The following is a 55,863-nucleotide window of genomic DNA, read 5'->3' as shown; positions in this document are numbered from 1 at the left end:
GCCCCCTCCCCCGGAGCGCGTCGCCCCCCGAACACCGGCATCGGGCGGAACGCACATCCCATATCAGGCGTCTCATCTCGGGCACGGGGCCCACGGGGCCCGGACCGGCACACACGCAACCTCTCAGAGATCATGGACGGCATGGGCATGCTCGACCGGCTCGATTCCACCGACAGCTCCCCGGAGCGCCGCGACCTCATCGTCGCCACGCTGGAGAACGCCTTCTCGGACCTGATGGCCGCCGACCCGGCGGCGTTCCGCGTCAAGTTCCGCAAGATGGCGGCCAACCCGTTCGCCTTCTACCGGGGCAGCGCCGCGCTCTTCTACGACGACGTCTCGGGCATGGACGACCCCTGGGCGGACGAACGCACCTCGCGGGTGTGGATCCAGGGCGACCTGCACGCGGAGAACTTCGGCACCTACATGGACTCCACCGGGCGGCTGGTGTTCGACGTCAACGACTTCGACGAGGCCTACCTCGGCCACTTCACCTGGGACGTGCTCAGGTTCGCGGCCAGCATCGGGGTGATGGGCTGGCAGAAGGCCCTGTCCGACGAGGACATCAGTGCGCTCCTGCCGCACTACGTCGACGCCTACATCGCCCAGGTGCGCGAGTTCGCGACGACGGGCAACGACTCGGAGTTCTCGCTCAAGCTGGGCAACACCGACGGCACCGTGCACGACGTGCTCCAGAAGACCCGGCTCAACAGCCGCGCCGAGATGCTGTCGTCCATGACGACCCGCGACGGGTACACCCGCCGCTTCGCCGAGGGCCCCCGGGCGCGCCGCCTGGACGACGCGGAGCGGGAACGGGTCCTGGCCGCCTATGAGGCCTACCTGGACACGATCCCCGAGGACCGGCGGTACGCGTCGATCAACTACGCGGTCAAGGACGTGGTGGGCAGCGGCGGCTTCGGGATCGGCTCGGCGGGGCTGCCCGCCTACACCCTGCTCATCGAGGGCCAGTCGGAGGCGTGGGACAACGACATCGTGCTGTCCATGAAGCAGGGCAACGTGGCCGCGCCCTCGCGGGTGGTGACCGACCAGCGCATCATGGACTACTTCCAGCACCACGGGCACCGCACCGCGGTGTCCCAGCGGGCGCTCCAGGCGCACGCGGACCCGCTGCTGGGTCACACCGAGATGGACGCCGTGGGCTTCGTGGTGAGCGAGGTCTCCCCCTACACCAACGACCTGGACTGGGACGACCTCACCGAGCCCGCGGAGATCGCGCCGGTGCTGGACTACCTGGGGCGCGCCACCGCCAAGGCGCACTGCGTGTCCGACTCGCACGCGGACGCCACGCTCGTGCGGGGCCAGACCGAGGAGGCGGTCATGGCGGTGCTCGACGGCCGCGAGGCGGAGTTCACGCGGTGGTGCGTGGACTTCGCGCACCGGTACGCGGCCCAGACCCGGGCCGACTACTCGCTGTTCGTGGACGCCTTCCGCAACAACGCCATCAGCGCGGTGAGGTCCAGCCGGGCCCTGTGATCCCGGGGCCGGGAGGGGACGCGGGAACCTGTTCGGAGCACCCCGTCGCGGCATGTAGAGTTGTTCGCGGAGGATTCGCCTAGTGGCCTAGGGCGCACGCTTGGAAAGCGTGTTGGTGGCAACGCCTCAGGGGTTCGAATCCCCTATCCTCCGCGGCGGCTAGCAGCCGAAACGAAAGGCCCCGACCGGACACCGGTCGGGGCCTTCGTCGTCCGTAGTCTCAGTTTTAGTCTCAGTCGGCCGTTCCGGAGCCGCTGCCGGGGCCTCGCCGGCACCGACGCACAGGTCAGGGGACGGGCACGCGCCCCCAGCCCCCGCTGTCGCGAGCGGGCCGAGACCACGCCGCCGCGGTGACCGCGCCATGCCCGGATGCGCCACCGGGGCAGAACTGCGCGAGGACCCGGAGCACGGCAAGTGGCTCCTGGAGGACCCGGCGGTGTGGGGCGTCACACGCCGGCTTCGCCGACGCGTCAAGGACGCACTCGACGAAGCGGGTGTCGAGATGCCCTTCCCGCAGCGCACGGTCCGGACGCGCCACGATGGCGGCCCGGACGCGGGCTCGGAGGGCAACGGGCACGTCGGCGGCATCGGCCGTCAGCACGGCTGACCCGGAGTCCGCTCCCCCGGTGCACGAGGTGCGCCCAAGACTCTTTTTGCAACTTGTTGCATAATGAGTGCGGGCCGACCGGACACCGGCCCGCGAGGCACCGCGCGAGGAGACGACATGGGCGACTACCCCCACCTGCTGGAACCGCTGGACCTGGGCTTCACCACCCTCGCCAACCGCGTGGTCATGGGCTCCATGCACCTGGGCCTGGAGGAGGCGCCGGGCGGCTTCGAGCGGATGGCCGCCTTCTACGCCGAGCGCGCCCGGGGCGGCGTCGGCCTCATCGTCACCGGCGGCATCGCCCCCAACCCCGAGGGCGCCACCTACAAGGGCGCCGCGAAGATGACCACCGAGGCGGAGGCCGAGGAGCACCGCGTGGTCACCGAGGCCGTGCACCGCGAGGGCGGGCGCATCGCCATGCAGATCCTGCACACAGGCCGCTACGCCTTCAACGAGGACGCGGTGGCGCCGAGCGCGATCCAGGCCCCCATCAGCGCCTTCACTCCCCGGGCGCTCACGGGCGACGAGGTCGGGCGCACCATCGAGGACTTCGCCCGCGCCGCCGAACTCGCCAGGCACGCCGGGTACGACGGCGTGGAGGTCATGGGCTCCGAGGGGTACCTGATCAACCAGTTCATCGCCCGGGCCACCAACAGGCGCGAGGACGACTGGGGCGGCTCCTTCGAGAACCGCATGCGCTTCCCCGTGGAGATCGTGCGGCGCGTGCGCGAACGCGTCGGCGCCGACTTCATCGTGGTCTACCGGCTGTCCATGCTCGACCTGGTTCCCGGCGGCTCCACGTTCGACGAGGTGGTCCGGCTGGCCGAGGCCGTGGAAGAGGCCGGGGCGACCATCATCAACACCGGCATCGGCTGGCACGAGGCGCGCATCCCCACCATCGCCACGTCCGTTCCGCGCGGCGCCTACAGCTGGGTCACCCGCAGGCTCCGGGGCCGGGTGTCCGTGCCGCTCGTCGCGGTCAACCGCATCAACACCCCCGAGGTCGCCGAGGAGATCCTGGCCGGGGGCGACGCGGACATGGTCTCCCTGGCCCGCCCCTTCCTGGCCGACCCCGACTTCGTCGCCAAGGCCGCGGCGGGCACCCCCGAGCGGATCAACACCTGCATCGGCTGCAACCAGGCCTGCCTGGACCACACGTTCAGCCTGAAGGTCAGCTCCTGCCTGGTGAACCCGCGCGCCTGCCACGAGACCGAACTCGTGCTCTCCCCCACCCGCCTGCGCAGGAGGGTGGCCGTCGTGGGGGCCGGACCCGCCGGGCTCGCCTGCTCCGTGTCCGCCGCCGAGCGCGGGCACGAGGTCACGCTGTTCGACGCGGCCGGGGAGATCGGCGGCCAGCTGAACCTGGCCCGCCGCGTGCCGGGCAAGCGGGAGTTCGACGAGACCCTGCGCTACTACCGCGTCCAGCTCGACCGGCACGGGGTGGACGTGCGGCTGGGCGCCAAGGTGGGGGCCGCCGACCTGGAGGGCTACGACGAGGTCGTGCTCGCCACCGGCGTCACCCCGCGCGTGCCGGGGATCCCGGGCGTGGACCACCCCAAGGTGGTGGGCTACGCGGACGTCCTGCGCGGGAACGCCGAGGTCGGCGAGCGCGTGGCGGTCATCGGCGCGGGCGGCATCGGCTTCGACGTGGCCGCCTTCCTCACCGACGGCGGGGGCGACGTCGACACCGGGGAGTTCCTGCGCAGGTGGGGCGTGGACACCGACCCCGCCTCCCGGGGCGGCCTCGGCGAGCCGCTGCGTCCGGCGTCGCCGCGTACCGTGCACCTGGTCCAGCGCAGGGCCGGCAAGGTCGGCGCGGGCCTGGGCAAGACGACCGGGTGGATCCACCGGCTGGAGCTGCGCCACCGCGGCGTGGAGACGGTAGCGGGGGTTGAGTACGACCGGATCGACGACGAGGGCCTGCACCTGACCGTCGACGGGGAGAAGCGCGTGCTCGACGTGGACACCGTCGTGGTGTGCGCGGGCCAGGAACCGCTCCGGGACCTCGCCGACGAGCTGACCGCCTCGGGCCGCGCGGTCCACCTGATCGGCGGCGCCGACGAGGCGGCCGAACTCGACGCCAAGCGCGCGATCGACCAGGGCACCCGCCTGGCCGCCGCGCTGTGACGCCCGCCCCGGCCTCCCGGCGCAGGAGCAGCGGGAGGCCGGGGAAAGCCGGGTTCAAGGATCCGCGCGGCCGCGTGTCCCGTGAGTGGCACGTGCGCACCCCGGGTAGCCGCACCACCATGAGAATCGGTGAACGCATCCGCCGGATCGAACGCGACGAGCAGCTCGACCCCGCGGTCTCCAGCATGAAGAACCTGGCCGAGCGGATCCCGTCCGGCACCGTCCGCGACATGCTGCACGGGGTCCAGCTCGGGCACCCCGTCCATCCGATCCTGGTGCAGCTGCCCCTCGGTACGTGGATGGCGGCGGTCCTGCTGGACTCGCTGCCCGGGGACCACCGCCGCAGCGCGCACGCGCTGGTCAACGCGGGTCTGGTCACGACCCTGCCCGCCGTGGTGAGCGGCCTGGCGGACTGGGCGCAGCAGCACGAGCGCCAGCAGCGCGTAGGCGTGGTGCACGCGGCGACCAACGGCGTCGGCACCCTGCTGTTCGGCGCCTCCTCGCTGGCCCGGGCCCGCGGCCGCCAGGGCTGGGGGAGGTTCCTGGCGCTGGTCGGCGTGGGCGTGGTCGGCCTGAGCGGATCCCTGGGCGGGCACATGGCCTACTACCGGTCGGCGGGCGCCAACAGCGCCGACCACCTGGTCGACCTGCTGCCCGGGGGCTGGCACGACCTCGGCCCGCTGGACGGCTTCGACGACGGCGGTCTCGGCGGGGGCGACGTGGCGGGCGTCCCGGTCCTGGTGGCGCGGACGGGCGGCTCCGTGAGCGCGATGCTGGGCACGTGCCCGCACATGGGCGCTCCCCTGGCCGGGGGCGAGCGGGTGGACGGGTGCGTTCGCTGCCCCTGGCACGGCAGCGAGTTCCGCCTGGACGACGGGACGGTGGTCCACGGGCCCGCGACAGCTCCGCCGCAGGTCCTGGAGGCGTCGGTCGTGGAGGGCAGGGTCATGGTCCGCCTCCCCGAGTCCGCCCCGTGACGGAACGCGGCCCCCGCGGCGCTGCCTAGAATGCGCCCATGTCCCTGCCCCACGCCATCCTGACCGCCCTGTTGGAGAAGCCCTCGTCCGGGCTGGAGCTGGCCCGGCGCTTCGACCGCTCGATCGGGTACTTCTGGTCGGCCACCCACCAGCAGATCTACCGGGAGCTGGGCAAGCTGGAGCGGGCGGCGCTGATCCGGGCGCTGGCGACGGACGGGCCGACCCGCGGAGGGCGCAAGGAGTACGAGGTGCTGCCCGCGGGGCGGGAGGAGCTGGAGCGCTGGGTGGACCTGCGCGAGGACCCCAGGGCCTCCCGCGACCCGCTGCCGCTGCGGCTGCGCGCCGCCGGGGTGGTGGGCGTGCGCGGCCTGGTGGCGGAACTGCGCCGCCACCGCGACCTGCACCTGCTGCGGCTGGAGGAGTACCGCGGGTTCGAGCGGCGCGACTACCCGGACGGGCCCGTCACCGAACGGGAGCGGGTCCAGCGCCTGGTGCTGCTCGGCGGTATCGACGTGGAGGCCGGGTGGGTGGCGTGGCTGACCCGCGCCGTCGAGGAGCTGGAGTGCGCCGGGGAGGGCGCCCCGGACGCCTGACCGCGTCCCCGAGGGCGCCCCGGACGCCTGGCGGCGACGGCCCGGGGCGCCCGGCACCGGGTGGACGGTGTTCCGTCGGGTCCCGGACGCTCGACCGGACCGGCCCCCGCGGGCGGTCCCGTGGGTTGCTCAGTCCCAGTCCGCCCCGGACTCCGACAGGTTCGCGGGCAGGCGCAGCCCGGGGCGCAGCGGAACCAACTGGCCCTGCAGGACCATGGCCGCCGCGCCGATGGCGGGCGCGGTCGCGGCCGACGTGGACATGCGCACCTCGACCGGGTGGGCGGCGCGCGCGAAGAAGGCCCGGTCCAGCTCCTCCTGGATGACGGGCAGGTAGACCGACCCCGCCGCGGCCAGGCTCGAACCGGTCAGCACCAGCAGGTCCAGGTCCATCAGGTTGGCCAGCGTGCGGACCGCCACCGCCAGGCGGCGGGCGGAGCGGTCCAGCAGGGCGCGGGCGGTGGGCTGGCCCAGGCGGGCCGCGCGGACCACGGCGGTGAACTCCGCGCCCACCGACGGCCGGACCCGGCCGCCGTCCCCGGTGAGGCCGGCGGTGCGGGCGAGCTCCCCGTCGGCCCGGGCGGCCGCCACCACGGCGGCCGGACCGGCGACCGCCTCGGCGCACCCGCGTCCGCCGCACCAGCACAGCGGCCCGTCAACGTCCAGGCACACGTGCCCGATCTCCCCGGCGTTGCCGCTGGCCCCGTGGTAGGGGATGCCGTTGACCAGGACCCCGGCGCCGACGCCGGTGCCCATGTACACGGCGGCGAAGATGGACGACCCGCCGACCACTCCGGACCAGTACTCGCCGAGGGCTGCGGCGGTCGCGTCGTTGCCCGGCACCACGGGCAGGCCGACCGCGCCCTCCAGTTCCTCGGCCGCCGGGTAGTCGGCCCAGTGCCGCAGCGAGGGGTGCCGGTGGAGCGCGCCGGTCGGGGCGACCAGCCCGACGCCGAGCACCCGCTCGCGGTCCACTCCGGCGCCCTCCACCAGGGCCTCCACCTGACGGGACATGCGGTAGGTGGTCTCGGCGGGGTCCTCGTCCCGGTTCACCCCGGCGCGGGTCATGCGGGAGACCACGGCGCCGGTGAGGTCGATGAGGGCGTAGGTGATGCCGATGGGATCGATGTGGACGCCCACGGCGTAGCGCGACTCCCGGTTGAGCCGGAGCAGGACGCGCGGCTTGCCGCCGGTGGACTCGGCGCGCCCGGTCTCCAGGACCAGGCCGTCGTCGATGAGCCTGCGGACGACGGTGGAGATGGTGGCGCCGGTGAACCCCGTGGCCTCCACCAGTCCCACGCGGCTGATCGTGCCCGCGGCACGGATGACGTCGAGGACCGCCGCCCTGCTCGTCGTGTGCGGGATCACCCGTGACGGCCCGCCCAATGCCACCTCCACCACCTCGACGGCCGGCCCCCGGCCGCGGTCCGTGCCGTACTCTCCCCCGCTCCGGGACGCCGCGTCCGCGCGCGGACCGCCCGGGTCGCGTCGCCGGGGCCTGTCGCGTCGCGTCCGCGCGCGGGGCCCGCCCCTTCGCGTCCGGCGGGCGAGTGTGGGCCAAGTTTCGCGCCCGCGCGCGGGTACGGCAACCCGGCCCCTCCTCCGCGCCGCGCCCGCACGGGGACGACACGTGCGGTGCCCGCCGTCGGGGGTGCGGGCGGGTCCCGTGGCGCGCACGCGCACGGGGGCGAAGCCCCGGGCAATCCGGCACGGCCCCGGCGCCGAAGAACCCGGGGAGACCGAACCGAGCGGCGCCGGGCCGCGCGGTCCCCCTCAGAAGGGAGTTCACCGAGGATGCGGGATTCTCCCACGCGCCGCCCCAGGTCGGCGGAGCGTGCCCTCGGGCCGCTCGGCCCATGGATCACCCGGTGGGCGCCGTCCCGCCCGGTGGCCGCGGTCGCGATCGTGCTGCACGGCGGCCAGGTCACCGGACTGATGAGCACGGATCGGAGTCAGCTCGCCGTCCGGCGGATGGACCCGTTCGCCTCCGCGCTGGCCCGCGCGCACGGCGACCGGGGGCTGGCCGTGTGGCGGGTGCGCAACCGCGTGCGCGGCTGGAACGGCGACGGCCGGTCGTCCCTGGAGGACGCCGGACGCGCGGTCGACGAGGTCAGGCGCCGTCTGGGCGGCGTGCCGGTGGTCCTCGTCGGCCACTCTCTGGGCGGGCGCGTGGCCCTGCGCTCGGGCGGGGTGCCCGGGGTGCGCGGCGTCGCGGCGCTGGCCCCGTGGCTTCCCGAGGGGGAACCGGTGGAACAGTTGGCGGGCCGACGCGTGCTCCTCGCCCACGGCTCCCGCGACCTGACCACCAGCCCCCGGGCGTCGGCCGAGCACACCGCGCGGATCGCCCGCGTGGCGGAGTCCGCGGAGTTCGTCCGGGTGCCCCTGGACGTGCACGCGATGCTGCGCTGGCGCACCTGGAACCGCCTGGTCACAGACTTCGCGGGCGCGGTGCTGGACGCCTGCGCCCGGGAGCCTCGGGGATAGCCCCGCCGCGCCCGGACCGCCCGCGCACCGGCCCGCGGCCGGGTTCAGAGCCGGGTGGCGCGCACCAGGACCAGCCGTTCCGGGAAGAGCACCGGCGCTTGGAGGCCCGCGCGCTCCAGCGCCGCGCCCCTGACCCGGACGCCCTCGGGGGTCCACCAGGGCAGCGGTACCCCCCACCGGTGGGCGTTGCCGTCGGGCACGTCCCCCGGCGCCTGCGGGCGGATCCGGTAGACCGCCTCGGGGCTCAGGCCCGGCAGCCGGACCGGCCCGGTCGGGTACAGCTCCGAGGTCCCCGCGGCGACGATCGCGTAGAGCGCCTCGGACCGGTCCTCGGCGACCACGCCGTGCACCCGGACCGCCGGGTCCGGGTGGTCGCCGTGCACGGCGGTCCCCGTGTGCAGCAGACCCCGCAGCTCCTTGTACAGCTCCACCCACTCCCGCAGTCGGGCCAGCTCGGCGTCGTCGGCCCGGGTGAGGTCCCATTCGATCCCGAAGTGCCCGAACAGGGCGGTTCCGGCCCGGAAGTCGACGGTGTGGCGGCGGTCGGTGGTGTGCGCGGCGCCCGCCCCCACGTGGGTGCCCATCAGCTCCAGCGGGACGAGCGCGTTGGTCCACCGCTGGATGTCCTGCCGTTCCAGGGCGTCGATGCAGTCGGAGACCCACACGCGGTCGGTGCGCTCCAGCACTCCCAGGTCCACCCGCCCGCCGCCGGACGAGCAGGACTCGATCTCCACGCCCGGGTGGCGGCGGCGCAGTTCGTCCATCAGCCGGTAGACCGCCAGCGTCTGGCCGTGGACCCCGGCCCGCCCGGTCGGCCGGTGTCCGGCGTCCACCAGGTCCCGGTTGTGGTCCCACTTGAGATAGGAGACCGGGTAGGCGGACAGCAGGTCGTCCAGGCGCTCCAGGACGTACGCGAACGCCTCCGGGCGGGCCAGGTCGAGCACCTGCTGGGAGCGCGCCGGCCGGGGCAGCCGGTCGCCCGCGGCCATGATCCAGTCGGGGTGCGCGCGGGCCAGGTCGGAGTCCTCGTTGACCATCTCCGGCTCCACCCACAGCCCGAACCGCATGCCCAGCCCGGTGACGTGGTCGGTGAGCGGGCCCAGCCCGTCCGGCCACGCCTCGTCGGAGACGTACCAGTCGCCGAGGCCGCGCCGGTCGTCGCGGCGCGAGCCGAACCAGCCGTCGTCGAGCACGAACCGTTCGGCGCCCACACGGGCGGCGGCGTCGGCCAGCTCGCGCAGCCGGTCGAGGTCGTGGTCGAAGTACACGGCCTCCCAGGTGTTGACGACCACCGGGCGCGGGGTGGAGGGGTGGTGCGGGCGCGAGCGCAGGTACCGGTGGAAGCGGGCGGAGACCTCGTCCAGGCCGCGCCCGTGCGAGCCGTACTGCCACGGGGTGGTGTAGGACTCCCCTTCGGCCAGCACGACCTCCCCGGAGAGCAGCAGCTCGCCCGAGCCCAGCAGGGACACCGCGTGGTAGGTGCGCTCGGCGAAGGTGCGGTGGTTGCCCGACCAGGCCGTGTGCACGGCCCACACCTCGCCGGAGCGGTTGCCGGAGCCGTGCGTTCCCGCGGCCAGCAGGTGGGCCGCGTCGTACCCCGTGCGCCCGGTGCGGTTCTCGCGCATCCGCAGGCCCTGGGTGAAGGCGGTCCGCTGCGGGCTGCGCTCGCGCATGTGGCGCCCGCCGAAGTCGAGCAGCTCGACCGCCTCGGCGGGGACGGGGAGGACGAGGTTGACGGCGTCCACGGCGAAGGGGGACGCGGCCCCGTTGGTGACGGTGGCTCGCTGGCGGACCAGGCCCGAGGGGGTCAGCTCGACCACGAGGTCCAGGGCGAGCCCGGCCCTGGCGTCCTCGGCGCGGACGGTCAGGCGCCCGCCCGCCGGGGAGCCGTGCTCCACCGCGGACTCGCGCACGCGGAAGGCGGTGGAGAAGTCGGCGCCGCCCCGGTTGCCGACCAGGCCCGGCGTGCCGAGCCAACCGGCGGACTGCTCGGGGAGCACGGCCACCTCCACCGGCCCGTCCACGGAGAACCCGATGGGCTGCGGGCTCAGGGCCAGGCGCAGGTCGTCCAGCTCCCCGCGGGAGAGGTCGCCCAGGTCGGAGCCCCAGTGCAGGACCCGGGGCAGGGTCTGGCCGGTCAGGTCCAGTAGGAGGCTCACCCCGGCGGCGCGCAGGTGGGGGAGGTCGGAGCCGCCGGAGAGGGGGCGGTGCGATGCCACTGTCGCCACGTCCTTCGTGGTCGGGAACAGGGTTGACTTACTTTATTCGGAAAAGTAAGAATCCCTGAGGTGGTTGGTTCACGCAAGGGGGACCGCCGCCCGACGACGACCTCGACGCCACGCGGAGCGTGCTCCGCGCACACGCCGGCGTCCCCGCCCCCGAAGCCCCCGAGAGGCACAGATGATCCGTCACACCCTGCACGACGGCTGGCGGCTGTCCGCGACGAGCGGGCCCGTCCCGGAGAACGTCGCGGGCCGCACCGTCCCCGCCCAGGTCCCGGGAAGCACCCACCTGGACCTGCTGGCCGCCGGGCTGATCCCCGAGCCCTACCTGGACAGCAACGAGACCGAGCTGTCCTGGATGCACCGCGCGGGCTGGCGCTACTCCCTCACCTTCGAGGCCGACGCGGTCGAGGACGGCGAGCGCGTCGACCTGGCCTTCGACGGCCTGGACACGGTGGCCACCGTGGAGCTCAACGGCACAGTGCTCGGCACCACCGCCAACATGCACCGCGGGTACCGCTTCGACGTGCGCGACGCGCTGCGCGCCGGGGCCAACGAGCTCGTGGTCGCCTTCCGGTCCGCGCTGGAGTACGCCGAGGAGGTCCGCGAAGAGCTCGGCGAGCGGCCGCACACCAACACGCACCCGTACAACATGGTCCGCAAGATGGCCTGCTCCTTCGGCTGGGACTGGGGGCCCGACCTCCAGACCGCCGGAATCTGGAAGCCCGTGCGCCTGGAGCGGTGGCGCACCGCCCGCCTGTCCCAGGTGCGCCCGCTGGTCACCGTCGGCGAGGACGGCACCGGCCGGGTGGAGGTGCACGCCGACGTCGAGTGGTCCGGGACCGCTCCCGGCTCCGGCCTGGTCCTGGCGGCCGAGGTCGCCGGTGTGCGGGCCGCCGCCGAGGTGTCTCCCGGCGCGGAGAGCGGCGTGGTCGTGGTCGAGGTGCCCGACGCCCGCCTGTGGTGGCCGGCCGGCCACGGCGACCAGCCCCTGTACGACCTGTCCGTCACCCTGACCGCGGACGGGGAGGCCGGGCCGCTGGGCTCCGAGGACCGCCGCGTGGGCTTTCGCACCATCACCGTGGACACCGCTCCCGACGAGCACGGCACCCCCTTCACCGTCGTGGTCAACGGCAAGCCGATCTTCGTCAAGGGCGCCAACTGGATCCCCGACGACCACTTCCTCACCCGGATCACGCGCGAGCGCCTGGCCCGGCGTGTGGACCAGACCCTCGGCGCGCACATGAACATGCTGCGCGTGTGGGGCGGCGGGATCTACGAGAGCGAGGACTTCTACGACGTCTGCGACGAGCGCGGCGTCCTCGTGTGGCAGGACTTCCTCCTGGCCTGCGCCGCCTACCCCGAGGAGGAGCCGCTGTGGAGTGAGTTCGAGGCCGAGGCCCGGGAGAACGTCGCGCGCCTGACCTCGCACGCCTCGCTGGCGCTGTGGAACGGCGGCAACGAGAACCTCTGGGGCTTCATGGACTGGGGCTGGCAGGAGCGGCTCGGGGACCGGACCTGGGGCTACGGCTACTACACCGACCTCTTCCCCCGCGTCGTGGCCGAGCTCGACCCCACCCGGTTCTACGCCGACGGCAGCCCCTACACCCCGGGGTACGCCCCGAAGGAGGTCCACCCCAACGACGAGGCGCACGGCACGCGCCACGAGTGGACCGTGTGGAACCAGACCGACTACCGGGCCTACCAGGACCACGTGCCCCGGTTCTGCTCGGAGTTCGGCTTCCAGGGGCCGCCCACCTGGGCCACCCTCACCGACTGGGTGCACGACGAGCCGCTCACGCCCACCTCGCCCGCCTTCCTGCTGCACCAGAAGGCCCAGGACGGCAACGGCAAGCTCGCCCGGGGCCTGTCGGCCCACCTGCCCGCGCCCAGGAGCTTCGAGGACTGGCACTGGGCCACCCAGCTCAACCAGGCCCGCGCGGTGGCGTTCGGCATCGAGCACTTCCGGTCCTGGTGGCCGCGCACCGCGGGCGCCCTGGTCTGGCAGATCAACGACTGCTGGCCGGTCACCTCCTGGGCGGCCGTGGACGGCGAGGAGCGACCCAAGCCCCTCTGGTACGGGCTGCGCCGCGCCTACGCACCGCGCCTGCTCACCGTCCAGCCCAGGGACGGGCGGCTGGTGCTGGTGGCCGTCAACGACACCGACGAGGCCTGGTCGGAGCCGGTCAGCGCGGAGCGCCAGACCTTCGGGGGCGAGGTGCTGCACAGCGCTAGGATCGAGCTGGCGGTGCCGCCCCGTTCCGCGGCGGAGTTCGACCTGGCCCGGGAGCTGCTCGCGGCCGGGGACGCGAAGGAGGAGGTGCTCGTGGCCACGACCCGCGACGCCCGCCTCGTGCGGCCCTTCCGCGAGGACGTCCACCTGTCCTACGACCCGGACGCGCTGACCGCCACCGCCTCGCCCGTGGAGGGCGGCTACCGGGTGGAGGTGCGCGCCTCGTCCTTCGCCAGGGACGTCTCCGTGCTGGCCGACCGGGTGGCCCCCGACGCAGAGGCGGACGACATGCTCGTGGACCTGCTGGCCGGGGAGACGCACAGCTTCTTCGTGCGCACCGGAGCGGAGGTCGACCCGGCGGCGCTGACCGCCGCCCCCGTCCTGCGCTCGGCCAACTCCCTGCGCGCGCGGCGGGCGTGATGGACGGGTCCGGGACCGGAGGCGCGGTCGGGCTGGTCCTGGCCAGGCCGCGCCGCCTGCTGAGCACAGAGCCCTTCTTCATGGAGTTCATCGCCGGGATCGAGGAGCGGATGGCCGAGCGCGACATGTCGGTCCTGCTGCACCTGGTGACCGGCCGGGAGGCCGAGCTGGCCGCCTATCGCCGGTGGGCGGAGCGGCGGCTGGTGGACGCGGTCGTGGTGGTCAACCCGACCGAGGGGGACGAGCGCCCGACCGTGCTGCGCGAGCTGGGCCTGCCCGCCGTGGTCGCGGGCAGCCCGGTCCCGGACCCAGCCGCGCCCACCGTCCTGACCGACCACGTGTCACCGGTCCGGACGGCGCTGGAGCGCCTGATCGAACTGGGCCACAGGCGCGTCGCCCGGGTGACCGGGCCGGTGGAGCTGCTGCACACACGCGCCCGCACGGAGGCCCTCGCGGAGGGCTGCCGGGCGGCCGGGCTCCCCGCCCCGGTGGTCCTGGAGGGCGACTACTCCCACGAGTCGGGCGCCCGGCTCACCGGCGAGCTGCTCAAGCGGGAGGAACCGCCGACGGCGGTCCTGTACGACAACGACGTGATGGCGGTCGCCGGGCTGGACGCCGCCCGCGGCCTGGGCGTGCGGGTCCCCGAGCAGCTGAGCATGGTGGCCTGGGACGACTCGACCGTGTGCCGCCTGGCCGAGCCCGCGCTCACCACCATGAGCGTGGACGTGTACCGGTACGGGGCCGCGGTCGCGGAGTCGGCCCTGGAGTGCGCCGACGGGGCGGCCGTGGCGGAGCGTTGGTCGCCGGCGGCGCGCTTCGTGCCCCGGGGCAGCACCGGCCCGGCCCCCGCCGGGGAGTAGCCGCACCGGCTTGTCGGCTTGTCGATCCGTCGGCTTGTCGGCCTGTCGACGGGACGACCTGTCGACAGGCCGACAGGCCGCTCCGGGGCCGCGGTCCGGCCGCCGGAACCCGACCCGGGGAACGCGAAGGGCCGGTTGCTCCGCGCCGCGCACACCGTGCGTCGGCTCGGACCAACCGGCCCTCGCTACCTCTACCGGTCCCGCGTTCACCTGGGTGAACGTGGACCTCGTGCGGTGGAGGAGGGATTTGAACCCTCGAAGGGTTGCCCCTTACCCGCTTTCGAGGCGGGCGCCATCGGCCACTAGGCGACTCCACCGCGAGACACTCTACCGGATACGGCGCCGTGCGAAAAACCGGCTCAGGAGATCGGAGCACCTGTCCGAGAGCTCCCGCGGCACCAGGTCCGGCGGGACGACCTCAGGGCGGTGGTTGAGGCGGGGGTCGCGGACCGCGTCCCACACCGATCCGGCCGCGCCCGCCTTGGCGTCCCGCGCGCCGTAGACCAGCCGGTCCACGCGGGAGAGCACCGTCGCGCCCGCGCACATCGTGCAGGGTTCGAGGGTGACCACCAGGGTGCAGCCGCCCAGCCGCCACTCGCCGCGCGCTCGTGCGGCGGCCCGCAGCGCCAGCACCTCGGCGTGGGCGGTGGGGTCGCCGGTGGCCTCGCGCTCGTTGCGTCCGGCGCCCAGGACGGCGCCGTCGGCGTCCAGCACGACCGCGCCCACCGGCACGTCGCCCGTCTCCAGCGCGGCCTCGCCCTCGGCGATCGCCGCGCGCAGAGCGGAGGCGAGGACGTCCCGCCCGATCACAGCCTCATACCGTCGAGGATCTCGGCGAAGCCCGCGCGCTCGGCCACCACGGCCAGGACGTCGCTGGGCAGGACCCCGCCGCCGACGGACAGGGAGCGCAGCTCCTCCTCGGTCAGGCCCAGGTCGGAGAGCAGGTCCCCGTCGCCGTCGGGCCGCGGGTCGGGCCGGGCTCCGGCGCTCTCGGAGGGCGGCGGAGCGCCCAGCCCCCCGGCCTCGGAGAGCACCGAGGCCAGCGGATGGTCGTGCACCACCCGCGCGTCGGAGAGGTACACGCGCGGCTCAGCGCCGTCGTCGTCGGCGCGTACGATGGCGAACCACTCGTCGTCGGCCTCCACGAGCAGGATCGAGCCCCCGCTGCCCCGGTCGGTCGCGAAGTCGAGCATCAGTTCGGTGACGTCGTCGATGACGTCCACGTCCCCGAGTTCGACCTCGGTTCCCCGCCACGTCCTCCCGTTGGGAGCGAAGACCGCTGCGAAGGTCGACACCGCGTGCTCTCCTGTCCGCCCGGATGCTCTTCTCGGCAGGTCCTTACCCCATACCGTCCAGTACACGCTGGAAGGACTGGGCGAATCCCAGCCGCTCGGACACGCTGGCCAGCACCTCGTCGGGGTACAGGTCCAGATCGCCCGCCAGGGCGCCCAGCTCCATCTCGTCCAGCCCCAGGTCGGCCACGATGGACAGGTCGCCCGCGGGCAGCACCTGGTCGAGGTCGTCGTCGTCCGGCTGGTCGATGTCCAGGTAGTCCAGGACGTCCCGGGCCACCTGCCAGTCCACGGACGCGGTCACGTCGGACAGGAAGAGGGAGACGTCCTCGCCGTAGACCCGCACGATGACGAAGAAGTCGTCGCCGACCGAGACCAGGCCGAGTGAGCCGCTGATGCTCGGCTGCTGGCGCAGGGCGTGGATCAGCCCCTTGAGGTCGTGCGTCAGGGTCACGGGGAGCAGGTCGACGTCCCAGTACTCCTCTTCCCTGTACGCGATGGCCGCGAAGTCGCCCGAGTCGTCGTCACCATGATCGAGCACTGTCATCGTCACCCCAACCCGGCCGGTGTATCGGTGCGGACGAAGGAATCCCGGATCGCCCGTGCGAGTGACATGGTAACGATCACTCCGGTGCCACCGTCCCACTCGGTCCGCGTCATTCCGGACCACGCTCTCATGAGAACCGGATCCCCGCTCGCCCCTCCGCCCTCCCCGCGGCCCCCGGGCGCCCCCGGCCGCGCGGCCGCACCGGCCCCGAGAGGGGACCACGCGGCCCGCGGCGCCTCCGGCCCGGTGGACGCGCGCGGTTAGACTCGGGCAGGCCCCCTCCCCAGCCACCGTCTTGTTGTCCCAGCTCAACCGGAGAACGCTTTGGAAACCCTGGTCGTCGACCACCCCCTGGTCGCGCACAAACTGACCACCCTGCGCGACGTGGGTACCGACTCCCCGACCTTCCGGCGCCTGACCGACGAGTTGGTGACCCTGCTCGCCTACGAGGCGACCCGGGACGTTCGAGTGACGGACGTCACCATCCGGACCCCGCTCGTGGAGACCACCGGAACGCAGTTGACGCGCCCCACTCCGCTCGTGGTGCCGATCCTGCGCGCGGGCCTGGGCATGCTCGACGGGATGACCCGTCTGCTGCCCACCGCCGAGGTCGGCTTCCTCGGGATGGCCCGCGACGAGGACACCCTCCAGCCCGCCACCTACGCCGACCGGTTGCCGCAGGACCTGTCCGGCCGCCAGTGCTACGTGCTGGACCCCATGCTGGCCACGGGCGGCACCCTGGCCGCCGCTCTCAAGCTCCTGGTGGAGCGGGGCGCCGACCACATCACCGCGATCTGCCTGCTCGCCGCCCCCGAGGGCCTGACCGCGGTGGAGCAGCGGCTCGCCGAGGACCTGGACCCCGACCACGGCGCGACCCTGCGCGTGGTCACGGCCGCGGTGGACGAGCGGCTCAACGAGCAGGGCTTCATCCTGCCGGGGCTGGGCGACGCGGGCGACCGCCTCTACGGCTGCTCCTGAGACACACCCGGCCCGTCCGCCCCCAGCGCCCGCCGGATCACGGTTGGGCGCTTTTTCGGCTCTTTTTGCGACCGGAGGAATGAACGACCGAAAATCGGGCATGCATGCCGCGGACTCTCCCGTCCGCCCTGGTGGACACGGCGAGCCGGCGCTAGCGCCGACACGGCTTTGCATTAGCCGAATTCATTTCGAGACGGTAATGTAACAGAGAGGAGCGATGATGGTTCCCGCACGCCCGTAAGCGGAGACCAGCCGGACCGAAACGCCCCCTCATCCCAGATCTCCCTCTCAGCCCGCTGACACCGCACGCCCGAGCCTCCTCCGGCGCGGCGCTTCGTCCACCCTCCAGCGGCTACCGAAAGATCCCGAAAGAACACAAAGCGCGACCCCCGTAGCCCCCAAGGAGTGAGATGAACGAGAACCCCTCCACCTCGACCGCCCGCGACTCTCGCTTCGAACCGGTGCGGAGCCGGCTGGCCGAGGAGTTCTCCGACGTGCACCACACCTCCACCGTCACGCGGTGCGTGGACGCTGCGCGGCACGGGGCCGAGGACGTGACCGGCAAGGCCACCCCCGACCTCGTGGAGCGGATCGCCCGACAGCACCTCCAGGTGCTCGCGCTGGCCTTCGCCGAGCAGCTCTAGGGGATCCGAGCGGCCCCTACCGAGGTTTTCGGCCTGTCCGAACTCCGGTGGCCTACACAGGGGGAGATGAATTACCCCTTTATATCCAGCAGTGTCCTTAATGTCATAGTCCTTGCTGGACCTGAACCACATTCCGGACCACCAATCACTGGGTTACCAACACCACCGGAACCGGACACAGCCCGCATGCGAGGAAGGTCCGACATACCGCCACGCCGAGGGTGCGCCCCAGGCTTTACGGGCATGATGGTCGGTGCGACAATCACTGCTGGGTTGGTGGGTCAGGTGGATTCCAAGAGGAGTCAGTCGTGGCGAAGTTGAAAAAATGGGGCGGCTACGCGCTCATCGCTTTCGTGGCGTTCTATCTGCTCACGCAGCCGGAAAGCGCCGCCGGTGTGATCGAGAGCGCTCTGGGCGGTCTGATGGGGGGCGCGGAGTCGATGTCCCGTTTCGTCAACGCGCTCCTGTAACCGGAACGGTCGGGTGGCATGCGGCTCGTAGCGTCGAGTAACAGCGCTCCTGCGTCGGTCAACCGCTACCTCCTGCCGCACGAGCAGGACGTGGTGACCATCCGTCGGCACCCCGCGGTGCTGATCGGTCCGGTCGGAGCGGTCCTCGGCGCGCTGATCGTCGCCGGGATCCTCAGCAACACCTCCATCGCCGCCAGCGCCGCGACGCTGGCGATCATCTGGTGGGTGTGGCTGCTGGTGTTGGTGTGGTTCGTGTGGCGGGTAGCGGAGTGGTCGGTGGACTACTTCGTCATCACCTCCGCACGGCTCCTGCTGACCACCGGCCTGATCGTCCGGCAGGTGAACATGATGCCGCTGGGCAAGGTCACCGACATGAGGTTCGAGCGGACCCTGCTGGGCCGCTTCCTCGGTTACGGGACCTTCGTGATGGAGTCGGCCGGTCAGGACCAGGCCCTGAGCCGGATCGACTTCATCCCCTACCCGGAGCAGCTCTACCTGGAGGTCGTGGGGCTCATCTTCAAGGAGTGACGCCGCACATCAAGGCCCACGCGGAGCACCCGCCGTCCCGGCGGGTGCTCTCGCCGTGTTCGGGCCCCTGCCGGGCGGGCGGGAGGCGGGCCCGGGTGGACCGGTGGCCGTCGTACACGGCCGGGGCCCTCCGGTGCCGCCGGGCGCACGGCCGGACCGGGTGCCCGATTCGCACCTTGTTCACCTTGTGTTCACCTTTCCTTCGAGTGACACACTCCTTTCCCCGGCACAGGTCAACGGACTGTCACACACGGCGTTCGACTCATCACGCATAGAACCCGCCGACCTGGGCAGGTCTCCAAGCAGGCCTCACCCGGAGGCCGAAGCCCCGATGGACCACGCCCACGAAATCCGGCGAATTGACTCGAAGGTGAACGTAGGGTTAACTTGGGACATCTGAAACGGAAACGAGGAGGGTCCCATGGCGCGCAGCACGGACCGTGCACCCCACCCCACTCGGTTCTCGACGACCCGTCGGCGCCTCCGCCCCTCGGCTGGGACCAACCGCCTCTCCGGTCTCGCGACCGAGCCGGTCAACGTCCCTCAGCCCCGCGAGGACGCCGACGCGACGACGTCGGGACACCCGATCATGCACTGGGTGCTGGTCACCGACGACAACGGTCGGAGCCGCCCCGAGGTCCGCTGGCTCTAGCCGGCGGTTCGAACGAAGGCCTCCCCGCCGGATCCTCCGGGCGGGGAGGCCTTCGCCGTCGCCCAGGGGCCGACCAGGCCCTCCACGCGGACCGGTCCGGTGGGTGAGGGAGCGCGCCGGTTCCGGCGCACGGGCGCGCGGCGAACCGAAGCGAGCGCAGGGGGCCGTCCCGCGGGACGGCCCCCTCGTCGTGCGCGGAGTCCGCGCGGGGCCTCCCGGCGACCTCCTCCTGGCTCCATATACTTTTGTCGACAAATCGGCTTGACCATAAAGAGCAAAGTGGTTATCCGTTACAGGCCTCCTGTCGCCCGGGGCCACGTGATGTCGGTCTCATGAACGCCCGCTTGACGGCCGAAAAAACGAGACGTATCGTCTTCCGCATGAGGCTGATCTTCCTGTAGTCCCGTGTCCGACGCCCGAGCCGCCGCCGCCAGCGCCCAGTGCAGCATGGCGGCCTCCCGCGCTCCCCGGCGTCGCCGTACCGCGGTCGACCACGGAAGGCCTCACCGTTCCCTTTTTCTTGGACCCGCGCCATCGCCGCGCCCTGTCCGAAACCCGGAACACCAGCGCCCCACCGTCGATCCGCGGCTCCTCTCCCAGCCACACCGCAGATCAGGAGGCGCGTATGCTCACCGCCCGAGTACGAGCACAGTCCCAGCTCACCCTCAACGGCATCAGCCACCGCTACGGCGACCGCACCGTGCTCGACCGTGTCGCCCTCACCATCAGTCCCGGCGAGCGCGTCGGGGTCATCGGCGACAACGGCTCCGGCAAGAGCACGCTGCTGCACCTGCTCGCCGGGGAGGAGGAGCCCACCAACGGCGACCTCACGGTCCGGGCCCCGGGGGGAACGGGCTACCTGCCGCAGACCCTGGAGACCGCGGGGGTCTCGACCGGCACCGTCGGCGACGCGATCGACTCCGCCCTGGCCGTCCTGCGCGACATGGAGGCGCGTCTGCGCGCGGCGGAGAGCACGCTCGGCTCCGCCACCCCGGCGGAGCTGGACGCCTACGGCGACCTGCTCGCCCGGTTCGAGGCACGCGGCGGCTACGACGCCGACGCACGCGTGGACGCCGGACTGCACGGGTTGGGCCTTCCCGTCCTGGACCGCGACCGACCGCTGAGGACCCTCTCCGGAGGGGAGCGCTCGCGCCTGGCCCTGGCCGCGATGCTGGCGGCCTCGCCCGAACTGCTCCTGCTGGACGAGCCCACCAACGACCTGGACGACCGCGCGGTCGCCTGGTTGGAGGACCGGCTCCGCCGCCACCGGGGCACGGTCGTGGCCGTGACCCACGACCGGGCGTTCCTGTCCAACGTGACCGACACCGTCCTGGAGGTCGACCACGACCTGCGCCGGATCCACCGGTACGGCAACGGCTACGACGGGTTCCTGGCCGCGAAGGCCTCGGCCAGGGCCCGGTGGATCCGCGAGTACGGGGAGTGGAGGGCGGACCTGGCCCGGCAGCGCAGGCTGGCCGAGAACAGCGTCGCGGCGCTGCGGGCCATCCCGCGCAAGATGGAGAAGGCCGCGTTCGGCCACGGGGCGTTCAAGATGCGGGGGGCCGCGCACGGTTCCATGGGCCGCGTCCGCAACGCCAAGGAGAGGATGGGGAGATTGACCGCCGACCCGGTGGCGCCGCCGCCGGTGCCGCTGCGGATGACCGCCGGGTTCAGCGGGTCACGCGCCGGGGAGAGCGCTCCGGCCGCCTCACTGGAGGGGGTCCGGGTGGACCACCGCCTGGAGGTGCCCTGCCTGGACCTCGCTCCGGGCGAACGCGTGCTGGTCACCGGGCCGAACGGAGCGGGCAAGACCACCCTGCTCCGGGTCCTGTCCGGGGACGCGCTCCCCGACGAGGGGCGGGTTTCGGTCCCCGGCCGGGTGGGTTACCTGCGTCAGGAGGACGGCTCCTTCGCCGCCGGACAGACCGTGCTCGGCGCCTACGCCGCGGGACGGCCCGGTTTCACCGAGGACCACCGGGACGAGCTCGCCTCGCTCGGGCTCTTCCGGCCCGGGGAGCTGGACCAGCCGGTGGCGTCCCTGTCGGTGGGCCAGCGCAGGAGGATCGAGGTCGCCCGGCTGGCGTCGGGGGCCCACGACCTGCTGCTCCTGGACGAGCCGACCAACCACCTCTCCCCCGGTCTCGTGGAGGACCTGGAGGAGGCGCTGGCGCGGTACGAGGGCACGCTGGTGATCGTGTCACACGACCGCAGGACCCGGCAGCGCTTCACCGGCCGCCGCCTGGAACTACGGGAGGGGATCGTGGTCAGCGACTCCGCGTGAAGTGGACGTAGCGCTTTGTCGACAAATCGGCTTGACCATAAACCGCTATTACGACTACCCGATATTCGGGGCCCGCTGCGCGGCGGGCCCCGACGCGGCGGCTAGCCGGGTGCCATGTCGACGAACCGGCTGTAGTGGCCCTGGAAGGCCACGGTCACGTCCGCCGTGGGGCCGTTGCGGTGCTTGGCCACGATGATGTCCGCCTCGCCCGCGCGCGGCGACTCCTTGTCGTGAACGTCCTCGCGGTAGAGCAGGATGACCATGTCCGCATCCTGTTCGATGCTGCCGGATTCGCGAAGATCAGAGACTTGTGGGCGTTTGTCGGTGCGCTGCTCGGGACCTCGGTTGAGCTGGGAGAGCGCCACCACCGGGACCTCCAGCTCCTTGGCCAGGAGCTTGAGGGAGCGGGACATCTCCGAGACCTCCTGCTGGCGGCTCTCCACCCGGCCGGGCGAGCTCATCAACTGGAGGTAGTCGACGATGACCAGCTTGAGGTCGTGCTGCTGCTTGAGCCGTCGGCACTTGGCCCGGATCTCCATCATCGACATGTTCGGGGAGTCGTCGATGAACAGGGGCGCGTTGGCCACCTCGCCCATGCGCCTGGCCAGGCGGGTCCAGTCCTCATCGGTCATCAGCCCCGAGCGCATGGTGTGCAGGGGCACCCGGGCCTCCGCCGACAGCAGGCGCATGACGATCTCGTTGCGCCCCATCTCCAGACTGAAGAAGACCGCGGTCATGTCGTGCTTGATGGACGCCGCACGCGCGAAGTCCAGGGCCAGCGTCGAGTTGTGGGTGGGGACCATCGAGCGGGTGGCCAGGAACAGGTGGTCCGGGTGGTCCACCTGGACGCAGCGAACCGGAACGCTCTCCACCGGTCGCACCTCGGTTACGAAACGGGAGCCGATCCGCGCGTAACCGAGGTCGGCGCCGCGCTCTCGGTGCGCACGCCTCTTGCGTTCGAGTCGGAAGACCTCGCTCCTGGAGCCGAAGGCGACCGTGTAGCAGGTGGACGATTCCTCCGACCGGCCGCCGACCCGCCTGGCCGACATCCCGGTGCGCAACCCCAGGCTGTGCGCCAGTTCCCGGAAGCCGTTCGCCAGGCGCCGGCTGGTGACCGCGAGCTCCACGGAGCCGGTGGCGTTCACCGTGCCTTCCGTGTCCAGCAGACCGGCGAGGAGTGCGCGCCGCTGGTCGGCCGAGGCGCGCAGGTACTCCTGGGGTATGTGCTTGTTCCCCAGAACCCCGAGGGCGCGCAACCGCGCCTGGACACCGCCGTGGGCGTCGACGCACTCACGGGCCGCGGGCGCGGTGTCCTCCTCCGGCAGGAAGACGCCGTAGGTCACGCCGGTGGAGCCGACCGGCTTGGTGACGAGTCCCTCGGCCTCGATGTTGAGCAGGACCTCGGGGTCCGTGCCGGTGACCCTGGCGGCGGCGGAGGCTCCGTCACCGAGCCAGGCTCCGAGGAAGTAGGGCGGCAGGGGGAGGTCGCGTTCGGGCAGTTCGATCGCCTCCGCGTTGACCACCGAGTGGTTCAGTCCGCGGTCGGCGGTCTCCGTACGCAGGGTCCGGGCGATCTCCCTGGTGGTCCGCGCCTCGGGCAGCGCACGGGGAACCGCGCCCCGGAGCCCGGCCTCCCTGGCCGCGCGTCGCGAGGCCCGCGTGTGGGTCAGCCACTGGTGGTCGCCGTCGGCGACGACGGTGGCGCCGTCGTCGAACACGACCTCGAAGCAGGGGCGCCCGGCCATGACCTCTGTGGCGGCGACCACCCGGGTGGGTGTCCCGTCGGCGGCGATCAGCTCGGTGCCGACCTCCACCTCCCCCATGGTGGTCCATCCGCCGGGTGTCGGGAGTGGCGTGTCCAGGGCCAACGCCTTGCCCACGGCGGGGCGGGCGGCGATGATGACCATCTGGCCGGGGTGGAGGCCGTTGGTGAGGGCGTCGAAGTCGGCGAAACCGGTGGGCACGCCGGTCATGGTGCCGTCGTTGGCGCCGATCGCCTCGATCTCGTCCAGGGCGCCCGGCATGATGTCGGCGAGCGCGACGTAGTCCTCGCCGGTGCGCTTCTCGGCGACCTTGTAGATCTCGGCCTGGGCGTGGTCGACCAGGTCGTCCACCTCGCCGTCCCCGGCGTAGCCGATCTGGGCGATGCGGGTGCCCACCTCGACCAGGCGGCGCAGGACCGCGCGGTCGGAGACGATCTTGGCGTAGTAGCCCGCGTTGGCTGCGGTCGGGATGGCCTCGGTGAGGGTGTGCAGGTAGAGGGCGCCGCCGACCCGGGTGGCCTCGCCGCGCTTGGTCAGCTCGGCGTTGACCGAGATGGCGTCCACGGGCTCGCCCCGGGAGAAGAGGTCGACGACGCTCTCGTAGATGATCTGGTGCGCGGGCCGGTAGAAGTCCGCGGAGCGGATGATCTCCACGACCTGCGTGATGGCGTCCTTGGACAGCAGCATGCCGCCGAGCACGCTCTGCTCGGCCTGGATGTCGTGGGGCGGGGTGCGCTCGTATCCGCCTTCTTCAGGTGGCTGCTCAGCGACACTCACGAACGCTCCCCCGGGACTGTACCTCCGTCGGCCCGGGAACGGGCCGACCCTTCCAGGATGCCCCATGGCGGATGCCGGAGGCGCCTTGGTTGGAGGTTGTGGACACGTCCCTTACCACCATGTCCGGCGCCCCGCAGGGCATCCCGGACCGGGGTTGTGCACATCACCTGTGGATAACTATGCCGCGACCACTTCATATAGCACTTGACCTGCCAAAACGCAGGATGCAGTCAGGGGGTGCAAGATGCCTCACAGGTCGTGTTTCCACAGGTTATCCACAGGCTTCAGCCGGGGTGTGGACAACTCCACACCCGCGTAGAACGCGTGTCCGATAATGTGTGCTGGTCATGCCACAACTGCTTTCGGCCGCTCCTTTCCGGCACCGCCACGACCGCGAGATCCTCGCACTGGCGGTCCCGACGTTCTTCGCGCTCATCAGTGAGCCCCTGTTCCTGCTCACCGACTCCGCGATCGTCGGCACGCTGGGCACCGAGGCGCTCGGCGGCCTGGGCGTGGCCGGACAGGTGCTGCTCACACTCGTGGCCGTCTGCGTCTTCCTCGCCTACGGCACCACCGCGGCGGTCTCTCGCAGGTTCGGCGCGGGCGACGTCCCGGGGGGCGTCCGGGACGGCGTGGACGGGCTGTGGCTCGCGGTCCTGCTGGGCCTCGCCGCCGTCGCGATCGGCTGGCCGCTCGGCCCGGTGATGGTGCAGGCGCTGGGCGCCTCGCCCGACGTGGCGCCCCACGCCCTGACCTACCTGCGCATCAGCCTGCTGAGCACGCCGTTCCTGCTCATCGTCATGGCGGGCACCGGTGTGCTGCGGGGCCTCCAGGACGCCAGGACCCCGCTGGTGGTGGCGGTCTGCTCCTACGCGGCCAACGCGGTGCTGTGCGCGGTGTTCGTGCTGGTCCTGGACCGGGGCATCGCGGGTTCGGCCTGGTCGACGGTGCTCGCCCAGGGCGGGGGCGCGTTCTGGTACGTGATGAGGATCGCGCGCGCCGCCCGGCGCGAGGGCGTGTCGCTCACGCCCACGACGGCGGGCCTGCGCGCCTCGGCCTCGGCGGGGTTCGCCCTGTTCCTGCGCAGCGTGTCGATGCGCGTGGTGGCCCTGGTGACCACGGCGGTGGCGGCCCGGCTGGGCGACGCGTCGATCGCCGCGCACCAGGTGAGCCACAACATCTGGGCGCTGCTGGTGTTCGCCATGGACGCGATCGCCATCGCCGGGCAGTCCATCGTGGGCCGCTACCTGGGCGCGGGGGACGTCCAGGGCACCCGGGACGCCACGAGGCGCATGGTGGAGTGGGGCGTGGGGCTGGGCCTGGTCTTCGCGGCGCTGGTGTTCCTGGCGCTGCCGTGGGCGTGGATCCCGTTCACCTCCGACCCCGGGGTGCGCGTCCTGATCACGGCCTCGCTGGTGGTGGTCGCGCTGCTGCAGCCGCTGAGCGGGGTGACCATGGTGCTGGACGGCGTGCTGATGGGCGCAGGGGACCAGCGCTACCTCGCGTGGGCGTCCCTGTGGACGATGCTGGTCTTCCTGCCGTTCGCACTGGTCCTGCCGCGGCTGGCGGACGGCCCCCTGTGGGCGCTGGTGGGCCTGTGGGTCGCCTTCGGGGTGTGGATCCTCGCCCGCGCGGTCACCCTCGGGTTCCGGGCCCGGGGTACGGCCTGGCTGGTCACCGGCGCGTACCGGCCCTGACCGGGGCCCGCCACGGCTCGGCCGCGACGGGCCGGGCGCCCGTGTCCCTCCGGCGGGCCGACGGGGTCACGTGAACGTGTCGCGCTCACCGACGGCGGGTCCGTGACTGTAGGGCCTCACCTGCTCCTCCCTCGGCACGACGGGGTAGGTCGGTTGCCGGTCGGGTCCGGCTGCCGCGACCGCCGCCGCGTCCGGATGGGCGAGCTGTTCCCGCATCCTGCTCCGGACGGTGGAGCGGAGTCGCGGAAGCGCCGCGTAGAGCTTGTCGCCGGGGCAGCCCGTCGCGTTGAAGTCGCGGTGGCCGACGATGGCCTCGTCGGGGTCCAGCCGGTAGGCCAGGCACAGCCAGGCGCAGGTGTCCGCCAACGAGTCCAGCAGGGCAGCGGGCGGGCTCGCCGAGGTGTAGGTGCCCTCGTTCTCGATCCCGATCGCGTGCTCGTTGTGGTTGGCGGTGTGCGCGCCGAGGACGTGGTGTCCCGCACTGACGGCGCGCAGGCTCTGGTCGCGCCCCTCCATGATGTGGCCGCCTCGGCTGATGGTGAACTGCTGCCCCGCGTCGCTCCACCCGTTGGTGTCCATGTGGTACCGCTGGATGGAGCGCGACAGCGACGCGGCGTGCGAGGTCGAGGTGTCGGACGCGTTCGCCGTGGCGGTGTGGTGCACGACGATGTGCGTGGCCCCGCGGCGCACGACCTCGATCTTGTTCTTCGGAGCGCGCGCCCCCCAGTCGGCGCGCGTGTACACCTTGGGTCGCGTGGCCGCGGAGGCCCGGTCCGCGGCGGGGATCCCGGCGATCCCGCCGAGGAGCACTCCCCCGGCGGCGAGGGCGGTTCCCCGCAGAACGGTCCTGCGGTCCACCCGTGTGTGTCGGCCCGGCTCGTCTCTTCTTTCCACGGTCATGGCTCTGCGTCCTCTCCGTGCTGGGTGGTGCAACGTACGACACCAACACAGAGAACACGATAGATTACAAAGAGTAATCAAAGGGTTGTCTGTCGACCAGGCGTGTCAGGAGAACCGAGCGGGAACGCTGACCACCTCGGGGACGGCGGACCCTCAGAGTGCTCCGGAGGCGGTGGCCGCGGCCCCGGGGAGCACGGGGAAACAGCGGAGCCCCGCCTCCCGGAGGGAGACGGGGCCCGGCGTGCACGGCGTCGGTCAGGAACCGACGACGTCCAGCTTGATCGTCGCGGAGACCTCGGGGTGCAGGCGGACCTGGACCTTGTGGCTTCCGACGGCCTTGATCGGGTTCTTGATCTCGATCCGGCGCTTGTCCAGCTCGGGACCACCGGTCGCCTTGACGGCGTCGGCGATGTCTGCGGGCGTGACCGAGCCGAACAGGCGGCCGCCCTCGCCGGCGCGCTGCTTGAGGCGCACGGTGAGCGCGTTGACGCGGCCAGCGACCTGCTGGGCCTCGTCGAGCGTGCGGATGTCACGCGCGGAGCGCGCGCGCTGGATCAGGTCGATCTGCTTCTGACCGCCGCGCGTCCACCGGATGGCGAACCCGCGGGGCAGCAGGTAGTTGCGACCGTAGCCGTTCTTCACCTCGACGACATCGCCGGGGGCTCCGAGACCGTTGACCTCGTGGGTCAAAATCAGCTTCACGACAAAAACCTCCCTCGGATATCGCCGTTAGCGGGCGGTGCTGGTGTAGGGCAGCAGGGCCACCTCGCGCGCGTTCTTGATCGCGGTCGCGACGTCGCGCTGGTGCTGGGTGCAGTTACCCGTGACGCGGCGGGCGCGGATCTTGCCGCGCTCGGAGATGAACTTGCGGAGAAGCGTGGTGTCCTTGTAGTCGATGTAGGACTGCTTCTCCTGGCAGAAGAGGCAAACCTTCTTCTTGGGCTTGCGCGCTGCCGGCTTAGCCATCGTGGTGCTCCTTCGCAAGAGCCCCGGGGTCCTCCCGGGGATGGTCTGATGTGGAAAGGGTCTGGCGCCTCGGGGCGCCGGACGGGGTACTCGCCGCGGTTAGAAGGGGGGCTCGTCGGAGAAGCCCCCGCCTCCGCCGCCGAAGCCTCCGCCGCCACCGCCGCCGTTGGTCGCCCACGGGTCGTCGGCCGGGGGGCCGCTGCGGCCTCCGCCGCCCTGCGACCCGCCGAAGCCGCCGCCCTGGTTCCCGTAGCCGCCGCCCTGCTGGGGCTGGCCGCCACCGAAACCACCGCCGCCGCCACCGCCGAAGCCGCCTCCGCCGCCCTGGCGCTGCGACTTGGTCACCTTGGCGGTGGCGCTGCGCAGGGCCGGGCCGACCTCGTCGACGTCGATCTCGAAGACGGTCCGCTTCTCACCCTCGCGGGTCTCGTACGAGCGCTGCTTCAGCCTGCCCTGCACGATGACGCGCATGCCGCGCTGAAGGCTCTCGGCCACGTTCTCCGCGTACTGCCGCCAGACGGTGCAGGTGAGGAACATGGACTCGCCGTCCTTCCACTCCCCCGACGCGCGGTCGAAGGTGCGGGGCGTCGAGGCCACACGGAAGTTGGCGACCGCGGCTCCACTGGGAGTGAAGCGCAGTTCAGGGTCGTCGACCAGGTTGCCGACGAGCGTGATCTGGGTTTCGCCTGCCATGGATGGGCTCCGGTTCGAGGTAGTCGGATCAGGCGGTTTCGCCTGTTCCCCCGATCATCCGCGCGACCACTGACATAAACGCCGGGGCCGGAGGCGGGAGTCGGGGCGGGGGACGGCGGCGGACGCCGCCTAGTGGACCTCGGGGCGGAGCACCTTGGTGCGGAGCACGGCCTCGGCGATACCGAGCTGGCGGTCCAGCTCCTTGACCGTGGCGGGCTCGGCGGTGAGGTCGATCACCGCGTAGATGCCCTCGGCGTTCTTGTCGATGTCGTAGGCGAGACGGCGCTTGCCCCAGATGTCGACCTTCTCCACCGAGCCGCCGTCGTTGCGGACGACACCCAGGAAGTTCTCCAGCGACGGGGCGACGGTGCGCTCGTCGAGGTTGGGGTCGAGGATGATCATGAGTTCGTAACGACGCATAGGCGTACGTTCCTCCTCTGGACTGTCGCGGCCATGGAATCTCCATAGCAGGAGGGCAGGAGTCCGGGACGGGTTCCGCGCCGCGGGGGCGGGCGTCGCGCGGACTCTGAGCCATACGGGATCAAAGATTACCAGCAGGCGCGCACCCTCCGGTGCGGCCTGTGGACGGCGCCGGGCACACGCGGAAGGGGGGCCGGTGCGCTCCACGCGCGCCGGCCCCCCTCTCCCGTCCGGGACCGGGTCAGTCGTTCCGGCCGAGGATGATCATCCTGTTGGCGTCGCTTCCGGCGCCGTTCGCCCGGAAGGGCCAGCCACCCTGGTCTCCGCCGTCCTGCTCCGGGTCGGAGGCCTCACCGCTGGGATCGGTGTCCTCACATGCGGGCAGAGGCCAGGTTCCGCACTCCTCCTCGTCCCCCGTGCCGGGGCTCTCCGGGCAGTCCCGGCCCATTCCGGGCTCACAGGGCTCACCGGTCTGCTCGTCCTGGCACTCCGGGGAGTCCGGCATGGACGGGTCGCACTCCGCCGGGCTCTCCGTCGGGGACTCCTCGGCCGAGGGCTCGTCGCTCGGCTCGTCGCTGGGCTCGGCGCTCGGGGACGGCGTGGGCACGAAGCTCTGCTCCGTACCGACGTAGGCGGGCGACGGGAACTGCGCCGGTTCGACGCCCTCCATGGCGGTCGTCATGAACTCGCGCCACACGTTGGCCGAGGTGGTGCCACCGAAGATCTCGCCCGCGGTCTGGCCGTCGAACTCCAGGGTCTGGTTGGCGTCCGCGCGGCTCAGGCCCACAGCGGCGACCAGCTGCGGCGTGTACCCCACGAACCACGCGGAGACCGCGTCGCTGGAGGTACCGGTCTTGCCCGCGACGGGACGGCCGTCGGGCAGCGCCGCCTGGTCGCCACCGCCGCCGGGCTCGACGACCTGGGTCATGGCGTAGGTGACGTCGGCCGCGACGTCCGCGGTGACCACCTGCTCACCGCTCTCCAGCAGGTCGGCGTCGTCGGGCGGGATGACCTGGCCGTCGGAGGTGCGCAGCTCGGTGACCATGTGCGCCGGACGGTGGACGCCCCCGGCGGCGAAGGTGGAGTAGCCCTCGGCCTGGTCCAGCGCGCTCACCTGGTGGGTGCCCAGCGCGATGAGCGGCCCCTGGGCCGAGGTCGTGGTCTGCTCCTCGGCCACACCGGCCTGGACCGCGAGCTCGTCCACCGCGGCCGGGGTCATCTGCACCGCCAGCTCCACGAACGGGGTGTTGATCGACTGGGCGGTGGACTGGATCAGGTTGACCGGACCCCAGCTCCTGCCGCTGGCGTTGATGACCTCGCTCTGCAGCCCCGGGAACTCCTGGGGGGAGTCGCCGTCGAACGTGCTGTTGAGGCTGATGCCGCTCTCGAGCGCGGTGGCGAGCACGTAGGGCTTGTAGGACGAACCCGCCTGCGTCCGGTGGGTCAGCGAGTTGTTGACGTCCTCGACCACGTTGTCGCCCCCGTGGAAGGCGACGATCCGCCCCGTGGCGGGGTCGACCGCGGTCAGGCCCATCATCGTGTCCTCGGGGGTGTTCGGCAGGACGTCGAAGGAGCTGCGCGCGGCGTCCATGAGCGCGGGGTCCAGCGAGGTCTGCACGACGAAGCCCTGTGTGGCGATGTCCTGGGCGGTGATCCCGGAGTAGCGCTCCTCGACCTCCTGGACGACCGCCTGGCGGACGTAGTCGAACTTGGGGTCGTACTCCTGCTCCTCCTCGCCCTCCTCGGTGCCGTACGGAACGAGCTCGGGGATCTCCAGGGCCTCGGCCTCGGCCCTGGGCAGGCCGAGGGCGGGGTCCTCCTCGTGCATGAGCGCCAACTGTTCCTGCACGTAGGGCCAGCGCTCCTCGTTGAGGTAGGTCCTGGTCCAGTCGCCCATCTCGCCCTGGAAGTTGCTGGGCATCTGGATGATGATGCCCAGGAAGGCGCCCTCGGCGTCGGTCAGCTCGTCCAGGTCCTTGCCGAAGTAGGACTGGGAGGCCATCTGGATGCCCATGGCGTTGCGGCCGAAGTAGATGGTGTTGAGGTAGGTCGAGAGGATGTCGTCCTTCTCCATCTGCTGGTTGAGCTTGATGGAGATGAAGATCTCGCGGATCTTGCGGATGTACTGGTTCTCGATCTCCAGGTCGCTGTAGTAGTTCCGCGCCATCTGCTGGGTGATGGTGGAACCGCCGCCCGCCTCGCCGCCGGAGAGGAGTGCGCGCCCGATACCGGAGACGCTGATGCCGGGGTCGGTGTAGAAGGTGCGCTGCTCGGCGGCGAGCACGCCGTTGATGACCGTCTGCGGGATGTCCTCGCTCTGGACCTCGATCCGCCTGACCTCGCCCGTGGTGACCGCGACCTCGGGCTCGGCGTCGCCCTCCGGAGCCCACATGATCTGGGTGGCGGACAGGCTGGCGTCCGACTTGGCCTCCAGCTCGTTCACGTTGGGGGCCATGGCGTACAGGATCGCGAAGGCGGCCACGCCGCCGATGATCATCAGGCCGAAGACGGCCAGGGCGGGTTTCCACGCCTTGGACAGGAAGCGCTTGAACCAGGGGCGGTCGTCCGGCTCCTCGTCGCGGGAGCGGCGCCGACCGCCTCCCCGGCCTCCTCTGCCGCCGCCGGCGGCACGGGAGCCGCGGCCCGGGGCCCGCCGCCCCTCGGAGCGGGCGGCGTTCTCGCGGTCACGGCCGCGGTCGCGGGGGTCGCGGGGGTCGCGGTCTCGGGGGTCGCGCGGTCCGGAACCGGCCGCCCTGCGGCGGCCGCGGGGGTCCTCGTCCGGGCGTCGGCGCTGCCCCTCGGGACGGCGCGGGCGCTCGCCCTCGGAACGGCGGCCGGGGCGCTCGCCGTCCTGGGGCCGCCGGGGGCGCTCGCCCTCGGGACGGCGGCGGGGGCGGTCACCGTCGGCGGGGGCGCGGCGCTGGCCCTCGGGGCGCCGGGGGCGGTCGCCCTCGGGACGGCGGCCCTCGGAACGGGCCTCCTGCTCCGGGGGGCGTCGTCGGCGCGGGCGCTCGGGCCCGGCGTCGTCCCCCCAGAAGCCGTCACCGGCGTCCGGGCGGCGGCGGCCTCCGGAGGGTTCGTCCCGGGGCGGGCCGTCGGCCCGGCGCCGTCCGCCGCCGCCGCGCGAGCCGTCGGCCGGGCCGTCTGCCCGGCGACGGCCGCCATCGGCGTTCCGTCGTCGTTCGGTACTCACGTGGTCCTCGATTGCCTCTCACGGCCGGTCGGCCTGACGGTTCCTTGGTGGAAACGGGGGGACGGTCCCCCTGGGGGATCGGTGATCCGCGACCTGTCTTCTCGCGACGGCTGCGTGGACCGGACCGGCGTGGCCGTGTCCAACGCTGTGCCTGTCGTTCAAGGCTTGATAAAGGACGCCCGAAGGCGGGCGGGGGTTTTCACACAGGTCGCGAAGACGTAAGCCGCTTCTTCCTCCTGGTCGTTGGCCTGCGGGAGCGACAGCCCTCGGTGCTCGGTGCCTACGGAAACGCCGCCGCGGCAGGGGCTGGGTCCGGGGGCTCTACCGGCTACGCACGCAAATCACAGGTCACGTTAGAGCGATCGAACGGTATAGCACAACCCACGCGCGAGGTTATCGCGCGTCTTGGGACACCTGGCCACGTTTCGCCGAGAACCGCCCGTCCTGCCAGTTCAGCGCGGTCAAACCGAACCCCGACGAGTCGGCCGGGCGTCGACCCGCCCGAGAAGTGTTCGGTGTCGGCGCTGGTAGGGATGGGTCTGTGAGATTTTCCCCGCAGGACTCCGGGGGTTCACGGAGGGCGGCCGACGCGCCGGACGCACCCGCGCGGACGCGTGTCACAGGTCTGGCATGCGGGCAGGCGGGTGAGCGGAGATAGAGTCAGAACTGAACAAAACAGCCAGACATGCATGTTCCCCCTGCGGTTCCCGGTCGCGGGGCGCGAACCGTGCCCGGTCCGTCCGCCGAGGCGGCGCGGAGGGCGCGGGGACCGCGCGCGCCGGACACCGACCGCTGAGGGCGGTGCGGGACGGCGGGTGGGAACAGAAACGCCGTGTGCGCTGCTGACCACATACGGGAAACGAACGCGTGGCGACGGGGCCCGGAACCGCCGTCGGCGCGGTCCCGTCGTCGTGCGCCGTGGAATCCATGTTCGCGAACAAGAAGGAGCAAGGACCAATGGGTTCGGTACGTGTAGCCGTCGTGGGCGTCGGCAACTGTGCGGCGTCGCTCGTCCAGGGCGTGCACTACTACAAGGACGCCAACCCCGAGTCCCGGGTACCAGGCCTGATGCACGTGCAGTTCGGCCCGTACCACGTGCGCGACATCGAGTTCGTCGCAGCCTTCGACGTGGACGCCAAGAAGGTCGGCCACGACCTCGCCGACGCCATCACGGCCAGCGAGAACAACACCGTCAAGATCTGCGACGTGCCGCCGACCGGCGTCACCGTCATGCGCGGACCGACCTACGACGGGCTCGGCAAGTACTACCGGGAGATCATCCAGGAGTCCCCCGAGGACGCGGTGGACGTGGTCGCGGCGCTCAAGGCCAGCAAGGCCGACGTGCTCGTGTCCTACCTGCCGGTGGGCTCGGAGGAGGCGGGCAAGTTCTACGCCCAGTGCGCGATCGACGCGGGCGTGGCCTTCGTCAACGCCCTGCCGGTGTTCATCGCCTCCGACCCCGAGTGGGCCGAGAGGTTCACCAGAGCTGGTGTGCCGATCATCGGCGACGACATCAAGTCGCAGATCGGCGCGACCATCACCCACCGCGTGCTGTCCAAGCTGTTCGAGGACCGCGGCGTGATCGTGGACCGCACGTACCAGCTCAACTTCGGCGGCAACATGGACTTCAAGAACATGTTGGAGCGCGACCGCCTGGAGTCCAAGAAGATCTCCAAGACGCAGTCCGTCACCTCCCAGATCCCGCACGAGCTGAAGGCCGGCTCGGTGCACATCGGCCCGTCGGACCACGTGCCGTGGCTGGACGACCGCAAGTGGGCCTACATCCGCCTGGAGGGGCGCGCGTTCGGCGACGTGCCGTTGAACCTGGAGTACAAGCTGGAGGTCTGGGACTCCCCCAACTCCGCGGGCATCATCATCGACGCGGTCCGCGCCGCCAAGATCGCCAAGGACCGCGGCATGGGCGGCCCGGTCCTGGCCCCGTCCTCCTACTTCATGAAGTCCCCGCCCGAGCAGTACAGCGACGCCGAGGCGCACGAGAAGGTCGAGCGGTTCATCGCCTCGGGCCAGCAGGACGGCGCCGCCGGTTAGACCGCTCCTGAGGGCGGTCCCCGCGCACGGCCGGGGCCCGCTCCTCCCCGGGGCCGTCCCGGCCCCGGGCACGGCCTAACCTTGGTGCCGTGTCCTTCTTCGGTGATCTGCGCGTGGTCCTGCGGGGGCCCCGGTTCCGCCGCCTGTTCGGCACCCGGCTGGTGGCGCAGTTCTCCGACGGGGTGTACCAGGCCGGGCTGGCGGGCTTCGTCTTCTTCACTCCCGAGCAGCACACCAGCGCGGGTGCCGTCGCCGCCGCCTTCGCGGTGCTGCTCCTGCCGTTCTCGGTGGTGGCGCCGTTCGCCGGGGTCCTGATCGACAGGTGGCCCCGGCGCCAGATCCTGCTGCTGTCCTCCCTGGCCAAGGCGGCGCTCGCGGTGGCGAGCGCGTTCCTGGTGGCGGAGGGCGAGAGCCCGGCCTTCCTCCTCACCGCGCTCCTGGTGCTGAGCGTCAACCGCTTCTTCCTGTCCGGCCTGTCCGCCGGGCTGCCCTACGTGGTGGCCCGGGACAAGCTGATGACGGCCAACGCGGTCACGCCGACCAGCGGTACCGCGGCGAGCTTCCTGGGCGCGGGGGCGGGCGCGGCGATCGGTCTGGTCGGCGGCGAGGACGTCCTGGGCACCGGGCTCGTCCTGTTCGCGGCCGCGCTCGGCTTCGCCGGGGCGGCGCTGGTCTCCCTCACCCTGGGCCGCGACGAGCTGGGCCCGCACCTGGAGCGGGAGCCGGACGAGGTCGCGGCCGCCGTGCGCAACGTGGTGCGGGGCATGGTCTCGGGGGTACGCCACCTCTGGGCGCGCCCGGAGGCCCGCGACGCGCTGCTCACGATCGGCGGCCACCGGGTGCTGTTCGGGATCTCCACGCTGCTGACGCTGCTGCTGTACAACAACACCTTCACCGGCGGCGGCGTGGCCGGGCTGGCCGGTTTCTCGGTGGCGATGGGCCTGTCGGGGGCCGGGTTCCTGGTGGGCGCGGCGGCCACTCCGTGGGCGACCGCCCGGATGGCCCCGGGGACGTGGATCGCGCTGCAACTGGCGGCGGCGTCGGCGGTCCTGGTGGTGTTCGGACTGCCCTTCTCGCCCGTGCTCTTCCCAGCGGCCGCGTTCGCGCTGGGCTTCGTCTCGCAGGGGGTCAAGGTCACCGTCGACACGTCGGTTCAGCGACATGTCGACGACGCGTTCCGGGGGCGGGTGTTCTCGGTGTACGACGTGCTGTTCAACGCAACGTTCGTCCTGGGCGCGGCGCTGGCCGCCGCGCTGGTCCCGCCGTCCGGGGTGAGCCCCGCGGTGGTCGTGGCGATGGCCGCGGCCTACCTGGTGACGGGCGCCGCCTGGGTGGTGCGCGAGCGCCGCGCCAGCGCCGCGGAGGCGGAGCGCGAGGCCGCGTAGCGCCTTGTCGACCCGGCGACACATCGACACGTCACCACGCGGTCACCTGCTGTAGTCTCCATGGGGAGACTCGTCGACAGCGGGGATGGTCCGCCATGAACACCGGTGACGCACTGGGCGATACCTCCAGCGCACTCGGGCAGCGGGGGGTGGTCAAGCGCGTCGGGGCGGTCTCCCGCCAACTGCCCGTCCACGGCGACCGCCTGCTCGACGTGGGCTGCGGCGACGGCACCTGCACGGTCGAACTGGCCGGGGGCTACGTGCGCGTGGACGCGATCGACCTCGAACCGGAGCGGCTCGACGCGTTCGCCGGGCGCATCGCGGGCACCGGGCTGGAGGACCGGATCGGCATCCACAAGATGTCCGCCGACGCGCTGGCCTTCGACGCCAACACCTTCGACCGCGTGACCGCGTTCGAGGTGGTCGAGCACGTCGAGGACCTGGAGGGCACCCTGCGCGAGGTCCGCCGGGTCCTCAAGCCGGGCGGCGCGTTCTCGCTGACCACGCCCAACCGCTGGTTCCCCTTCGAGACCCACGGCGTGCTCTGGGGCGGCCGGCGCCGCTCGGCGCTGACCGCGCCCTTCCTTCCCTGGGTCGGGCCCCTGCACGCGCGCATGTCGGACGTACGGGCGTTCACCACCCAGCAGATGGGCCGACTGCTGCGGGGGGCCGGGCTGCGCGTGGGCGCCATCGACTACCTGATGCCGCCGTTCGACAGCCGCACCACGGCGTTGCAGACCCTGTCCGACGCCCTGGAGGGCACACCGCTGCGCGTATTCGGCATGGCCATGGCGGTCACGGCGGTCAAGCCGGGCCGCTGACGCTCACAGGTGCTCGGCCGCCCAGGCGCGCAGCTCCCCGGTCGCGGCCTCCTTGCCCATCGGGCCGTTCTCCAGGCGCAGTTCCAGCAGGAAGCGGTACGCGCGGCCGACCACGGGACCCGGCTTGACCCCCAGGATCTCCTGGATCTCGTTGCCGTCCAGGTCCGGGCGGATGCGGTCCAGTTCCTCCTGCTCGGCGAGCAGCCCGATCCGACGCTCGATGTCGTCGTAGGAGCGCGCCAGCGCCGCCGCCTTGCGCCGGTTGCGGGTGGTGCAGTCGGCGCGGGTGAGGATGTGCAGCCGCTCCAGCTGCGCCCCCGCGTCGCGCGCGTACCGGCGGACCGCGGAGTCGGTCCACTCGCCCCTGCCGTAGCCGTGGAACCTCAGGTGCAGTTCGACCAGGGTGCTGACGTCGGACACCACGTCCTTGGGGAAGCGCAGCGCGGTGAGCCTCTTGCGGCTCATCGAGGCGCCCACCACCTCGTGGTGGTGGAAGGTCACCCGCCCCCCGGACTCGAAGGCGCGCGTCTTGGGCTTGCCGACGTCGTGCAGCAGCGCGGCCAGGCGCAGCACCAGGTCGGGCTCGTGACCCCGCTTCTCCTCCAGCTCGATGGCCTGGTCCAAGACGGTGAGCGAGTGCTCGTAGACGTCCTTGTGCCGGTGGTGCTCGTCGATCTCCAAGCGCAGCTTGGGGATCTCCGGGAGCACGTACCGGGCGATGCCCAGGTCCACCATGAGTTCGACGCCCCGGTGCGGGTCGGGGCTGAGCATGAGTTTGGTCAGCTCGTCGCGGACGCGCTCGGCGGAGACGATGGAGAGCCGGTCGGCCATGTTGCGGGCGGCCTCGGCCACCTCGGGCGCCAGGGCGAAGCCGAGCTGGGCGGCGAAGCGGACCGCGCGCATGATGCGCAGCGGGTCGTCGCTGAAGGAGTCCTCGGGCCTGCCCGGGGTGCGCAGCACCTTGTCCCGCAGGTCGGACAGGCCGCCGAACGGGTCGACGAACTCCAGGCCGGGCAGGCGCACCGCCATGGCGTTGACGGTGAAGTCGCGGCGCAGCAGGTCGTCGTGGATGTCGGTGCCGTAGGCCACCTCGGGCTTGCGGGACTTGGGCGCGTAGGACTCGCTGCGGTAGGTGGTGACCTCCAGGTGGAGGCCCTTCCTGCGCAGGCCCACGGTGCCGAAGTCGATGCCGACGGTCCACACGGAGTCGGCCCAGCCGTCCACGAGCTCCAGGATGCGCTGGGGCACCGCGTCCGTGGTCAGGTCCACGTCGTTGGCGGGCCTGCCGAGGAGGGCGTCGCGCACCGGCCCGCCGACGAGGGCGAGCTGCTGTCCGTGCGCGGCGAAGCGCTCGCCGAGTTCCTCCGAGACGGCCGGGAAGGAGTCCGCCAACGCCGTGACCGCTGCACGCTGCGCGCCGGTCAGCGCACCCGCACCCGGTGCGTCCCCGGCGTCCGGCTGCTGGACGGCGTCGCTCTCCCGCGAAAACTCTGTGTTCGGCACACCACGAGACTAGGCGGCGCCCGAAGCAAACCGCGAATCGTCCCCGCCCCCCGGTACCGGGCCGTACACGGTTCGGAGGCCACCGCCCGGCGGGGGCGCCCGGTCTCCCCCGCACGCCGCGCGGCGGCAGCGACCCGACTCCACGCACGGGGAAGGCGGTATCTTCGAGGGAAGTGGTAGGACGCCCCGGTTGCCCCGCGTCCACCCGACCCGCGTACGCCGTGTGCGCCGTGCGGGTACTTCCGACCGTCCCCCCGCACCGCGTCACCGGCGGGACGGCCACCTGGACCCGAGTCAGGAAACCGGTCAAGCGTTGCGTCGATTTGCCTCCGCGACGGTGGTCATGGCCTTCACCACCGCGCTGCTTCCGATACCGGCCACGTCCGCGAACGCGGAGCAGACGGCCGATCCGCTCGTCGTCGAGCGCGTCACACCGGACGCGGCCGACGAGGACAGCACCCTGCGGGTCACCGGTGAGGTGACCAACACCACCTCCGAGGGCCTGAGCGACGTCAGCGTGCGGCTCAGCTACTCGCGGCACCCCTTCAGCGACCGAGGCGAACTGGACGAGTTCGCCTCGGGAGAGGGCTGGCAGCCCGACGCGCCGGGGCCCGACGAGGAGGTCACCGCCGAACTGGCCCCCGGGTCCAGTGCCGAGTACTCCCTGAGCGCGCCGGTCGAGGACCTCGGCCTGGACTCCTACGGCGTGTACCCGCTGGTCGTCGAGGCCGTGGCCGGGGACGGCCGGGTCGTCGGCTCCCAGTACACCTTCCTCCCCTACACGGGCGGGGACGACGCCCCGTCCGTCGACATCGCCTGGGTGTGGCCGCTGATGGCGCCGCCGCAGCGCGCGGACGAGGACACCTTCCTCAACGACGGGCTGCACTCGGAGGTCGCCGCCGACGGCCGCCTGGGCCGCCTGCTGGCCGCGGGGGCGCAGGAGCCGGTGTCCTTCGAGGCCGGGGAGGAGGACCTGGTCGAGCTGCTGGGCCTGAACGAGGAGTCCGCGGAGCCCTCGGAGGGCACGGCCACCGCGGAGGAGAGCGCCGAGGCCCTCCCCACGGAGGAGGCGGCCGGAGAGGGAGCGGAGAACGCCGAGGACGCGGACGAGCCCGCCGAGGAGGCCACCGGGCGCGACGAGGGGGTGCCGGTCACCTGGGCCGTGGACCCCGGCACGCTCGACGACATCCTGCGCATGGCCTCCTCTGAGCACGCGGTCGTGGAGGACCCCCTCGCGGTGCCCGCCGAGTCCGAGCCCGTGCGGCACCGGGCCGAGGCCGACGAGGCCGCACAGGTGTGGCTGCGCGAGGCCCGCCGCGTGCTGGCCGCCGACCACGTCGCCGCCACCCCCTACGCCCGGGCCGACCTCGCCGCCCTGCTCCGGCACGACATGGGCTCCGACGCCGAGGCGGCCCTGCGGGTCGGCCGGGAGGCGGTCCTGCGGGCGCTGGAGACGGAGGCCGACGAGACCTTCGCCCTGCCCCCCGGCGGCCTGATGGACGGGGGCGTCCACCAGTTGCTCGCCTCGCACGGCGCGACCCGCTTCCTGCTGGACGAGAAGGCCGTGCCCGCCTCGTCGTTGCTGTCCACGACCCCCACGGCGCAGGCCCCGCTGCCCGCGCCGGAGGAGGAGGCGTCCGAGGAGCCCTTCGCCCTGGTCGCCGACCAGGGCATCACCGACGTGCTGTCCATGCCCACCGGGGAGCCGGGCCAGTCCGAGCTCGCGCTCCAGCGCTTCGCCGCCGAGACGGCGATGATCGCGGGCGAGAACGCCGGGGACGGCCGGGTGGTCGTCGCCTCGCCGGAGCCGGACTGGAACCCCGACGCCGAGTTCGCCCGCGGCGTGCTGGCCGCCTCCGAGGACCTGCCGTGGCTCTCCCCCCGGAGCCTGGACGGGGTCGAGCTGCCCGACGCAGGTGAACGCGAGCGGACCCGCCGGTCCCTGACCTACCCCGACAGCGCCCGCGGGGAGGAGCTCAGCTCCACCTACCTGGAGCTGGTCGAGGACGTGAGCCGGGACGTGCGCCTGTTCAACAGCGTCCTGGTCGGCGACAGCGACCCGCTCCGCCCGGCGCTGCTGCGCCTGGAGTCGGTGTACTGGCGGGAGGAGGAGGCCCTGGCGGGAGCCACCCGCGCCTTGGTCGACCAGGACGTGCAGGACCGCATGAACGACGTGCGGGTCATCCCCGGCGAACCGGTCACCCTGGCCAGCCGGACCGGCACCACCGGCATCCTGGTCGCCAACGACTTGGAGGAGGAGACCGTCTTCGTGAACCTGTCGGTCTTCTCCGAGAACTCCGACCGCCTGAGCGTGGGCGAGTACAACCACTCCTTCGAGCTGGAGCCGGGCACCAGGACCACGGTCTACATCCCGCTTTCGGCCCGGGTCAACGGCCGCACGGTCCTCAACGTGGGGCTGCAGAACTCCGAGGGCGAGCCGATCAGCAGCCAGGACGTCGAGATCCCGGTGAACGCCACCGGTCTGGGCACCCAGGCGCTGGCCATCAGCGGTATCGGCCTGCTGATCCTCGTCGCGGCCCTGGCCCCGCGCGCGCTGCGCAAGTGGGCCCGCGGCAAGGCGGCCGCGGCCGCCTCCGAAACCGCCGGTACCGCCGAGGCTCCCGAGGCCGCGGAGGCCGCCGGGACCGCAGCCGAGGCGGACCGCGACGGCGCGGACGCCGAGGACTCCGCGGGCGTCACACACTCCGGGGGGACGCCCTCCGGGACGGACCGGGACACCGCCCCGGACACGTCCGGGGGCCCCTCCTCCGCGGAGGCCGCCTCCCCCGCCCGGGACGCGGCCCCGGACGGAGCCGAGGACACCGATCGGCCCGAGGACCCCTCCGGCCAAGAGATAGCCGACTCCCCAGCCGCGGCGGGCGGCGCGGAGCGGGACCGCGACGGCACGGGCACGTGACCCAGCGGTTCCGGAGAGGGTGATATGGCTCCCTACCGACAGGACGCCATGTCGACACACCCGCACGTCTCCATGTCGGCGCACGCGGTCCGCACCCGCGTGGCCGACCCGCGGACGCCGGACCACGGCGCCGCGGCCGGACATTCCCCAGTCGGACGAAAGGAAGCCTGATCCACGGTGGTCACCGACTCTTCGAACGGCGGCGGGAAGCACCGCCGACGCCCCCAGCCGCAAGCACCGGTCCCGAGCGCGGTCCGTCCCGACAGCGGCCCCACGCCAACCTTCGAGGAGGGTGACGTGCCGGGTCCCGTCACCGGCACCGCCCCCGCGCACGGGTCCGGAGGGGACTCCGGCGGGGGCTCCGGCCAGGGCGGGGACGCCGGGTCGGGCGGCGGCATGATGCGCTCCAGCGCCATCATGGCCGTGGGCACCCTGGCCTCCCGGATCACCGGCTTCGCCCGCACCATCGTGCTCGGCGCCGCCATCGGCACCCACCTGCTCGGTGACGCCTACCACACGGCGCACACGATCCCCTTCATCCTCAACGACCTGCTCATCGGCGGGCTGATGGCCAGCGTCATCATCCCGTTCCTGGTCAAGCGGCGTAAACGCGACGCGGACGGCGGCAAGGCCACCGAGGACCGGCTGTTCACCACCACGCTGCTGGCGCTGCTGCTGCTCACCGCGGTCGCGATCGCGGCCGCCGAGTTCCTCATCTGGCTCTACGGCTCCCGGTTCACGCCGATCCAGTTCGACGCCTCGGTCTACCTCGCGAGATACCTGCTGGCGCAGATCTTCTTCGTGGGCATGAGCGGCCTGCTGAGCGCCATGCTCAACACCCGCAACCGGTTCGGCGCGGCCGTGTGGGCCCCGGTGCTGAACAACCTCGTCATCATGAGCGTGGCGGCCGTGTTCCTGTGGGTGGCCGGTCCGGGCCGCACCCCCGAGACCGTCACCGACGGCCAACTGACCCTGCTGGGCGCGGGCACCGCGGGCGGTATGGCCCTCCAGGCGGTCGTGCTGTTCGTGGCCCTGTCCCGCACCGGCTACCGCTGGCGGCCCCTCCTGGACCTGCGCGGCTCCGGGCTCGGCGACGCCGTGCGCACCGCCGGGTGGATGATGCTCTACACCCTGCTCACCCAGGCCGGGCTGTGGATCACCACCAACATCGCCAACGCCGCGAACGTGGCGAGCATCAGGGAGGGCCTGGACGTCGGCGCGGGCATCAGCGCCTACAACCTGGCGTACCAGCTCTTCCAGTTGCCGTACGCGATCATCGCGGTCTCCCTCATCACCGTGCTGCTGCCCCGGATGAGCGCCCACGCCGACGACCACGACTGGGACGCCGTCCGCGCGGACTTCTCCCGCACCCTGCGCGTCTCCGCGTTCGTGCTGGTGCCGACCGCCTTCGCGGTGGCGATGTTCGCCGAGCCGCTGTCCGTCCTGGCCTTCGCGCGCGGTTCCATCTCGGTGGACGACGCGGAGAGCATCGGCCAGATCCTCGCGGTCATGTCGCTGGGCCTGGTGCCCTTCACCGTGTTCCAGCTCATGCTGCGCGTTTTCTTCGCCATGGGCGACACCCGCACCCCCGCGATGCTCGGCCTCGCGAACCTGGCCGTCCACAGCGGCCTGGCGCTGACGTCCTACCTGGTGCTTCCGCCGAACCTGGTGGTCGTGGGCGTGGCCGCGGGCTTCATGGTCTCGTTCCTGTCCGGGCTGACCATCGCCGGAATCGTGCTGAGCCGGCGCATCGGGGGGCTTGACGGCAAGCACGTCATTGGCACATTGTTGCGCCTGCACCTGGCCGTCGTCCCGAGCATCGCGGCCGGCCTCGGTGTGCTCTGGGCCTTCGACACCTACGTCGGCCCCGGCCTTGCCACCTACATCGGCGCCCCGGCCGCCGGATGCGTCCTGGGCGCGCTGCTCTTCCTGGGGTGCGCGCGGCTGCTGCGCGTCCCCGAGCTGACCGGTGCCGTGGAACTGATCCGCGCCCGGCTGCGTCGTTGATGCCGTGACCCCATCCCCCGGCTCTGACCCGCCGAGGCCCCCGAAGCCGCCCGAACGAGAGTGAAGGACAGCACGACGGTGTCCAGCGAGCTGCCGCAGCGGACGTCCCCCGGGGACGCCGAGCCGCCCGACGGGAACAGAGCCCGTCGGCGGCCCGCCATGGTGATGCCGGAGGACGTGCTCGACACCTACGAGCGCGAGGAGCCGGGCACCGAGCCCGAGACCGGGCTGCACACGCTCCGGGACCCGAGCGACATCGGCGACGTGGGCACCGCCGACCGCTTGGAGGACGGCGACGAGATCGGCGGTACCTCCCACACGGCGCCGGGCAACCTCGCCCGGTCGAGCGCGATCATGGCGCTGGGCACGATCGTCTCCCGTGTCACGGGCTTCGTGCGCACCATCATCCTGGCGGCGGCGATCGGCACCCAACTGCTGGGCGACGCCTACCAGACGGCGGGCATGGTCCCGTACATGGTCTACGACCTGCTCATCGGCGGGCTGCTGGCCAGCGTGTTCGTGCCGTTCCTGGTCAAGCGGCGAAAGCTGGACGCCGACGGGGGCGACCGCGTCGAGCAGCGCCTGGTCACCCTGATGCTGCTGGTGCTGTTCGCCCTCACGCTGGTGTCGGTGCTGGTCGCGGAGTGGTTCATCCGCATCTACGCGGGCGGGTTCTCCGGCGCCCAGTACGAGGTCTCGGTCGTCCTGGCCCGGTACCTGGTCACGCAGATCTTCTTCATCGGCGCCAGCGGGCTGGCCAGCGCGATGCTCAACGCGCGCAACAGGTTCGGCGCGCCCATGTGGGCGCCGGTGCTGAACAACGTGGTCATCATCGGCGTCTGCGTGTGGTTCCTGAACCTGGCCGGTCCGGGGCGCACCCCCGAGACGGTCACCGACGGCCAGCTGATGCTGCTGGGGCTGGGCACGGCCCTGGGTCAGGTGGTCCAGGCCGCCGTCCTGGTGTGGGCGCTGGCCGCCGCGGGCTTCCGCTGGCGTCCGCGCCTGGACCTGCGGGGCTCGGGCCTGGGCGAGGCGGCCGGAGCCGCCTCGTGGATGATGCTCTACATCGTCGTCGCGCAGGTGGGGGCGCTGGTCTCCACCAACGTGGCCACCCGCGCGGGCGCCCTGGCCGCCGACGCGGGCTTCGGCTCCGGCGCGGGCATCGCGGCGTACAAGTTCGCGTCGATGCTCTTCCAGCTCCCGTACGCGGTCATCGCGGTCTCGGTGATCACCGCGCTGCTGCCCAGGATGAGCGAGCACGTGGCCGCGGGCCGCAAGGACCAGGTCCGCAGCGACTTCTCGCGCGGCTTCCGGCTGTCCTCGGTCCTGATCGCGCCGCTCTCGGTCGCGATGATCGTCTTCGCGATCCCGTTCTGCGTGCTGATCTACGCGCAGGGCAGCACGAGCGCCGAGGACGCGGCCGCCATCGGGCGCATCCTCATGGTCTTCTGCGTGATGCTGATCCCGTTCACGCTCTTCCAGCTCCAGATGCGCGTGTTCTACGCTCTGGGCGACACCCGGACCCCGGCCCTGGTGTCGATCCCCTCCGAGATCGCCCACGCGACCACGGCGATCGGCCTGCTGTTCCTCGTGGAACCGCAGCACGTCGTGGTGTGGCTTCCCGTACCGTACGGCCTGTACTACATCGTGGGCTCCGTCATCATGTGGTACATGCTGCACCGGCGGCTCAACGGCCTGGACGGGCGCCGGACGGCGGCCACGCTGCTCCGGCTGCACCTGTCCGCCGTCCCGTCCGCCGTCTTCGGGGTGGCGATGATCTACCTCTTCCGAGACCTGCCGGGCGAGGTCTGGCCGGGCCTGGCGGCGATGGCGGCGGGAGGCGCCGTCGGAGCCGTGCTGTTCGTGGTGACCGCAAAGCTTCTCAAAGTGACAGAAGTCACATCCTTCCTCGATTTGCTCAAAACCCGGTTGCGACGCCGCTGATCACCAGGAATAGCCGAGATTGAGCGGACCCGCTCCGTTAAGCACCGGAAGGTGGCCGAGTATCCGTTGTCCTCCGAAGATGCTGTTCACGCGTCCTAGCATGGACAGGCATCGCTTTACCGCTACCGCATTGTTCAACCGAACTGCCCGAAGGGAGGCTGGGGACAGCAGGCAGGGCCGACGGACCCCTCGCGCGCACCCCGTAACGCTCCGGTCCGCACACGGCCAGGGAGCACGGACGCACGCGAAACCACGGCACTGGCACCCGTCACTCCCATCATGAGCACCTTCCTCATCGAACCCGGTGCGAAGCTGGCCAACCGCTACCGCCTGGACCAAGTGGTGAGCGAGACCGGCGGCGCCGCACGCTGGAAGGCCACCGACGAGACGCTCGCGCGTCCCGTCGCCGTGTGGACCTTCGCCGAGGGCTTCCCGCGCACGTCCGAGGTCGTGCGCGCAGCCCGGGCCACGAGTCGTATCCCCGACGCCCGCGTCACGCAGGTCTTCGACGCCGACGACTCCTCCCCCGTCCCCTACGTGGTCGAGGAGTGGGTCATCGGCTCCTCCCTGGCCGACCTCCTAGCGCAGGGCCCCATGGAGCCCGAGCGCGCCGCCGGACTCGTCGCCGAGGCCGCCGAGGCGATCGCCGCCGCGCACGCCGGAGGCCTGCACCACCTGTGCCTGACGCCGAGCAAGCTCATGTGGAGCAGCGGCGGCGCGGTCAAGGTGACCGGCATCGGTGTGGACGCCGCCCTGCTGGGCGCCGGCAACCACGACCCCGCGGCCACCGACGCCCAAGGGCTGGGCAACCTGCTCTACGCGGCGCTCACCGGGCACTGGCCCGGCGGCCCGCAGAGCGGCCTGCCCGCCGCACCCGAGGGCCCCGCGGGCCCCTACCCTCCCCACCACATCCGCCAGGGCGTCACCGAGCCCCTGGGCACCATCACCACGCGCGCCGCCCTGCCGCAGCTCGCGGGGCAGTTGGTGCCCGGGCCGCCCATCGCCTCGCCGGCCGACTTCTGCGCGGCCATGGCCGAGGTGCCCCGGCTCATCCCCCTTCCCGTCACCCAGGCCGAGTCGGCCCCGCCCGTGCCCGGGACCTCCCGGCGCACCGGCGAGTTCGACAGCACCGGCCCGCGCCGAAGCCCACGGGGTACCCGCGGCGGGGCCGCGGTCGCACGGGACGACCAGGAGGCCCGCCACGGTTCCGTCGGACGGACGGGCCCCGCCTCGCGGGGCGGCTCCGAGGTGCGTGAACGGCAGGGCCCCTCCCGGATGGAGCAGCGGACGGAGCGCACCCAGCCCTCGCTCCGCAAGATCCTGGTCGGCGTGGCGGCCCTGGTGCTGTTCGCCGGTGTGGTCGCCGGCGCCTGGACTGTCGGGACGATGTTCAGCACGGGCGGAGGCGAGGAGGCCCCGCCCGAGGGCGGCGACCAGGCCTCGGACGGCGGCGGGGAGGTGGAGCTGAGCCCGCTGGAGATCCAGGGGTCACGCGGCCTCAACCCCCACGGCAACACCGACGAGCACTCGGACAAGGCGGGCCGCGCCCATGACGGGGACACCGCCACGGAGTGGAACACCCAGGGCTACAGGGACCCGCTCAGCGCCATCAAGCCCGGCGTGGGACTCCAGCTCGACCTCGGCGCCGTCCACGAGGTCCACGAGGTGGACCTCAACCTCGGCGGCAGCGGCTACGAGTTCCAGATCCTGGCCGGCGAGAGCGACTCGGACAGCGAGACCGGTTACGACGTCGTCGGATCGGGCACGGGCGGCTCCCAGGTCGTCACCCTCGACGAACCGGCCGAGGCCCGCTACGTCGTGGTCTGGTTCACCGAGCTGGCCGGGTCCGGCGAGTGGAGGGGCACGGTCTACGAGGCCGAGGTACGGGGCGTCGAGTAACGGGGTACGTGATCGGGTACTGATGGACGCGCTCCAGGAGCTTCCTGACCGGGAGCTGTTGACGAGGCACGCTCAGGGCGACGACCAGGCCTTCGCGGTCCTGGTGCGTCGGCACCGCGAGCGCCTTTGGGCTGTCGCCGTGCGCATGATGGGCGACCGCGAGGAGGCCTCCGACGCACTCCAGGACGCCTTCCTGTCCGCGTTCCGCGCCGCCGACCGCTTCCGCGGCGAGGCGCAGGTGAGCACGTGGCTGCACCGGATCGTGGTGAACGCCTGCCACGACCGGCTGCGCCGCCGCAAGGTGCGCCCGGCCACCCCGACCGAGGACGAGACCCTGGACGTGATGTCCAACGAGAGGCTCACCCGCTCGGGAGGAGGGCCCGACCACGCCTCGCGGACCGAGACGCGCCTGGACGTCAACGCCGCGCTGGACCTGCTCCCGCTGGACCAGCGCATGGCGCTGACCCTCGTGGACATGCTCGGCTACCGGGTGGAGGAGGCGGCGCAGATCCTCGACGTGGCGTCGGGGACCGTCAAGAGCAGGTGTGCGCGGGGTCGCGCCAGACTTCTCCCGTCTCTGGCCCATCTGAGGAACCCCCGACAGGCCGGAGACGTCACAACTGGGAGAGGAGGTGCCAACCCATCGTGACGTCCCATCCAGACGCGGAGGCACTCGCCTTCTTCGCCGAGGAGCTCCTGGAGCCCGACGAGGAACGCACCGTCGCAGCCCACATAGACACCTGCGCGATCTGCGCGACGACCCTGGGAGAACTCGCCGGGGTGTCCGAGGCGCTGGCCGCCGCACCGGCCCCCGCCCTGCCCCGGGACGTGGCCGCCCTCCTCGACCAGCGCGTCGCGGAGGCGGTGCGCGAGCGCGCCTCGGTGCTCCCCGGCGGCGCGGCCGCCGAGGAGGGCGCCGCACCGCCGCCGACCGGGGGCGGACCGGCGTCCGGCGGCGCCACGGTGACCCCCCTCCCGCGTCGGCCCCGGACCGGGCGGAGCCTGAGCAGGGCCCGGCTGATGATGCTGGCCGCCGCCGCGGCGGTAGTCGTGGGGGGCGGCGGCGCGGCCCTGTTCAACGGCGTGCTCACCCCGGGCGGGCAGGACGGCGAGACCGGTGTCGCGGCGCCGCTGGCGGAGAACGGCCAGGAGAACGCCCCGGACACGGCGCAGTCCTACACACCGCAGGTAGTGCGGAGCGAGACCGTCTACACCGAGGGGGCCCTGACCGAGCAGGCCGCCCGGACACTCGACCTGTCCCCCGTGGGCGGGCCCGGCGCCGGGGGCGGAGGCGAACCCGGCGGGGGCGCGGAGACCGGCCCCCTGGCCGCCGAGGCGGCTCCTCCCGGCCTCCAGGAGTGCGTGGTGCTTCTCAGCGAGGAGTTCGGCGGTCACTTCACCCTGGTCGACGACGCCCACTACGGCGGCGGGGGCTCCCCCGCGTGGGTGCTGTTCTCCCCCCGGGGCGAGCGGTTCGATGTGTACGTGGTCGACCCGGCCTGCGCTCAGGGCGGTGCCCCCGGACAGAACGTCCTCGCCAAGGAGACCGTCCGGGCCCCCTGACCGCCCCGGGCCCGTGTCCGCATGACGCCGTGTCCGCATGACGCCGTGTCGACATGTCGCCGGAGCGGGAACGGGGCCCGGTCCGCCGCCCTCGGGCGTCCGGTCACCGGCCGGCACGGACCAGGCCCGTCTCGCAGGCGCCCGCCTCCTGGCCGACCCGGCCGCGGGCCGCGAGCTCGGCCAGGGGGCGTGCCACGCGGGTGCGCGCGGTCGCCGGACTCGGGTGGAGCGCGGCGCCGACCTCAAGGTTCGGCATGCCGCGTCCGGCGGCGGCCGTCCTCGTGGCCGCCCCGGCCCTGAACGCCCCGTGGGGGATCGCGGCGGGCGCGACCACCCCGGAGGTGCGGCTCGCCCTGCGCGGCCCCCAGCGGCGCCCCTGGGGGCTCCCGGACGGGTCTCGGGTTCGCGCGGCCTCCCGGAATCGTCCCGCGCCTCCCCGTCGGCCCCCTATAGCCCGGGGCCCCGACGGCCGCGCGGAAGCCGTCCGGCCGCTGACAGGCCCCGGGGATGGCCCGGGAAGACGCACGGGACCGCCTTCGGCTCATACCCCACCCCCGTAACCTGGGGCGATGTCCCGCAGGGAATGCCCTGCGCCTACCATCGGTTGTGCTAACCAACTTTCCCTGAGGTCACACGGCGTGGCCAGGGCAGCGACTGTGTGAAGGGCCAACGAGCGTGAGTGACGTCCGCAATGTCATCATCATCGGTTCCGGACCGGCGGGGTACACCGCCGCCGTGTACGCCGCCCGTGCCGAGCTGCGACCCCTGGTGTTCGAGGGCTCCATCACCGCCGGCGGCGCTCTGATGAACACCACCGAGGTCGAGAACTTCCCCGGTTTCCCCGACGGCGTCATGGGGCCCGACCTCATGGACCACATGCGCAAGCAGGCGGAGCGGTTCGGCGCCGAACTGGTGCCGGAGGACGTCACCGAGGTCGACCTGAGCAAGCCGGTCAAGGAGGTCGTCGCGGGCGGTGAGACCTTCCTCGCCCGCACTGTCATCCTCGCCACCGGCTCCGGCTACCGCGAGCTGGGCGTCCCGGGCGAGAAGGAGCTGTCCGGGCGCGGCACCTCCTGGTGCGCGACCTGCGACGGCTTCTTCTTCCGCGACCAGGACATCGCGGTGGTCGGCGGCGGCGACACCGCCATGGAGGAGGCCCTGTTCCTCACCCGGTTCGCGAGGTCGGTGACCGTCATCCACCGCCGCGACCAGCTACGCGCCAGCCGCATCATGGCCGAGCGCGCGCACGCCAACGAGAAGATCACCTTCCTCTGGAACTCGGCGGTCACCGAGGTCCTGGGCGAGGAGCGCGTCTCCGGCCTCAAGGTGCTCGACACCGAGACCGGCGAGACCAGCACCCTGGACGTCACCGGACTGTTCGTCGCGATCGGCCACGACCCGCGCGTGGAGCTGTTCGACAAGCAGATCGAACTCGACGAGGAGGGCTACGTCAAGGTGGACTTCCCGTCCACGCGGACCAACCTGGAGGGCGTCTTCGCAGCGGGGGACGTCGTCGACCACCAGTACCGGCAGGCGATCACCGCCGCGGGAACCGGCTGCTCCGCCGCCCTGGACGCCGAGCGCTACCTCGCCGCGCGCGGCAACTAGGGGCGGGCCCTCCGCCACCGACTGCCCCTCTCCCCCTGCCCCGGATACGCCGAACAAGGAGAACCATGTCCACTGTCAAGCAGGTCACCGACGCCACCTTCAAGGAGGAGGTCCTCTCCAGCGACAAGCCCGTCCTGGTGGACTTCTGGGCCGACTGGTGCGGCCCGTGCAAGCAGATGGCCCCGGTCCTGGACAAGCTGGCCGAGGAGCACGGCGACAAGATCGAGGTCGTCAAGATCAACACCGACCAGAACCCGGAGACGCCGCGCTCCTACAACGTGCTGTCCCTGCCGACGATGAACCTCTACAAGGACGGCGAGGTCGTCAAGCAGATCATCGGCGCCAAGCCCAAGCGCCTCCTGGAGAAGGAGCTCGCGGACTTCCTGTAACCCGGAACCCGCCGCGACCGCGGCTCCTCCGCGAGCCGGTACGGCGAGGGCCCCGAGATCCCTGCGATCTCGGGGCCCTCGCCGTACCGACCCCTTCGCCGGCGGTGTTTCACGTGAAACACCGCCGGCGAAGGGGCTAGCCCATCTGGCTGATGATGCGCTCCAGGTCCTCGTGCGTCGCGAACTCCACGACGATCCTGCCCTTGCGCTTGCCCATGTTGACCTTCACCGTGGTGTCCAGCCGGTCGGAGAGGCGGGAGGCCCACTCCTCGACCTGGGGAGGGTTGGCGGTCCGCGTGGGGGCGCGGCGGACCCTCTCCTCCTCGGGCTCCTCCCTCAGGGCCACCATCTCCTCCAAGGAGCGGACCGAGATGCCCTCCTCCACCACCCGGGCGGCGAGGCGGTCCTGGAGGTCGGGGTCCTCGACCTTCAGCAGCGTCCGCGCGTGCCCGGCGCTGAGCACACCCGCGGCCACGCGCGTCTGGACCTTGGGCGGGAGGGTGAGCAGCCGCAGGGTGTTGGTGATGTGCGAACGGGAACGGCCGATCCGCTGGGCCAGCTCCCCGTGGGTGGCGCCGAAGTCGTCCAGCAGCTGTTTGTAGGCGGCCGCCTCCTCCAGGGGCGTGAGCTCCTGCCGGTGCAGGTTCTCCAGGAGCGCGTCGCGCAGCAGCTCGTCGTCGTCGGTGCTGCGGACGATGGCTGGGACGCGTGTGAGACCCGCCTCCTTGCTCGCCCGCATCCGGCGCTCGCCCATGATGAGCTCGTACCGGGGGCCGTCCTCACCCTCCAGCTTGCGCACGACGATGGGCTGGAGCAGGCCGACCTCGCTGATCGAGTCCCGCAGCTCCTCCAGGGCCTGGTCGTCGAAGTACTTCCGCGGCTGCCGGGGGTTGGGGATGATCGAGCTGAGCTCGACCTCCTCCAGGTAAGTCCCGTCGGGCAGGGCTTCCACCCGTGGCTCGACGGGCTGGGTCTCCTCATCGGAGACGGTGACGGGGGCGGGGGCGGGGGCCGCGGGCCCCTGTGGGATGAGAGCCCCCAGTCCCTTGCCCAGTCCGCGCCGCTGCTGGCTCACCGGCACCTCCACACTCCTCTTCCGCTTGTCAGACCTTGGCCCTGTGGGCGATCTCCCGGGCGGCTTCCAGGTAGGCCACCGCACCGGTGGAAGCCGGGTCGTACGTCATCACCGACTGGCCGTAACTGGGCGCCTCGGACACCCGGACGCTCCGGGGGATCAGCGTCTCCAGGACGGTGTCCCCGAAGTGCGAGCGCACCTCGTCGGCCACCTGCTGGGAGAGCCTGGTCCGGCCGTCGTACATCGTCAGCAGGATCGTGCTGACCGCCAGTCCCGGGTTCAGATGGGACTGGACGAGCTCCACGTTGCGCAGCAACTGCCCCAGGCCCTCCAGGGCGTAGTACTCGCACTGGATCGGGATCATGACCTCGTCGCACGCCACCATCGCGTTGACCGTCAGCAGGCCGAGCGAGGGCGGGCAGTCGATGAGGATGTAGTCCAGATCCGAGGTGTCGTAGGCGGCGAAGGCCCGCTTGAGCCGGGCCTCGCGCGCCACGAGCGAGACCAGTTCGATCTCGGCGCCCGCCAGGTCGATGGTCGCCGGGGCGCACCAGAGGTTGGGGATGTCCGGGACCGGCTGGGCGAGCTTGCGGATCTCCTCGTCCTCCACCAGGCAGTGGTAGACGGACCGGGTCTGGTTGTCGCGCTCCATGCTGAGGGCGGTGGACGCGTTGCCCTGCGGGTCGAGGTCGACCACGAGGACGCGCTGTCCGTGCATCGCCAGGGCGGCCGCGATGTTGACCGTCGTGGTGGTCTTGCCGACACCGCCCTTCTGATTGGCCACACTGATCACCCGGCAGTCCTTGGGCCGGGGCCAGACGTCGCCGGGCCCGCGAACCGCCATGGCCTCATGGGCCGCACGGGCGAGCGGAGTGCCGGGAACCCCGGACGGTGTTTCACGTGAAACATCGAGCAGGTCTCCGTAGGAGGATGTTTCACGTGAAACACCGGGGTTGTCGGATGGGTTCACGAAGGAGTTCACCTCTTCCGTCCGCGCTTCTTCTTGCCGCCGCGCGCCTTCGGCGCTGGCGGACCACCGGTCACCGTGACGCGAACGACCGTGGTAGCGGGATCGACTTTACCCCGCCCCACCCTGATCACATCGCTAACGCTGGGCCGCAGTTTCGAAACGTCTTTCTCCGCTGCGGCCAGCTCGGCCTCCGCCTGCTCCCCCTTGAGCGCCAGCAGGCTGCCGCCCTCGCGCAGAAGGGGCAGGGACCATCCGGCGAGCCGGCTGAGGGGTGCGACCGCGCGGGCGGTGACGAAGTCGGTGTAGACCTCGCCGTGCGCCTCCTCTGCGCGGCCGCGCCGCACTTCGACGTTGGGCAGTTCCAGGATCTCCACGGCCTCGTTGAGGAAGACCGTCCGGCGCAGCAGCGGCTCCAGCAGCACCATGCGGATGTCGGGGCGCAGCAGACCCAGCACCAGGCCGGGCAGCCCGGCTCCCGAGCCGACGTCGACCACCTCCGCGCCCTCGGGAAGCAGTTCCTCCACGACGGCGCAGTTGATGAGGTGCCGCTCCCACAGGCGGGGAACCTCGCGCGGACCGATCAGCCCCCGGCGCACCCCGTCGTCGGCGAGCAGTTCGGCGTAACGCCGCGCCGTCGGCAGGGAAGCGCCGAAGACCGCCTCCGCCTTCGCCGGGGGGTCGGGGAGCGCGGCGCCGGGCTCCTCAGTGCCCGGGGTCATCGGTCACCACCTGTGAACTCGTCCATCATCACTTCCATGTCGGTTCGCCACGGCGTCCGCACACACGGCGGGACCGGTGGGCGAGGGGGGACGCGCAGCGGCGCGGAGAAAAGGGGTCCACCCTGAATCCTACGCGCGGGAGGACACCGCGGTTTCACGTGAAACATCCACGGCCTCCGCTTCTGCCTTCCCTGTGCGCGGTCCCGCCACACATGGCGAGAAGTCGACAGAGCCGCATGCCGACACGGCGGGGGCGCGCACGGCGGGGGCCGGGCACAGACGGAGGGGGTGGCGATGTTTCACGTGAAACATCGCCACCCCCTCCGGAGTGTCCGCGCCTAGGAGGCGGGCCGCACCACCACGTAGCGGTTGGGCTCCTCGCCCTCCGACTCGCTGTGCAGACCGGCGGCGGCGACCGCGTCGTGCACGACCTTGCGTTCGAACGGGGTCATCGGCTCCAGAGGCTGGGTCTGGCCGGTCTCCTTGGCCTTGTTGGCGGCGTCCGTCCCGACCTGGAAGAGCACCTTGCGGCGGTCCTCGCGGTATCCGCCGATGTCCAGCATCAGGCGGCTGCGCTCACCGGTGGCCCGGTGCACCGCCAGCCGTGTGAGCTCTTGGAGGGCCTCCAGCACCTCGCCCTTCTCCCCGATCAACTCGTCGAGGGTGGCGCCGACGACGGAGACCATCGCGCGGTCGCCCTCGACGTCCATGTCGATGTCGCCGTCGAAGTCCGCGATGTCGAGGAGTCCCTCGATGTAGTCCGCGGCGATGTCGCCCTCGTTCTCCAGGGCCTCGACATCGATTCCGGCCTCAGGCGCCTCAGCCACCGCTACGCCACCGCTCTCTTCCTCGCTACTTGCCACAGCGATCCCGTCTCCTCATCCCTCACGCCCTGGCCGCCGTACGCCTCAGGGGCAGTGTCGCCTGCGCACTCGAACGCCTTCTCGGCCGGGAGCCGCAGAACCTAGCGCGGGCCGCCACCGGACCGCTTGGAACGCGACTGCTTCTTCGGCTGCTTGCGTCCGATCTTAGGCTGTTCCTTCGGCTCAGGAGCGGATTCCGCCGCCTTCTTTCGACTGAGCATGCCCTTGGCGGAACCGTTGGTGGAGGCGGCGCTCCCGGCCTTGGCCTGCTCCTGGCCGGGCATCGGCTGCCTGCTGTAGAGGAAGTGCTGCTGCCCCATGGTCCAGACGTTGGAGGTGACCCAGTAGACCAGCACACCCACGGGCATCATGAGACCGAAGAGCCCGAACAGGGGCGCCATGTACATCATGATCTTCTGGGTCTGCATCATGGGGTTGTCGGGCATCTGGGAGACGCTGCGCTTCATGCTCTGGCGCATGGTGAGGAACGTCGTCGTACCCATGATCACGCAGGCGATCGCGATGATGACCTTGGCCATGATCGGGTCGGACGCGCCGAGCGCGAGGAGCTCCTCGGGAGAGCTGTTGAACTGGGCCGCGACGGGGGCCTCGAAGATCAGAGCCGCACGCGCGCTCTCCACCAGCTCCGGGGTGAAGTTGTACTGGGCGTTGCCCTCGGCGACGCTGCGCAGCACGCTGAAGAGCGCGAAGAAGACCGGCATCTGCAGGAGGAGCGGCAGACAACCCATGATCGGGTTGGTGCCGCTCTCCTGGTAGAGCTTCATGGACTCCCGCTGCAAGCGCTCCTTGTCGTGCTTGTAGCGCTCGCGGAGCTTCATGATCTTGGGCTGGATGTCCTGCATCTTGCGCTGCGTGTTCATCTGCTTGACGAACAGCGGCACCAGCAGGAGCCGCATGAACACGGTGAGCAGGACGATCGACAGGCCCCAGGCCCAGCCGCTGTCCGTGTCGAGGCCGATGTAGGTCAGACCCGAGTGGATCTGGACCAAGATCCAGCCGACGATGTTGTAAAGCCAGTCCAGCACCGGCCAACTCCTATGTGATTCGCTTCAGCTACTGGTCCCCGGGAGGGGTTCCGGTGTGGCCGGCTCCGCCCGCAGACTCCTCGGACTCCCCGTTCCGGCGCCCCCTGGGCGGCGGAACCGGATCAAGCCCCCCCGGATTGAAGGGGTGGCAACGGGCGATACGCCGGGTTCCCAACCACAACCCGTACAGAGCACCGTGCACGCGCAGCGCCTCGACGGCGTACGCGCTGCACGAGGGGTAGAAACGGCAGACCGGGGGGAAGAGCGGGCTGATGAAGCGCTGGTAACCCCGGATGGGCAGGATCAACACGCGCGCGAACACCGTCGGTCTGTGCTCGGTCATCGGCCCCACCGCTCTCCGCCCTCGTCCGGGCGTCGGTTCCCTGCTGTCTCGCGCACCGCGGGCTCGGCCGCCGGGGGCCGAGGTCGGCCACGGCCGGACCGGCGGCGCGACGACGTCCCGCGGGGGCGCGTCGCCGCGGCGATCGCGCTGTCGAGTTGGGCGGCCAGGTCCTCGTGCCGCGCGGTGGCGGCGGCGGGTCGGGCGCGCACTACAAGCAGGCTACCGTTTGGCAGAACAGCCAACCGAGACCGCATCAGGTGGCGCAGTCTGCGCTGTACGCGCTTGCGCACCACCGCTCCCCCGACAGCCTTGCTGACCACGAAACCGACCCGCGGGGGGTCGGCGTCCACGACGCCGGAGGGCGGGGGGAGGTAGACGGCGCCCAGGCAGTCCCTGGAAGCGCGCCGTCCCGAACGCATGACGGAACCGAACTCGGCGCTGTGGCGCATCCGGTTCCTCGGCGAGAGCATCGGCTTCCTTCGTGCTTCGGTACTTCTCCCACGACAAAGGGACCGGCCGGCGAGAAGGCCGGACGGTCCCGAAGGGCTTGGTGCTGGGCGTGGCCTAGTGGCTCACGGTCAGCGCCGCGCGCCCCTTGCGACGGCGCGAGGCGATGATGGCGCGACCGGCGCGCGTACGCATGCGCAGCCGGAAGCCGTGGACCTTCGCGCGACGCCGGTTGTTCGGCTGGTACGTACGCTTGCTCACTACTGGCTCCAGGGGCGTGTCAGGATAAGTACTACGACAGACCCCCAGGATATGCGGGGCCTACGGGTGCATGAGCCGCGGCCGCGCCTCCGTGCGGACACGGGCGCAGGCAGATCATCGGCATAAGCATAAAGAAGATACGACCTGGTCCGGCCGGGGTCAAATCGGGCCTGGGGGCGGCCGTTCCGAGCGTCCGGCCGGGCCAGGTCGTATCTTCTTTATGCTTATGCCGATGATCTGCC

The 55,863-nt window shown here is 72.0% G+C and carries 48 protein-coding genes and 2 tRNA genes; 27 read left to right on the top strand and 23 right to left on the bottom strand.

Annotation, left to right across the window (positions count from 1 at the left end; all coding sequences use genetic code 11):
• Positions 1–132 precede the first annotated feature (132 nt).
• From ABD54_RS05775 to ABD54_RS05750, 6 genes are all read left to right on the top strand, one after another.
• Positions 133–1,491: a DUF2252 domain-containing protein gene (locus tag ABD54_RS05775; RefSeq protein WP_047868382.1), complete on the top strand. Its 1,359-nt coding sequence runs from the start codon at positions 133–135 to the stop codon at positions 1,489–1,491.
• A 68-nt stretch (positions 1,492–1,559) separates the two neighbouring features.
• Positions 1,560–1,644 (top strand) — tRNA-Ser (locus ABD54_RS05770).
• A gap of 208 nt (positions 1,645–1,852) precedes the next feature.
• Positions 1,853–2,098 carry a mechanosensitive ion channel family protein gene (locus ABD54_RS05765; RefSeq protein WP_047868381.1) on the top strand — a complete coding sequence of 82 codons (246 nt, stop codon included), beginning with the start codon at positions 1,853–1,855 and terminating at the stop codon, positions 2,096–2,098.
• A 117-nt stretch (positions 2,099–2,215) separates the two neighbouring features.
• Entirely contained in the window at positions 2,216–4,225 is a 2,010-nt protein-coding gene (locus ABD54_RS05760) for an NADPH-dependent 2,4-dienoyl-CoA reductase (RefSeq protein WP_047868380.1), read from the top strand.
• Between the two features lie 119 nt (positions 4,226–4,344).
• Positions 4,345–5,202: a Rieske (2Fe-2S) protein gene (locus tag ABD54_RS05755; RefSeq protein ID WP_047868388.1), complete on the top strand. Its 858-nt coding sequence runs from the start codon at positions 4,345–4,347 to the stop codon at positions 5,200–5,202.
• A gap of 38 nt (positions 5,203–5,240) precedes the next feature.
• Complete coding sequence (locus ABD54_RS05750) at positions 5,241–5,795, top strand: PadR family transcriptional regulator (RefSeq protein WP_047868379.1); 555 nt, start codon at positions 5,241–5,243, stop codon at positions 5,793–5,795.
• A gap of 129 nt (positions 5,796–5,924) precedes the next feature.
• Here ABD54_RS05750 and ABD54_RS05745 read toward each other — a convergent pair whose 3' ends face one another.
• Positions 5,925–7,184, bottom strand: coding sequence for an ROK family transcriptional regulator (locus ABD54_RS05745; protein ID WP_235431990.1), 1,260 nt, complete (start codon positions 7,182–7,184; stop codon positions 5,925–5,927).
• Between the two features lie 402 nt (positions 7,185–7,586).
• Between ABD54_RS05745 and ABD54_RS05740 the strand changes: the two genes are divergently transcribed.
• Positions 7,587–8,276, top strand: coding sequence for an alpha/beta hydrolase (locus ABD54_RS05740; protein ID WP_082166704.1), 690 nt, complete (start codon positions 7,587–7,589; stop codon positions 8,274–8,276).
• 44 nt (positions 8,277–8,320) lie between these two features.
• Here ABD54_RS05740 and ABD54_RS05735 read toward each other — a convergent pair whose 3' ends face one another.
• Positions 8,321–10,504 carry an alpha-galactosidase gene (locus ABD54_RS05735; protein ID WP_082166703.1) on the bottom strand — a complete coding sequence of 728 codons (2,184 nt, stop codon included), beginning with the start codon at positions 10,502–10,504 and terminating at the stop codon, positions 8,321–8,323.
• 172 nt (positions 10,505–10,676) lie between these two features.
• On the opposite strand from ABD54_RS05735, the gene ABD54_RS05730 reads away from it, so the two are divergent.
• Positions 10,677–13,151: a glycoside hydrolase family 2 protein gene (locus tag ABD54_RS05730; RefSeq protein ID WP_047868376.1), complete on the top strand. Its 2,475-nt coding sequence runs from the start codon at positions 10,677–10,679 to the stop codon at positions 13,149–13,151.
• Entirely contained in the window at positions 13,151–14,011 is an 861-nt protein-coding gene (locus ABD54_RS05725) for a LacI family DNA-binding transcriptional regulator (RefSeq protein WP_047868375.1), read from the top strand. Before ABD54_RS05730 ends, ABD54_RS05725 begins: the two co-directional genes overlap by 1 nt.
• Before the next feature lie 232 nt (positions 14,012–14,243).
• Here ABD54_RS05725 and ABD54_RS05720 read toward each other — a convergent pair.
• The 4 genes from ABD54_RS05720 to ABD54_RS05705 all read right to left on the bottom strand — a co-directional run bounded on the left by ABD54_RS05720 (position 14,244) and on the right by ABD54_RS05705 (position 15,850).
• A tRNA-Ser gene (locus ABD54_RS05720) sits at positions 14,244–14,328 on the bottom strand.
• A gap of 10 nt (positions 14,329–14,338) precedes the next feature.
• On the bottom strand, positions 14,339–14,821 hold the full coding sequence (locus ABD54_RS05715) for a nucleoside deaminase (RefSeq protein WP_047868374.1): 483 nt from the start codon (positions 14,819–14,821) through the stop codon (positions 14,339–14,341).
• A complete protein-coding gene (locus ABD54_RS05710) occupies positions 14,818–15,306 on the bottom strand; it encodes a tRNA adenosine deaminase-associated protein (protein ID WP_047868373.1) in 489 nt (162 codons plus the stop codon). Before ABD54_RS05710 ends, ABD54_RS05715 begins: the two co-directional genes overlap by 4 nt.
• A 43-nt stretch (positions 15,307–15,349) precedes the next feature.
• Positions 15,350–15,850 carry a tRNA adenosine deaminase-associated protein gene (locus tag ABD54_RS05705; protein ID WP_043705448.1) on the bottom strand — a complete coding sequence of 167 codons (501 nt, stop codon included), beginning with the start codon at positions 15,848–15,850 and terminating at the stop codon, positions 15,350–15,352.
• A 324-nt stretch (positions 15,851–16,174) separates the two neighbouring features.
• Here ABD54_RS05705 and upp point away from each other — a divergent pair, with 324 nt between their 5' ends.
• From upp to abc-f, 6 genes are all read left to right on the top strand, one after another.
• Positions 16,175–16,828, top strand: coding sequence for a uracil phosphoribosyltransferase (gene upp, locus ABD54_RS05700; protein WP_047868372.1), 654 nt, complete (start codon positions 16,175–16,177; stop codon positions 16,826–16,828).
• A 410-nt stretch (positions 16,829–17,238) separates the two neighbouring features.
• Positions 17,239–17,472: a hypothetical protein gene (locus ABD54_RS05695; RefSeq protein ID WP_047868371.1), complete on the top strand. Its 234-nt coding sequence runs from the start codon at positions 17,239–17,241 to the stop codon at positions 17,470–17,472.
• 308 nt (positions 17,473–17,780) lie between these two features.
• On the top strand, positions 17,781–17,942 hold the full coding sequence (locus ABD54_RS28485; RefSeq protein WP_200904049.1) for a hypothetical protein: 162 nt from the start codon (positions 17,781–17,783) through the stop codon (positions 17,940–17,942).
• 18 nt (positions 17,943–17,960) lie between these two features.
• Complete coding sequence (locus ABD54_RS05690) at positions 17,961–18,470, top strand: PH domain-containing protein (RefSeq protein WP_047868370.1); 510 nt, start codon at positions 17,961–17,963, stop codon at positions 18,468–18,470.
• 421 nt (positions 18,471–18,891) lie between these two features.
• Positions 18,892–19,122 carry a hypothetical protein gene (locus ABD54_RS05685; protein WP_047868369.1) on the top strand — a complete coding sequence of 77 codons (231 nt, stop codon included), beginning with the start codon at positions 18,892–18,894 and terminating at the stop codon, positions 19,120–19,122.
• A gap of 625 nt (positions 19,123–19,747) precedes the next feature.
• Positions 19,748–21,403, top strand: coding sequence for a ribosomal protection-like ABC-F family protein (gene abc-f, locus ABD54_RS05680; protein ID WP_047868368.1), 1,656 nt, complete (start codon positions 19,748–19,750; stop codon positions 21,401–21,403).
• Between the two features lie 101 nt (positions 21,404–21,504).
• Here abc-f and dnaB read toward each other — a convergent pair whose 3' ends face one another.
• Entirely contained in the window at positions 21,505–23,943 is a 2,439-nt protein-coding gene (dnaB, locus tag ABD54_RS05675; RefSeq protein WP_047868367.1) for a replicative DNA helicase, read from the bottom strand.
• Between the two features lie 347 nt (positions 23,944–24,290).
• On the opposite strand from dnaB, the gene ABD54_RS05670 reads away from it, so the two are divergent.
• Positions 24,291–25,640 carry an MATE family efflux transporter gene (locus ABD54_RS05670; protein ID WP_047868386.1) on the top strand — a complete coding sequence of 450 codons (1,350 nt, stop codon included), beginning with the start codon at positions 24,291–24,293 and terminating at the stop codon, positions 25,638–25,640.
• 66 nt (positions 25,641–25,706) lie between these two features.
• Here the strand turns inward: ABD54_RS05670 and ABD54_RS05665 are convergent, their stop codons facing one another.
• The 6 genes from ABD54_RS05665 to ABD54_RS05640 all read right to left on the bottom strand — a co-directional run bounded on the left by ABD54_RS05665 (position 25,707) and on the right by ABD54_RS05640 (position 31,812).
• On the bottom strand, positions 25,707–26,540 hold the full coding sequence (locus ABD54_RS05665) for a peptidoglycan recognition family protein (protein WP_047868366.1): 834 nt from the start codon (positions 26,538–26,540) through the stop codon (positions 25,707–25,709).
• 255 nt (positions 26,541–26,795) lie between these two features.
• Complete coding sequence (gene rplI / locus ABD54_RS05660) at positions 26,796–27,242, bottom strand: 50S ribosomal protein L9 (protein ID WP_013155831.1); 447 nt, start codon at positions 27,240–27,242, stop codon at positions 26,796–26,798.
• A 27-nt stretch (positions 27,243–27,269) separates the two neighbouring features.
• The gene (rpsR, locus tag ABD54_RS05655) at positions 27,270–27,506 is read right to left on the bottom strand and encodes a 30S ribosomal protein S18 (protein ID WP_013155832.1); all 237 of its coding nucleotides are present in this window, start codon (positions 27,504–27,506) and stop codon (positions 27,270–27,272) included.
• A gap of 99 nt (positions 27,507–27,605) precedes the next feature.
• Entirely contained in the window at positions 27,606–28,199 is a 594-nt protein-coding gene (locus ABD54_RS05650) for a single-stranded DNA-binding protein (protein ID WP_047868365.1), read from the bottom strand.
• Positions 28,200–28,328: 129 nt separating this feature from the next.
• On the bottom strand, positions 28,329–28,619 hold the full coding sequence (gene rpsF / locus ABD54_RS05645) for a 30S ribosomal protein S6 (protein WP_013155834.1): 291 nt from the start codon (positions 28,617–28,619) through the stop codon (positions 28,329–28,331).
• Positions 28,620–28,860: 241 nt separating this feature from the next.
• On the bottom strand, positions 28,861–31,812 hold the full coding sequence (locus ABD54_RS05640; RefSeq protein WP_047868364.1) for a transglycosylase domain-containing protein: 2,952 nt from the start codon (positions 31,810–31,812) through the stop codon (positions 28,861–28,863).
• 957 nt (positions 31,813–32,769) lie between these two features.
• Between ABD54_RS05640 and ABD54_RS05635 the strand changes: the two genes are divergently transcribed.
• From ABD54_RS05635 to ABD54_RS05625, 3 genes are all read left to right on the top strand, one after another.
• Complete coding sequence (locus ABD54_RS05635; RefSeq protein ID WP_047868363.1) at positions 32,770–33,861, top strand: inositol-3-phosphate synthase; 1,092 nt, start codon at positions 32,770–32,772, stop codon at positions 33,859–33,861.
• Positions 33,862–33,950: 89 nt separating this feature from the next.
• Positions 33,951–35,246: an MFS transporter gene (locus ABD54_RS05630; RefSeq protein ID WP_047868362.1), complete on the top strand. Its 1,296-nt coding sequence runs from the start codon at positions 33,951–33,953 to the stop codon at positions 35,244–35,246.
• A gap of 95 nt (positions 35,247–35,341) precedes the next feature.
• Positions 35,342–36,067 carry a bifunctional 2-polyprenyl-6-hydroxyphenol methylase/3-demethylubiquinol 3-O-methyltransferase UbiG gene (locus tag ABD54_RS05625; protein WP_047868361.1) on the top strand — a complete coding sequence of 242 codons (726 nt, stop codon included), beginning with the start codon at positions 35,342–35,344 and terminating at the stop codon, positions 36,065–36,067.
• Between the two features lie 3 nt (positions 36,068–36,070).
• Here ABD54_RS05625 and ABD54_RS05620 read toward each other — a convergent pair whose 3' ends face one another.
• Positions 36,071–37,570 (bottom strand): CCA tRNA nucleotidyltransferase, encoded by a 1,500-nt coding sequence (locus ABD54_RS05620; RefSeq protein ID WP_047868360.1) that lies wholly within the window; start codon positions 37,568–37,570, stop codon positions 36,071–36,073.
• A 343-nt stretch (positions 37,571–37,913) separates the two neighbouring features.
• Here ABD54_RS05620 and ABD54_RS05615 point away from each other — a divergent pair, with 343 nt between their 5' ends.
• From ABD54_RS05615 to ABD54_RS05590, 6 genes are all read left to right on the top strand, one after another.
• Positions 37,914–40,487: a DUF6049 family protein gene (locus tag ABD54_RS05615; protein ID WP_047868385.1), complete on the top strand. Its 2,574-nt coding sequence runs from the start codon at positions 37,914–37,916 to the stop codon at positions 40,485–40,487.
• Positions 40,488–40,664: 177 nt separating this feature from the next.
• Positions 40,665–42,494: a murein biosynthesis integral membrane protein MurJ gene (gene murJ / locus ABD54_RS05610; protein ID WP_047868359.1), complete on the top strand. Its 1,830-nt coding sequence runs from the start codon at positions 40,665–40,667 to the stop codon at positions 42,492–42,494.
• Positions 42,495–42,653: 159 nt separating this feature from the next.
• Positions 42,654–44,438 (top strand): murein biosynthesis integral membrane protein MurJ, encoded by a 1,785-nt coding sequence (gene murJ, locus ABD54_RS05605; RefSeq protein ID WP_047868358.1) that lies wholly within the window; start codon positions 42,654–42,656, stop codon positions 44,436–44,438.
• A gap of 279 nt (positions 44,439–44,717) precedes the next feature.
• Entirely contained in the window at positions 44,718–46,337 is a 1,620-nt protein-coding gene (locus ABD54_RS05600; protein WP_047868357.1) for a protein kinase family protein, read from the top strand.
• 22 nt (positions 46,338–46,359) lie between these two features.
• On the top strand, positions 46,360–46,986 hold the full coding sequence (gene sigM, locus ABD54_RS05595) for an RNA polymerase sigma factor SigM (protein WP_047868356.1): 627 nt from the start codon (positions 46,360–46,362) through the stop codon (positions 46,984–46,986).
• Positions 46,983–47,900 carry a hypothetical protein gene (locus ABD54_RS05590; RefSeq protein ID WP_047868355.1) on the top strand — a complete coding sequence of 306 codons (918 nt, stop codon included), beginning with the start codon at positions 46,983–46,985 and terminating at the stop codon, positions 47,898–47,900. The genes sigM and ABD54_RS05590 overlap by 4 nt, the downstream gene beginning before the upstream one ends.
• Positions 47,901–48,003: 103 nt before the next feature.
• Here ABD54_RS05590 and ABD54_RS28290 read toward each other — a convergent pair whose 3' ends face one another.
• On the bottom strand, positions 48,004–48,156 hold the full coding sequence (locus ABD54_RS28290; RefSeq protein WP_082166705.1) for a helix-turn-helix transcriptional regulator: 153 nt from the start codon (positions 48,154–48,156) through the stop codon (positions 48,004–48,006).
• Positions 48,157–48,575: 419 nt separating this feature from the next.
• On the opposite strand from ABD54_RS28290, the gene trxB reads away from it, so the two are divergent.
• Together trxB and trxA are read left to right on the top strand one after the other, a co-directional pair.
• Positions 48,576–49,508, top strand: coding sequence for a thioredoxin-disulfide reductase (gene trxB / locus ABD54_RS05580; protein ID WP_047868353.1), 933 nt, complete (start codon positions 48,576–48,578; stop codon positions 49,506–49,508).
• Positions 49,509–49,573: 65 nt separating this feature from the next.
• Positions 49,574–49,897, top strand: a complete 324-nt coding sequence (gene trxA, locus ABD54_RS05575) for a thioredoxin (RefSeq protein WP_047868352.1) — start codon at positions 49,574–49,576, stop codon at positions 49,895–49,897.
• A 136-nt stretch (positions 49,898–50,033) separates the two neighbouring features.
• Here the strand turns inward: trxA and ABD54_RS05570 are convergent, their stop codons facing one another.
• From ABD54_RS05570 to rpmH, 8 genes are all read right to left on the bottom strand, one after another.
• The gene (locus tag ABD54_RS05570) at positions 50,034–50,972 is read right to left on the bottom strand and encodes a ParB/RepB/Spo0J family partition protein (RefSeq protein WP_047868384.1); all 939 of its coding nucleotides are present in this window, start codon (positions 50,970–50,972) and stop codon (positions 50,034–50,036) included.
• Positions 50,973–51,000: 28 nt separating this feature from the next.
• Positions 51,001–51,816 (bottom strand): ParA family protein, encoded by an 816-nt coding sequence (locus ABD54_RS05565; protein WP_200904047.1) that lies wholly within the window; start codon positions 51,814–51,816, stop codon positions 51,001–51,003.
• Between the two features lie 134 nt (positions 51,817–51,950).
• Complete coding sequence (gene rsmG / locus ABD54_RS05560) at positions 51,951–52,661, bottom strand: 16S rRNA (guanine(527)-N(7))-methyltransferase RsmG (RefSeq protein WP_047868351.1); 711 nt, start codon at positions 52,659–52,661, stop codon at positions 51,951–51,953.
• Between the two features lie 338 nt (positions 52,662–52,999).
• The gene (locus ABD54_RS05555) at positions 53,000–53,488 is read right to left on the bottom strand and encodes a R3H domain-containing nucleic acid-binding protein (RefSeq protein WP_047868350.1); all 489 of its coding nucleotides are present in this window, start codon (positions 53,486–53,488) and stop codon (positions 53,000–53,002) included.
• A gap of 137 nt (positions 53,489–53,625) precedes the next feature.
• Entirely contained in the window at positions 53,626–54,570 is a 945-nt protein-coding gene (gene yidC, locus ABD54_RS05550; protein WP_047868349.1) for a membrane protein insertase YidC, read from the bottom strand.
• A gap of 28 nt (positions 54,571–54,598) precedes the next feature.
• A complete protein-coding gene (gene yidD / locus ABD54_RS05545) occupies positions 54,599–54,913 on the bottom strand; it encodes a membrane protein insertion efficiency factor YidD (RefSeq protein ID WP_026114436.1) in 315 nt (104 codons plus the stop codon).
• Positions 54,910–55,383 carry a ribonuclease P protein component gene (gene rnpA, locus ABD54_RS27025; RefSeq protein ID WP_082166701.1) on the bottom strand — a complete coding sequence of 158 codons (474 nt, stop codon included), beginning with the start codon at positions 55,381–55,383 and terminating at the stop codon, positions 54,910–54,912. The genes yidD and rnpA overlap by 4 nt, the downstream gene beginning before the upstream one ends.
• 94 nt (positions 55,384–55,477) lie before the next feature.
• Positions 55,478–55,621, bottom strand: a complete 144-nt coding sequence (rpmH, locus tag ABD54_RS27020) for a 50S ribosomal protein L34 (RefSeq protein WP_013155858.1) — start codon at positions 55,619–55,621, stop codon at positions 55,478–55,480.
• Positions 55,622–55,863: the final 242 nt, after the last annotated feature.

The sequence above is a fragment of the Nocardiopsis sp. RV163 genome (genome assembly GCF_001029525.1).
GTDB lineage: Bacteria > Actinomycetota > Actinomycetes > Streptosporangiales > Streptosporangiaceae > Nocardiopsis > Nocardiopsis dassonvillei.
The sequence above is the reverse complement of the archived record's forward strand: the minus strand, read 5'-3'. Positions and strand labels throughout refer to the sequence as shown.

Bases quoted from the DNA above. Each gene is read 5' to 3' on its own strand.
- ABD54_RS05775 (WP_047868382.1), top strand. From the start codon at position 133: ATGGACGGCATGGGCATGCTCGACCGGCTCGATTCCACCGACAGCTCC.
- ABD54_RS05765 (WP_047868381.1), top strand. From the start codon at position 1,853: ATGCCCGGATGCGCCACCGGGGCAGAACTGCGCGAGGACCCGGAGCAC.
- ABD54_RS05760 (WP_047868380.1), top strand. From the start codon at position 2,216: ATGGGCGACTACCCCCACCTGCTGGAACCGCTGGACCTGGGCTTCACC.
- ABD54_RS05755 (WP_047868388.1), top strand. From the start codon at position 4,345: ATGAGAATCGGTGAACGCATCCGCCGGATCGAACGCGACGAGCAGCTC.
- ABD54_RS05750 (WP_047868379.1), top strand. From the start codon at position 5,241: ATGTCCCTGCCCCACGCCATCCTGACCGCCCTGTTGGAGAAGCCCTCG.
- ABD54_RS05740 (WP_082166704.1), top strand. From the start codon at position 7,587: ATGCGGGATTCTCCCACGCGCCGCCCCAGGTCGGCGGAGCGTGCCCTC.
- ABD54_RS05730 (WP_047868376.1), top strand. From the start codon at position 10,677: ATGATCCGTCACACCCTGCACGACGGCTGGCGGCTGTCCGCGACGAGC.
- ABD54_RS05725 (WP_047868375.1), top strand. From the start codon at position 13,151: ATGGACGGGTCCGGGACCGGAGGCGCGGTCGGGCTGGTCCTGGCCAGG.
- ABD54_RS05705 (WP_043705448.1), bottom strand. From the start codon at position 15,850: ATGACAGTGCTCGATCATGGTGACGACGACTCGGGCGACTTCGCGGCC.
- ABD54_RS05695 (WP_047868371.1), top strand. From the start codon at position 17,239: ATGAACGAGAACCCCTCCACCTCGACCGCCCGCGACTCTCGCTTCGAA.
- ABD54_RS05690 (WP_047868370.1), top strand. From the start codon at position 17,961: ATGCGGCTCGTAGCGTCGAGTAACAGCGCTCCTGCGTCGGTCAACCGC.
- ABD54_RS05685 (WP_047868369.1), top strand. From the start codon at position 18,892: ATGGCGCGCAGCACGGACCGTGCACCCCACCCCACTCGGTTCTCGACG.
- abc-f (WP_047868368.1), top strand. From the start codon at position 19,748: ATGCTCACCGCCCGAGTACGAGCACAGTCCCAGCTCACCCTCAACGGC.
- ABD54_RS05670 (WP_047868386.1), top strand. From the start codon at position 24,291: ATGCCACAACTGCTTTCGGCCGCTCCTTTCCGGCACCGCCACGACCGC.
- ABD54_RS05665 (WP_047868366.1), bottom strand. From the start codon at position 26,540: ATGACCGTGGAAAGAAGAGACGAGCCGGGCCGACACACACGGGTGGAC.
- rpsR (WP_013155832.1), bottom strand. From the start codon at position 27,506: ATGGCTAAGCCGGCAGCGCGCAAGCCCAAGAAGAAGGTTTGCCTCTTC.
- ABD54_RS05650 (WP_047868365.1), bottom strand. From the start codon at position 28,199: ATGGCAGGCGAAACCCAGATCACGCTCGTCGGCAACCTGGTCGACGAC.
- rpsF (WP_013155834.1), bottom strand. From the start codon at position 28,619: ATGCGTCGTTACGAACTCATGATCATCCTCGACCCCAACCTCGACGAG.
- ABD54_RS05635 (WP_047868363.1), top strand. From the start codon at position 32,770: ATGGGTTCGGTACGTGTAGCCGTCGTGGGCGTCGGCAACTGTGCGGCG.
- ABD54_RS05625 (WP_047868361.1), top strand. From the start codon at position 35,342: ATGAACACCGGTGACGCACTGGGCGATACCTCCAGCGCACTCGGGCAG.
- ABD54_RS05615 (WP_047868385.1), top strand. From the start codon at position 37,914: ATGGCCTTCACCACCGCGCTGCTTCCGATACCGGCCACGTCCGCGAAC.
- murJ (WP_047868358.1), top strand. From the start codon at position 42,654: ATGGTGATGCCGGAGGACGTGCTCGACACCTACGAGCGCGAGGAGCCG.
- ABD54_RS05600 (WP_047868357.1), top strand. From the start codon at position 44,718: ATGAGCACCTTCCTCATCGAACCCGGTGCGAAGCTGGCCAACCGCTAC.
- sigM (WP_047868356.1), top strand. From the start codon at position 46,360: ATGGACGCGCTCCAGGAGCTTCCTGACCGGGAGCTGTTGACGAGGCAC.
- ABD54_RS28290 (WP_082166705.1), bottom strand. From the start codon at position 48,156: ATGCCGAACCTTGAGGTCGGCGCCGCGCTCCACCCGAGTCCGGCGACC.
- trxA (WP_047868352.1), top strand. From the start codon at position 49,574: ATGTCCACTGTCAAGCAGGTCACCGACGCCACCTTCAAGGAGGAGGTC.
- ABD54_RS05565 (WP_200904047.1), bottom strand. From the start codon at position 51,816: ATGGCGGTTCGCGGGCCCGGCGACGTCTGGCCCCGGCCCAAGGACTGC.
- rsmG (WP_047868351.1), bottom strand. From the start codon at position 52,661: ATGACCCCGGGCACTGAGGAGCCCGGCGCCGCGCTCCCCGACCCCCCG.
- yidD (WP_026114436.1), bottom strand. From the start codon at position 54,913: ATGACCGAGCACAGACCGACGGTGTTCGCGCGCGTGTTGATCCTGCCC.
- rnpA (WP_082166701.1), bottom strand. From the start codon at position 55,383: ATGCTCTCGCCGAGGAACCGGATGCGCCACAGCGCCGAGTTCGGTTCC.